The 43143-nt window shown below is 41.2% G+C and carries 46 protein-coding genes; 18 read left to right on the top strand and 28 right to left on the bottom strand.

The window, feature by feature from the left end:
- The coding region (locus L1264_RS16025) for an isocitrate lyase (RefSeq protein WP_235404223.1) at positions 1–840 on the bottom strand (840 nt) is incomplete at its 3' end.
- A gap of 229 nt (positions 841–1069) precedes the next feature.
- Here L1264_RS16025 and L1264_RS16020 point away from each other — a divergent pair.
- Complete coding sequence (locus tag L1264_RS16020; protein WP_206769079.1) at positions 1070–3244, top strand: malate synthase G; 2175 nt, start codon at positions 1070–1072, stop codon at positions 3242–3244.
- Positions 3245–3441: 197 nt separating this feature from the next.
- Here the strand turns inward: L1264_RS16020 and L1264_RS16015 are convergent, their stop codons facing one another.
- The 4 genes from L1264_RS16015 to L1264_RS16000 all read right to left on the bottom strand — a co-directional run bounded on the left by L1264_RS16015 (position 3442) and on the right by L1264_RS16000 (position 7982).
- On the bottom strand, positions 3442–4167 hold the full coding sequence (locus L1264_RS16015; RefSeq protein ID WP_105180590.1) for a YebC/PmpR family DNA-binding transcriptional regulator: 726 nt from the start codon (positions 4165–4167) through the stop codon (positions 3442–3444).
- Between the two features lie 132 nt (positions 4168–4299).
- Positions 4300–4917, bottom strand: coding sequence for an HAD family hydrolase (locus L1264_RS16010; protein WP_135926674.1), 618 nt, complete (start codon positions 4915–4917; stop codon positions 4300–4302).
- Positions 4918–5043: 126 nt separating this feature from the next.
- Complete coding sequence (locus tag L1264_RS16005; protein WP_199526124.1) at positions 5044–5544, bottom strand: DUF6702 family protein; 501 nt, start codon at positions 5542–5544, stop codon at positions 5044–5046.
- Positions 5544–7982, bottom strand: coding sequence for a M1 family metallopeptidase (locus tag L1264_RS16000; protein WP_138558807.1), 2439 nt, complete (start codon positions 7980–7982; stop codon positions 5544–5546). Before L1264_RS16000 ends, L1264_RS16005 begins: the two co-directional genes overlap by 1 nt.
- Before the next feature lie 363 nt (positions 7983–8345).
- Between L1264_RS16000 and L1264_RS15995 the strand changes: the two genes are divergently transcribed.
- From L1264_RS15995 to L1264_RS15975, 5 genes are all read left to right on the top strand, one after another.
- Complete coding sequence (locus tag L1264_RS15995) at positions 8346–8582, top strand: hypothetical protein (protein WP_135926671.1); 237 nt, start codon at positions 8346–8348, stop codon at positions 8580–8582.
- Positions 8583–8716: 134 nt separating this feature from the next.
- Complete coding sequence (locus tag L1264_RS15990) at positions 8717–8953, top strand: hypothetical protein (protein WP_135926670.1); 237 nt, start codon at positions 8717–8719, stop codon at positions 8951–8953.
- 69 nt (positions 8954–9022) lie between these two features.
- The gene (locus L1264_RS15985) at positions 9023–10255 is read left to right on the top strand and encodes an exonuclease SbcCD subunit D C-terminal domain-containing protein (protein WP_199526125.1); all 1233 of its coding nucleotides are present in this window, start codon (positions 9023–9025) and stop codon (positions 10253–10255) included.
- Complete coding sequence (locus L1264_RS15980) at positions 10252–13905, top strand: SbcC/MukB-like Walker B domain-containing protein (RefSeq protein WP_199526126.1); 3654 nt, start codon at positions 10252–10254, stop codon at positions 13903–13905. Before L1264_RS15985 ends, L1264_RS15980 begins: the two co-directional genes overlap by 4 nt.
- Positions 13906–13914: 9 nt before the next feature.
- Entirely contained in the window at positions 13915–14577 is a 663-nt protein-coding gene (locus L1264_RS15975) for a class I SAM-dependent methyltransferase (RefSeq protein WP_199526127.1), read from the top strand.
- Positions 14578–14765: 188 nt separating this feature from the next.
- On the opposite strand, the gene L1264_RS15970 is transcribed toward L1264_RS15975, so the two are convergent.
- The 7 genes from L1264_RS15970 to L1264_RS15940 form a co-directional block, all read right to left on the bottom strand.
- A complete protein-coding gene (locus L1264_RS15970; RefSeq protein ID WP_138556508.1) occupies positions 14766–14978 on the bottom strand; it encodes a hypothetical protein in 213 nt (70 codons plus the stop codon).
- Between the two features lie 744 nt (positions 14979–15722).
- On the bottom strand, positions 15723–16328 hold the full coding sequence (locus L1264_RS15965; RefSeq protein ID WP_199526171.1) for a DUF998 domain-containing protein: 606 nt from the start codon (positions 16326–16328) through the stop codon (positions 15723–15725).
- Positions 16329–16679: 351 nt separating this feature from the next.
- On the bottom strand, positions 16680–18377 hold the full coding sequence (gene ggt / locus L1264_RS15960) for a gamma-glutamyltransferase (RefSeq protein WP_135926665.1): 1698 nt from the start codon (positions 18375–18377) through the stop codon (positions 16680–16682).
- Between the two features lie 135 nt (positions 18378–18512).
- Complete coding sequence (locus L1264_RS15955) at positions 18513–19325, bottom strand: substrate-binding periplasmic protein (RefSeq protein ID WP_199526128.1); 813 nt, start codon at positions 19323–19325, stop codon at positions 18513–18515.
- Between the two features lie 13 nt (positions 19326–19338).
- Positions 19339–19707 carry a response regulator gene (locus tag L1264_RS15950; protein ID WP_235404221.1) on the bottom strand — a complete coding sequence of 123 codons (369 nt, stop codon included), beginning with the start codon at positions 19705–19707 and terminating at the stop codon, positions 19339–19341.
- A gap of 69 nt (positions 19708–19776) precedes the next feature.
- On the bottom strand, positions 19777–20319 hold the full coding sequence (locus L1264_RS15945; RefSeq protein WP_199526129.1) for a DUF6942 family protein: 543 nt from the start codon (positions 20317–20319) through the stop codon (positions 19777–19779).
- The gene (locus L1264_RS15940) at positions 20316–20765 is read right to left on the bottom strand and encodes a YaiI/YqxD family protein (RefSeq protein WP_135926661.1); all 450 of its coding nucleotides are present in this window, start codon (positions 20763–20765) and stop codon (positions 20316–20318) included. Before L1264_RS15940 ends, L1264_RS15945 begins: the two co-directional genes overlap by 4 nt.
- 102 nt (positions 20766–20867) lie before the next feature.
- Here L1264_RS15940 and L1264_RS15935 point away from each other — a divergent pair, with 102 nt between their 5' ends.
- Complete coding sequence (locus L1264_RS15935) at positions 20868–21401, top strand: lipocalin family protein (protein ID WP_135926660.1); 534 nt, start codon at positions 20868–20870, stop codon at positions 21399–21401.
- A gap of 213 nt (positions 21402–21614) precedes the next feature.
- Here L1264_RS15935 and L1264_RS15930 read toward each other — a convergent pair whose 3' ends face one another.
- From L1264_RS15930 to L1264_RS15920, 3 genes are read right to left on the bottom strand one after another with little or no spacing between them, the layout of a single operon-like run.
- Positions 21615–21950, bottom strand: a complete 336-nt coding sequence (locus L1264_RS15930; RefSeq protein ID WP_135926659.1) for a DUF3325 domain-containing protein — start codon at positions 21948–21950, stop codon at positions 21615–21617.
- Positions 21947–23548, bottom strand: coding sequence for a PepSY-associated TM helix domain-containing protein (locus L1264_RS15925; protein ID WP_199526130.1), 1602 nt, complete (start codon positions 23546–23548; stop codon positions 21947–21949). Before L1264_RS15925 ends, L1264_RS15930 begins: the two co-directional genes overlap by 4 nt.
- A complete protein-coding gene (locus tag L1264_RS15920) occupies positions 23545–23889 on the bottom strand; it encodes a hypothetical protein (protein WP_235382006.1) in 345 nt (114 codons plus the stop codon). Before L1264_RS15920 ends, L1264_RS15925 begins: the two co-directional genes overlap by 4 nt.
- A 201-nt stretch (positions 23890–24090) precedes the next feature.
- On the opposite strand from L1264_RS15920, the gene L1264_RS15915 reads away from it, so the two are divergent.
- The 4 genes from L1264_RS15915 to L1264_RS15900 are packed head-to-tail and all read left to right on the top strand — an operon-like array spanning position 24091 to position 26494.
- A complete protein-coding gene (locus L1264_RS15915; RefSeq protein WP_199526131.1) occupies positions 24091–24783 on the top strand; it encodes an aspartate/glutamate racemase family protein in 693 nt (230 codons plus the stop codon).
- Between the two features lie 9 nt (positions 24784–24792).
- A complete protein-coding gene (locus tag L1264_RS15910) occupies positions 24793–25155 on the top strand; it encodes a VOC family protein (protein ID WP_135926656.1) in 363 nt (120 codons plus the stop codon).
- Between the two features lie 19 nt (positions 25156–25174).
- The gene (locus L1264_RS15905; protein ID WP_235404219.1) at positions 25175–25756 is read left to right on the top strand and encodes a uracil-DNA glycosylase family protein; all 582 of its coding nucleotides are present in this window, start codon (positions 25175–25177) and stop codon (positions 25754–25756) included.
- Between the two features lie 3 nt (positions 25757–25759).
- Positions 25760–26494, top strand: a complete 735-nt coding sequence (locus L1264_RS15900; protein ID WP_199526133.1) for a phytanoyl-CoA dioxygenase family protein — start codon at positions 25760–25762, stop codon at positions 26492–26494.
- 47 nt (positions 26495–26541) lie between these two features.
- Here L1264_RS15900 and L1264_RS15895 read toward each other — a convergent pair whose 3' ends face one another.
- Complete coding sequence (locus L1264_RS15895; protein WP_199526134.1) at positions 26542–27090, bottom strand: short-chain dehydrogenase; 549 nt, start codon at positions 27088–27090, stop codon at positions 26542–26544.
- A 111-nt stretch (positions 27091–27201) separates the two neighbouring features.
- On the opposite strand from L1264_RS15895, the gene arfB reads away from it, so the two are divergent.
- Both arfB and L1264_RS15885 read left to right on the top strand, forming a co-directional pair.
- A complete protein-coding gene (gene arfB / locus L1264_RS15890; RefSeq protein ID WP_135926652.1) occupies positions 27202–27615 on the top strand; it encodes an alternative ribosome rescue aminoacyl-tRNA hydrolase ArfB in 414 nt (137 codons plus the stop codon).
- Positions 27616–27750: 135 nt separating this feature from the next.
- Positions 27751–28068 (top strand): hypothetical protein, encoded by a 318-nt coding sequence (locus L1264_RS15885; protein WP_135926651.1) that lies wholly within the window; start codon positions 27751–27753, stop codon positions 28066–28068.
- Positions 28069–28088: 20 nt separating this feature from the next.
- Here the strand turns inward: L1264_RS15885 and L1264_RS15880 are convergent, their stop codons facing one another.
- From L1264_RS15880 to L1264_RS15855, 6 genes are all read right to left on the bottom strand, one after another.
- Positions 28089–29123: a DUF2955 domain-containing protein gene (locus tag L1264_RS15880; RefSeq protein WP_199526135.1), complete on the bottom strand. Its 1035-nt coding sequence runs from the start codon at positions 29121–29123 to the stop codon at positions 28089–28091.
- 13 nt (positions 29124–29136) lie between these two features.
- Positions 29137–30198: an HlyD family secretion protein gene (locus L1264_RS15875; protein WP_199526136.1), complete on the bottom strand. Its 1062-nt coding sequence runs from the start codon at positions 30196–30198 to the stop codon at positions 29137–29139.
- 4 nt (positions 30199–30202) lie between these two features.
- Positions 30203–30679, bottom strand: a complete 477-nt coding sequence (locus L1264_RS15870) for a MarR family winged helix-turn-helix transcriptional regulator (protein ID WP_135926648.1) — start codon at positions 30677–30679, stop codon at positions 30203–30205.
- A 135-nt stretch (positions 30680–30814) separates the two neighbouring features.
- Positions 30815–31291: a TlpA disulfide reductase family protein gene (locus L1264_RS15865; protein WP_199526137.1), complete on the bottom strand. Its 477-nt coding sequence runs from the start codon at positions 31289–31291 to the stop codon at positions 30815–30817.
- Positions 31288–32178, bottom strand: coding sequence for a spermidine synthase (locus L1264_RS15860; protein ID WP_199526138.1), 891 nt, complete (start codon positions 32176–32178; stop codon positions 31288–31290). Before L1264_RS15860 ends, L1264_RS15865 begins: the two co-directional genes overlap by 4 nt.
- On the bottom strand, positions 32163–32789 hold the full coding sequence (locus tag L1264_RS15855; protein WP_135926645.1) for a fused MFS/spermidine synthase: 627 nt from the start codon (positions 32787–32789) through the stop codon (positions 32163–32165). The genes L1264_RS15860 and L1264_RS15855 overlap by 16 nt, the downstream gene beginning before the upstream one ends.
- A gap of 190 nt (positions 32790–32979) precedes the next feature.
- On the opposite strand from L1264_RS15855, the gene L1264_RS15850 reads away from it, so the two are divergent.
- Complete coding sequence (locus L1264_RS15850) at positions 32980–33438, top strand: GyrI-like domain-containing protein (RefSeq protein ID WP_135926644.1); 459 nt, start codon at positions 32980–32982, stop codon at positions 33436–33438.
- Between the two features lie 70 nt (positions 33439–33508).
- Here the strand turns inward: L1264_RS15850 and L1264_RS15845 are convergent, their stop codons facing one another.
- Entirely contained in the window at positions 33509–34171 is a 663-nt protein-coding gene (locus tag L1264_RS15845; protein ID WP_235404218.1) for an FMN-dependent NADH-azoreductase, read from the bottom strand.
- Positions 34172–34290: 119 nt separating this feature from the next.
- Here L1264_RS15845 and L1264_RS15840 point away from each other — a divergent pair, with 119 nt between their 5' ends.
- Both L1264_RS15840 and L1264_RS15835 read left to right on the top strand, forming a co-directional pair.
- The gene (locus L1264_RS15840; RefSeq protein ID WP_199526140.1) at positions 34291–35139 is read left to right on the top strand and encodes a LysR family transcriptional regulator; all 849 of its coding nucleotides are present in this window, start codon (positions 34291–34293) and stop codon (positions 35137–35139) included.
- Positions 35140–35209: 70 nt separating this feature from the next.
- The gene (locus L1264_RS15835) at positions 35210–36220 is read left to right on the top strand and encodes an alpha/beta hydrolase family protein (RefSeq protein WP_199526141.1); all 1011 of its coding nucleotides are present in this window, start codon (positions 35210–35212) and stop codon (positions 36218–36220) included.
- A 218-nt stretch (positions 36221–36438) separates the two neighbouring features.
- On the opposite strand, the gene L1264_RS15830 is transcribed toward L1264_RS15835, so the two are convergent.
- The 4 genes from L1264_RS15830 to tmpT all read right to left on the bottom strand — a co-directional run bounded on the left by L1264_RS15830 (position 36439) and on the right by tmpT (position 40572).
- Positions 36439–38769: a S9 family peptidase gene (locus L1264_RS15830; RefSeq protein WP_199526142.1), complete on the bottom strand. Its 2331-nt coding sequence runs from the start codon at positions 38767–38769 to the stop codon at positions 36439–36441.
- 94 nt (positions 38770–38863) lie between these two features.
- Complete coding sequence (locus tag L1264_RS15825; protein WP_199526143.1) at positions 38864–39664, bottom strand: DODA-type extradiol aromatic ring-opening family dioxygenase; 801 nt, start codon at positions 39662–39664, stop codon at positions 38864–38866.
- Positions 39588–39809 carry a hypothetical protein gene (locus tag L1264_RS21510; RefSeq protein WP_442960450.1) on the bottom strand — a complete coding sequence of 74 codons (222 nt, stop codon included), beginning with the start codon at positions 39807–39809 and terminating at the stop codon, positions 39588–39590. The genes L1264_RS15825 and L1264_RS21510 overlap by 77 nt, the downstream gene beginning before the upstream one ends.
- Before the next feature lie 130 nt (positions 39810–39939).
- Positions 39940–40572 (bottom strand): thiopurine S-methyltransferase, encoded by a 633-nt coding sequence (gene tmpT, locus L1264_RS15820; protein WP_199526144.1) that lies wholly within the window; start codon positions 40570–40572, stop codon positions 39940–39942.
- 97 nt (positions 40573–40669) lie between these two features.
- On the opposite strand from tmpT, the gene L1264_RS15815 reads away from it, so the two are divergent.
- Positions 40670–41551: a LysR family transcriptional regulator gene (locus tag L1264_RS15815; protein ID WP_199526145.1), complete on the top strand. Its 882-nt coding sequence runs from the start codon at positions 40670–40672 to the stop codon at positions 41549–41551.
- Here the strand turns inward: L1264_RS15815 and L1264_RS15810 are convergent.
- The gene (locus tag L1264_RS15810; RefSeq protein WP_235404216.1) at positions 41546–42121 is read right to left on the bottom strand and encodes a DJ-1/PfpI family protein; all 576 of its coding nucleotides are present in this window, start codon (positions 42119–42121) and stop codon (positions 41546–41548) included. The two genes, L1264_RS15815 and L1264_RS15810, sit on opposite strands and share 6 nt — an antisense overlap.
- A gap of 126 nt (positions 42122–42247) precedes the next feature.
- On the opposite strand from L1264_RS15810, the gene L1264_RS15805 reads away from it, so the two are divergent.
- The gene (locus tag L1264_RS15805; protein WP_235404214.1) at positions 42248–42952 is read left to right on the top strand and encodes a hypothetical protein; all 705 of its coding nucleotides are present in this window, start codon (positions 42248–42250) and stop codon (positions 42950–42952) included.
- The last annotated feature ends 191 nt before the right edge of the window (positions 42953–43143 follow it).

Below are 43143 nucleotides of genomic sequence, written 5' to 3'. Positions count from 1 at the left end.
AGACAGGTCGCCAGGTGTTTTAGATACAGGCACTTTTTGAGTAAGGCTTGCACCTAATGAGTCAGTACGAGCAACGATAATACCGTTATCAATACCCAGTTCTAAGAATGCGTAACGAACAGCGTTAATTTTTGCTAAGAAATCTTCATGCGGTACAGTTACTTTACCTGCTTGGTGACCACATTGTTTTGCGTCAGATACTTGGTTCTCGATTTGGATAGCACATGCACCCGCTTCAATCATCTTTTTAGCCAGTAGGTAAGTTGCTTCTTCGTTACCGAAACCCGCATCGATATCAGCAATAATTGGCACAACATGGCTTTCGAAGTTATCAATTTTATCTAGCACAGCTTGAACGTCACCGCCGTTTGCTTTCGCTTGGTCTAGGTCTTTATAAAGGTGGTCAAGCTCACGTGCATCTGCTTGCTTTAAGAATGTATAGATTTCTTCGATTAGCGCTGGAACAGACGTTTTTTCATGCATACTTTGGTCAGGTAATGGACCAAACTCAGAGCGAAGTGCCGCAACCATCCAGCCACTTAGGTATACATAGCTACGTTTAGTTGTTTTGTTATGACGTTTAATTGCCATCATCATTTGCTGTGCAGTGAAACCATGCCAACAACCTAATGATTGTGTGTATTGGCTGTGGTCAGCATCGTAGGCTGCCATGTCTGCACGCATAATATCTGCAGTGTATTGAGCAATGTCTAGACCCGTACGAAAACGGTTTTGTAAGCGCATACGGCTTGCGTATTCAGGGTTGATTGACTGCCACGTTTTGCCTTGTGTTTGACATAAAGTAGCTAGGTTATCGGTTTCGCGTTGATATGTTGTCATAATAAAAGTCCTTCGAACGGGTTATCTATTTTTTGTTAGTGAGAGTGGCTACTGGCGTTTGCTTCGTAGCGCTTAATTCAACATTAGGCGGATTTTTTGGATTTAGTAAATTTATAGTTGTTATTACCACTATATTTTTAGTGAATGGCAAATAGCCTGCTTATTAGCCTTTTTTACGATATGGTTGAACCATGAATGATCAAATTACGCTCGTTTAAAGGACATTATTATGACCACTCTCTCACTTAACGGTTTAAGCGTTGATCAACAACTTGCACAGTTTGTTGAACAGCAACTTCTACCAGGAACAGGCATTAGCACAGATACTTTTTGGCAAGGTTTTGCTGATATCGTCAACGAACTAACACCTATCAATCGTGCGCTTTTAGAAAAACGCGAACAACTGCAAGCTAAGATTGATGACTATCACAAGCAGCACCCTGTATGGGATGCAGCGAATTATCAAGCATTCCTTGAAGAGATTGGCTACCTCGTTCCTGAGCCAGCTAGTTTCAGCATCGAAACCGAGCAGGTTGAGCCTGAAATCGCCAGCACCGCGGGGCCGCAGCTTGTTGTGCCAGTGAGCAATGCACGCTTTGCCTTAAATGCAGCGAATGCTCGCTGGGGCTCGTTGTATGATGCGCTGTACGGCACTGATGTTTTAAGTGAAGATGACGGCGCCGAAAAAGGCTCTACATACAACCCAGTACGCGGTTTTAAAGTAATGGCTTATGCCCGCCAGTTCCTCGATAAAGCATTACCTTTAGCAAATGGTTCACACATCGAAAGCACCAGCTATGCAGTGGTAAATAATGAGCTTTTAATCACATTACGTGACAGCAGTCAGGTTCGCCTAGCTAACCCTGAACAACTTATTGGCTACCAAGGTGAAGCGCAAAATCCTAGCTCTATCTTATTGAAAAATAATGGCTTACATATAGAACTGCAAATCGACCATCATCATCCAATAGGCCAAGCAGATAAAGCAGGCCTAAAAGATGTACTACTTGAAGCAGCCCTCACAACGATTATGGACTGTGAAGATTCCGTTGCTGCCGTTGATGCCGAAGACAAAGTAAACGTCTATCAAAACTGGCTTGGTTTAATGCAAGGAAACCTAGTAGAAGCATTTAACAAAGATGGCAAAACCATTGAGCGCCGTTTAGCACAAGACCGCCAATATCAAGGTGTAAATGGCGAAACAATCACGCTTAAAGGCCGTAGCATGATGTTTGTGCGTAACGTTGGCCATTTAATGACAAATCCAGCTATCCAAGATAGTGAAGGCAATGACGTGTTTGAAGGCATTATGGATGCCATTATCACCAGCACCGCAGCGCTTCATGATTTAAAAGGCACAAGCACCCTTAAAAATTCAACGGCTAATAGCATTAACATTGTTAAACCAAAAATGCATGGCCCGGAAGAAGTGGCATTCACTAATACCCTATTTACCCGCGTTGAGCAGCTGCTAGGCTTGCCTGCAAACACCATTAAAATGGGTATTATGGATGAAGAACGCCGCACTTCAGCTAACTTAAAAGCCTGTATTTTCGAGGCTAAAAACCGTGTTGTATTCATCAATACCGGTTTCTTAGACCGTACTGGTGACGAAATTCATACTTCAATGCAAGCTGGTGTAGTATTGCCAAAAGGCGCTATTAAACTTGAGCCTTGGATCAGCGCATACGAAGACCGCAACGTTGATATTGGCTTAGCTACAGGCCTCAGTGGTAAAGCACAAATTGGTAAAGGTATGTGGCCAATGCCAGATAAAATGGCGTTAATGATGGAACAAAAAAGTGGTCACCCGAAAAGTGGTGCAAATACCGCGTGGGTACCCTCTCCTACTGCTGCAACGCTGCATGCAATGCATTATCACGATATTGATGTATTTGCTTGTCAAAAAGCGCTTATGGACCGTAAAGAAGCAAGCCTTACCAGCTTACTCACTCCACCGCTTATGAAAGATGCCAGCAGCTTAAGCAAAGAAGATATTCAAGCCGAACTTGATAACAATGCACAGGGTATTTTAGGTTATGTTGTGCGTTGGATTGACCAAGGTATTGGCTGCTCAAAAGTACCTGACATCAACCATGTTGGCTTAATGGAAGACCGTGCCACACTGCGTATTTCAAGCCAACACATGGCCAACTGGCTGTATCATGGTGTTTGTTCTGAAGAGCAAATTAGAAAAACCATGGCACGCATGGCGAAAGTCGTTGATGGCCAAAATGAAGGTGATCCTGCTTACAAAAATATGGCTGATTCAGCCGAAACCTTAGCGCAAAGCGTTGCTTATCAAGCAGCGTTAGCCCTTGTTTTAGAGGGAGTTAAACAACCTAGTGGATATACTGAACCATTATTGCATGCGTTCCGTATAAAATATAAGTCGTTAAATTAGCCACTACACAACTCTCCTTCGAGTTTCATGTGTCGTTCATAGCAGCCTAAGGGCTGCTTTTTTTTGACTAATATCAATTGAACTCATAACGACAGTGAATACTCATCATTCATGGCATAATAAAAATCTATTAAAAAAGGGGCATTTGTTACCAAATGCCCCTTTTTACATACTAATACGTACTAATTTTTTAAAAATTAGTTTTTGACAATCGCATTGTGATAAACGTTTTGCACGTCATCACAGTCATCAAGCATAGAAATAAACTTTTCAAAGTTTGCGATATCATCTGGATCTGTGATGTCTGTATGAACTTGTGGAACAAACGTGATCTCGTCTACTTCAAAGTTAATACCTTCAAATGCTTCTTCAAGGGCTGTTTTTGCTTTGTAGTACTCAGTATGTGGAGCGAATACAGACACTTTGCCATCTTCTACTTCTACATCTGTTACGTCTACATCAGCCATCATTAGCGCTTCTAGTACCACTTCGTCGTCATCACCGGCAAAGCCTAAAACAGCTAAGTGGTCGAACATATGCGCTACACAACCCGGTGTACCAATTTTTGAATCTGTTTTAGTGAACGGTAAACGTACATCTTTGATAGTACGGTTAGGGTTATCAGTTAAACAGTCAACAATAACCATACAGTTACCAGGGCCGTAGCCTTCATAACGTGCTGGAGAATAGTCTTCCCCTGCCCCACCGGCCGCTTTTTTAATTGCGTTATCGATTACGTGTGCTGGTACTTGGTCTCGTTTCGCACGCTCAATAATACGCTTTAGCGCTTGGTTAACTTCTGGATCAGGTTCGCCATTTTTAGCAACAACGTAGATTTCTTTACCGTACTTAGAATTTACTTTAGTTTTTGCATTGGCTGTTTTAGCCATGGCGTTTTTGCGGACTTCAAATGCTCTGCCCATCTTATGCCTCTATGAATACATTTGATAATTGCCGATATTTTAGCAACTCATGAACGCTTGGGCTAGTACTAGGGCATTTTGAAAAATAAAAAACTAACAATAAATCTCAGGAAAAATAAAAAACAAGTCTATTTAACATAACATCTTATTTTCTTGAAATGACCCAACCAATTTAGGTAAGTCTGAAAAATGATGCAGTACGTAATCAGCCTGATTTGCGTATTCAGGAATTTCATCCGGAGCGTACAAACAAGCGCGCATATTTGCATTATGGGCAGCTTGAATATCAAATAAGTAATCACCAACATAAAGTAGCTCAGACTGATCAAGCTCCCATAATGTCGCAATAGCATTCAAGGCGCTTGGATCAGGCTTAGCAGGCGCATCAGAGCGAGTTAACACTGTTTCTATAGGTAAAGGGTTATTCTTTAATTTAATGGCAGCAGCACGGTCATAGTTTCGAGTAACAATTGCCATTGGGATATTGTTTTCTTTTAACCGTGTGATGGCATCTGCAACACCAGGAAGTAAATGTGAGTGCTGGGCATCTAACAATTCATGCTGATGTACTATGTTCATCGCTTCTTCACGCATATAAGGTGAAGGTAAAGAAGCGATATAAGCGAGTAAGTCTTTTTCTACAGGACAACCAACCTGTGCTTTGATTAATGAAAAATCAAGTTCAGAAGAAACCAAGGTACCATCTAAGTCGAAGATTACACCGCGTATATTGTTGTCATGGATAGTCATATAAATCCCTGTATATGAGAATTGGGAAAGTTTTGGTGCCCATTAATAAGATAGTTTACGAAATCAGTTAATTAAAGGATCAAAGGATTAAAAAAGTAAGTTTTTTAATCCTTTAGTATAAGAAAATTATGGTTCAACAGGCTCAAACCTTGCCTCAAGCCAAGTGTCATCTTGACTAAACGTAAGAGTTTTAACTTTACCTTTGCCTTCAATGTTTACCATATTAACTTGTGCTGGCCACAGGTCACGTAATGCTCCGTTGCTCATTCGAATACCATGAATTCCCTCAGGGATCGTTACTTCTTGATAAACCCAAAAGAATTTACCATCAACTTGCGCACCCACATCTTTAAGCTCAAGCGGCTTACCATCTAAAGTTTGTAGGGCAATATGTGACTCAACATAATCAGCAAAACGCTTTTGGTCGTCTTTATTACTTAAAATATCAGCATGACCGTCAAATAAGTGCTCTACCGCATGCTCAGTATCGTGTAAATAAAAGCGATGCATTAGCTCAATATTATTAGTGCGTTTATTAAAAAGTACCGTTGTTACAGACGCTTTTAACTGGTGCGCCATAGTTGGCGCACTCAGTAATAAAGCAAAAATAATGGCTGCAAAGCGCATTATTGTTGCTCCTCAGCATCTTTTTCGTCGTCTTTTTTCAGCTCAGTTTTAATATCTTGCATGATATCGCGGCTAACTTTCGCTTTACTCTTCTCACGTTTGTACACTTCAATACGTGATGGAATAATACGACGCGGATAGTTATTGTTTTCTACATCAACATCCGCAGTTTCCCAACGCGGGTCAACTGTAACAGACACTAGATTTTTACCCTTGTCAGTGACAATGAGCTTTTGAACATGCTTGTGATTACGACGCCAGATTTCAGCAGGAATGTACTGCTCTTCTTTCGTACCATCTTCATAAGTAAGCTCTAATAAGATAGGCATTACTAAACCACCTAAGTTTGAGAACTCAAGTACGTAGTAGTTTTTATCTTCTTTGATTGCACGCTCAAACGTTTTACGTTCCCAAGGTTCTAAGCCTTTTAGGAATTTGTTATACGCGTTACGCTCTTTATTAGTTACCGTGAAGCGGTCATTTTCGTCATAGAAGTCAGTTACATCTGGGTTTTCTTCAACCCACAGTTTTTTACCTTCTTCTTTATTACGTTTTACGAATAACGGCATTGGCTTATCAGCTTCGATATCACGTAAACGATTAAAGTCGATATCAGGGTTTTTAGTATCTAAACGCAGTTGGTAAACCTTGTCTAGCGAGATATCAACGTGATCTGTGGTGTAGAACCAGCCACGCCAGAACCAATCTAAATCAACACCAGACGCTTCTTCCATAGTACGGAAAAAATCAGCCGGAGTAGGGCGTTTGTACTTCCAACGCTGTGCATATTCTTTAAATGCAAAGTCGAATAACTCACGGCCAAGGATCACTTCACGTAAAATGTTAAGTGCCGCCGCAGGCTTAGTGTAAGCATTTGGGCCTAAACGCAATACGCTGTCTGACTGAGTCATCACTGGTACTTGGTTTTCTGACTTCATATACTCAACGATATCGCGAGGCTCAACTCCCCACGGAATTGTGTGGTCCCATTCACGACCTGCAACTCCATCTAAGAAACTATTTAAACCTTCATCCATCCACGTCCACTGACGTTCATCAGAGTTAACGACCATAGGGAAGTAAATATGACCAACTTCGTGGATTACAACGCCAATTAAGAAGCGCTTTTCAGCTTGTGAGTATGTACGAGTACCATCGTCTTGTAGGTCAGTTCGCGGTCCATTAAAGGTGATCATTGGGTACTCCATACCACCTACAGGGCCATTTACAGACTGAGCAACAGGGTAAGGGTAATCAAATGAGAAGCGCGAATACACTTCCATTGTATGAACGACAGCTTCAGTTGAATACTTCTTCCAAAGGTCGCCACCTTCTTTCGGGTAGAAAGACATCGCCATCACTAACGGCTGATCGTTACCACCTTGATGATAGCCTTTAGCATCCCACATAAATTTACGTGAAGAAGCCCATGCAAAGTCACGAACATTTTCAGCTTTGAAATGCCATGTTTTCGTTTTATCAGTGCCTTCTTTTTCGTTTTCTAGCGCTTCTTCTTCAGTCACGATGAAAACAGGTCGTTTAGCGTTTTCAGCTTCTTCTAAACGTTTACGCTGCGTGCTAGTCAGTACATTACGAGCATTATCAAGTTTACCGGTTGCCGATACAATGTGATCAGCTGGCACGGTGATCTCTACATCGTAGTTACCAAATTCAAGCGTAAACTCACCACTTCCTAAGAATGCTTTGTTTGTCCATGCTTCGTAGTCTGTGTATGCAGCAAGACGCGGGAACCACTGTGCTAGCAAAAAGATATCGTTACCATCTTCTTCAAAGTGCTCATAACCCGAACGAGCACCCACGGCATCTTCTTCAACAATGTTAAAGGCGAAGTCCATGCTGAACTCAACGTCTTTACCCGGTTTAAGTGGCTCATTTAGATCAATACGCATTAAGGTATCAACCACAGTTACTTTAAGCTCTTTTCCGTCTTCGTCTTTAACATTGGCGATTTGATAGCCCAGCTCATTGTCAGCCATAAACTGCTGACGACGTAACTGACCTAAGCTCAGTTTTGTCGCTTTTGGCTGAGGGTCACCTTGCAGTGTTTTACCATTGAAGGTTGATGTCATTTCTGCAATTGAGTCAGATTTAAAGATATTTTGGTCTAACTGTAACCAAAGATACTTTAATGTATGAGGTGAATTATTTTTGTACTCAATTTTCTGACTTGCCGTTAAACGACGTTTTTTCTCATCAAGCTTTACGTCGATGTCGTAGTTAACTTGTTGCTGCCAGTAATTTTCTGCAGGTGCTCCAGCGGCACTACGATAAACATTGGGAGTTGGGAGTGCTTCATCCAGTTGACGAAACTTGTCAACAAATGAACCTTTTGTTTGCTCAACTGATGATGCCATAACCGTAGACGATACAGCTAAAGGCAATACCAAAGCACTCAGCGTTAAAACTGCTTTTTTCATTGTTAATCCTGTAAATTTTGCGTGAGCGTACCTTCTCAAACTGCTAACAAAGTTGCAATAAAATAACGATAAAGTGCGGTATTTTTCAGGTAGTATTCATACTTTTAAAACTATTTATTTTTGTCCTGCCAAATAGCCTTTTAAGTACAAGTGTAAAGGGGGTTTACATTACACTTGCTCAATTTTAGTTCAGCACAAATTCATGCCAAAGTATTAATGTTAAATATAAAGGTTTTTGTTTAACTAGTTTAACTATCTAAAGAAAGATTAAATGGTCTGTTAAATGCATAAAATAGTGTGACTGAAGTGTAATAAAGATACCGTCAAATTTTGCACATAAGCTTAAAAATGAAGGGTGATTAGATGAAGTTTTATATAGTAAAGAAAGACTCTCGTTTAGCAGCCATTCCAGCTCAAGAAGCAATTCTTAACGAGTACGAAAATCGTGGTTTTGAATTTGTAGAAGTGATTGCCGCCTGTGATGAGTCAGATGCATTATCGCGCACAAACCCGGTGATAAAAAGGCCAAAAAAATGGCTGATTTACCCAACTGCCTTCATAATTTTATCCTTTGTTATATTTATTTTCGCAATAAATTAAATTTTATGGCATTTTCTATTGAAATTTACTGCCATTTATATTTAAAATCGCCCACTTTTTTGATTTTGGGGTCTGCGTAGTTCGTAATTGCGCCTCAAAATGTTTTGGTAATCAGCATAGAATTCGGTGAGCGTATGGATTTTTATATCCTAAAAAAACAACAAGAACTAATTGCAATTCCAGCGGACGAACAAAATTGTAAACAGTACCTAGATTCAGGGTATTTTTATATTGATAAAGTAGCAGCTTGTAATGAAAGTAATGCACTTAAAATATTACAAGCAAAGCAAACTAAAGCGCTTAAAGTACCATTAATTATGGCTCTACTGGCGTTACCTATGGTTGTATTTGCCTGGTATAGCTTAAGTTAGCAAGCCAGGCTGGGCATCTTGGCTCAGCTTAGGTATATTGACGCTCTTAATAAATAATAAGAGCGTTAAATGAAAGTCCTTCATACATCTGATTGGCATTTAGGCCAACAATTCTACGAGCACTCCCGATTCGATGAACATCAAGCGTTTTTAGCTTGGTTAACCGATACGCTTGTTTCAGAACAGATCGACTTACTGCTAGTTGCGGGTGACATTTATCATACGGCAACACCACCTGCCAGCGCAGAAAACCAACTCTACCAATTTATTAAAACCACCAAGCAGCATTGCCCTGACTTACACATAGTCATTATTGCTGGTAACCACGACTCAGCAAATCGAATAATGGCTGCAAAACCTTTATTAGCTCAATTTGATACGCATGTTGTTGGCCGCTTTGATAGTAACGCCCCTCATGAAGTAGTACTGCCAATCAGCACAAAAAACGGCGATGCGAATGTTGTTGCCATGCCATTTTTACGTAGCAGTGATTTAAGCAGCTATAACCGCCAACAAGAGCAGCCGTTAAGTTATAACCAAGCCGTTGCCCTTGCTTATAAAGATGCATTACAAGCCGCAAGTGAATTACCAAATGCGCCATTAATTGCGATGGGCCACTTACATGCAAAAGGCGGAGACATCTCATCAGATTCTGAACGTAACTTGGTTATTGGTGGCGAAGATGCAATATCGGCTAGCATATTTACAGATCAACCTGATTATGTCGCGCTAGGGCATCTACATAAAGCTCAAACCGTCGCCAAGAAAGACACCATTCGCTACAGTGGCACGCCAATGCCGATGTCATTTTCTGAAAGACGCTATCAGCATCAAGTTGTGATAGTTGAGCTTAGTGACTCAGGTACTACTGTAAACCCCCTTTACATTCCTAGCTTTTGTAAAGTCATGTTGCTGCCAGAAAAAGACTGTGTGCCACTAAACGAACTATGTGAGCTTATAAAACAACTCGATTTAACAGATGAAGATTTAGCGCCATACCTGCGGGTTAAATTGAGCGCCCATGACACTGACACCACTTTCAGAGAACAAATAGAACAAGCCCTTGAAGGTAAGCAAGTTAAGTTCTGTGGCATTGAAAGGGTTCGTCAACAGAGCAGCCAGCAAGACGATGAACAAACCCTATTTGAAGATGTCTCACAAATTGAAGCGCTGAACCCACACTCACTTTTAGAGCAGGCATTCGCAAATAATAAAGATATGGCAGGGCAGGCTGTACCAAAAGAGCTAGAAAGCTTATTAAGCCAAGTAATCGATGAATTGAATGCGGAGGATCTACTATGAAAATTTTAGCGATTCGTGTTCATCAACTAGCCTCTATCTTAGACGCCGAAGTCGACTTTAGCGCTTCGCCTTTAAAAGAAGCGGGGTTGTTTGCCATCACGGGTGATACCGGGGCGGGTAAAAGCACATTACTCGATGCCATTTGCTTAGCGCTTTATAACAAAACAGCAAGATTACGCGGCGATACTGGCAATAAAATTGACTTTAACGGCGACAATATCAAACTCAATGACTCGCGAAACTTATTACGCCGCGGGGCAGGGCAGGGCTTTGCCGAAGTCGACTTTATTGGCCAAGACAAACAATCATATCGCGCAAGATTAAGCTTTAGCCGAGCGCGTAATAAAGCCGATGGCAAATTACAACCCGCACAACATAGCCTCTACTCATTACCTGATGAAACCCTAATTGCTGATAGGAGTGCTGCTGGTAAAGAAATCGAGCGTATTATCGGCTTGAGCTTTGAGCAGTTCTCACGAGCAGTACTGCTTGCACAGCATGAATTTGCCGCTTTTTTAAAAGCAACTGGGGATGAGCGTGCGCAACTACTTGAATGCTTAACAGGCACCGACAAATTCAGCCGTATAGGTCAGCGAATTTTTGAGCGCCATCGTGAACAGCTGCAAGCTTTAGAGCAGTTAAAGCTAAGTTTAAGCAACTATCAGGTTTTAAGCCCTGAACAGGTCAAAACGAAACAAGCAGAGCAAACGGCTCTTGAAGCTAAGCTCACTGAGCTGCAAAAACAAATAAAACAATTTGAACAGTACCAAACTTGGTATAAGCAAGCATCTCAGCAGCAGCAACAACTAAACCAAGCTGAGCAAGCAAAGCAAGAGTTACAGCAACAAATGCACGCGCTTGCTGAAAAAGCCACTGAAGCGAAACAAGCTCAGCAATGCCTAGAAATAAAAGATAACCGCGAACGTGTGTCGACTCTTAGCGTTCAACATGAGCAACTAATTAAAAACCGTAAGCAGCTTTTAAACGTTGATCATAAAACGCTGATCAAAGACGCTGAGCAAACCCTTGAAAAGCAAACCGCACAACTAAACCAATCTAAGCAAGCACAAAAAGACGCGCAACCTATTATCAGTCAGGCCCGTGAGCTAGATAAGCAACTTGCGGTTTTAAACCAGCAAGCAGCGGCGCAAAAAGTACACGCAGAGAAAGCGAAACACCATCATCAAGAGCTGAGTAATACACTAAATAGCCATAAAGCAGAGCAGCAAAAACAGCTAGAGCAACAAGCACAAATAAATAGCTATTTAGAAACACATGCACAATGGCAACCATTAGCAAAAGACTGGTCATTCTATAAAAGTGAGTTAAGCCGCTTTAGCCAGCAACTGCACACAATTAGCCAATCACAGCAAAACGTAAAAGCTCTTCAACCTAAGATTGATGAGCAGCAAGCAGCCGCGCAGCAGTGTAAAACTAAATACCAAGCCCTTGAGCAAGAAATTAAGCGCCTAAATGAGCAAGATGCCGCCTTTAAATCGAGTTTAAATACTCAATCAATGGCCGATATCGACGCTAGGCTTGAGGCGATTAAGCACCTGATTGAAAAGCGCCAAGTATGGCAAACTAATCAGCAGCAGTTAAAAAATTGGCAAACACAATTAAACACATTAAGCCAGACTGAGCAGCAACTGCAAACGGCATCAAAAGATGCGCAGCAAGGTGCAGAGCAAGCACAGCAGCAGGTTTCGCTTTGTGAGCAAAACTTACAGCAAGTGCAGTTAAGAGCCAGTGAAGGGGTCAGCCAGTTACGTGCCACTTTAAAAGCAGGGGAGCCGTGCGCGGTATGTGGCTCAAAAGAGCACCCCTTTATGCATGAAGAAATGGTAAACGAGCAATTTAGTCAACTTATTAACGACTTTACCAACCAGTTAACTAACGCCAAACAGCACTTAAAAGCTCAGCAAGCATTACAGCAAGCTAAAAGTAATGAGCTGGCGGCATGCAGCCAACAGATAAGCTCGTTAACTGGGCAGATCTCAGAGCTGAGCGCTCAACAACAGAGCCTCAAAGAAACCATGGCGGCTAATCGAACTGAGCTAAATGATTTAACCGAAGCTCAGTTAAACGAACGTCAGCAACAGCTACGCCTGCAAAAACAGCAATACTACAAAACCCTTGAGCAGCAACAGCAGTTGCAAAACACGCTTGCGGCTAAGCAAACTGAGTATAATCAACAAGGACAAGCGCTTTATAGCAAAGAGCAGCAGTTAAACGAGTTGCAGCAACAGCTAAATAATCTGCAAACACGTTTAAATGAGCTCAATGATGAGCATCAGCAGCTTTATACGACACTGAATCAACAGTTCACCAGTGCACCTTGGTGGCAGGCACTCAATACACAAAACACTTCTTTAGAGAACATTGCTGAGCACGTTGAGGCTTATCAAGCTTCGCTGCAAACTGCGGATGAGCTTAAAACTAGCTTAAAAGCCATTGAGCAGCATCTTGCGCATTTAACGCCGCAGCTCAACGAAGCAGATACCTCTTTAACTCAGTGCAACGAGCAACTAAGCCAAACTCAAAACGAATTAACGCAGATACAATCAAAGCGCGAGGGCTTATTGAGTAACGCAGCGATTTCGGTAGATGAGTTTATTGCTGAGCTTGAAAAAGCGATAGATTCAGCGCAGCAAGCACTACAACTTGCCCAGACAACCCATAATAATGCGGTGAAGGCGCGTGACGAACAAGCCATTCAAATCGCCAATTTTGACGAGCGTGAAAAAGAACTCACCGCTGAGCAAGCAGCGCTTAATGAGCGCTTTAGTCTGTGGTTTAACGATTTTAAAGCGCTGCACCCAAGCTTAGATGAGCAAGCCGTTAGTCAGCTATTAACGATAAGCCCTACTGAAATCAAACAAACTTTGGCTGACTATCACACCGCCGAGAGTAGTTTAAAAGATGCTGAGGCTCTTTTAAAACAACGACAGCAGGCTTTGGCTCAGCACCAAAAAGAAAAGCCAGCTCTCGGTGAAGATAAGCTGCAAATACAGCTTAATCAAGCCACAGAGCAACAAGTGCAAACAAATAACGCATTATTGCAAGTTGCGACGGAGCTTAAAACCCATCAACAAAATAGCCAAGCGCTTGAAGATAAACAAAAGCAATTGGTTGATCAGCAAAAAAGCTATGAGCACTGGCATCTACTCAATAAGGTGCTAGGGGATGCCAGCGGTAAAACCATGCGTAACTTAGCGCAAACACAAACCTTAAAAATACTGCTACATTACGCGAATAGTCACTTACAAACCCTAAATAAACGCTACAAATTAACAGCCATAGGGCAAACACTCGATATCGCAATTATCGATAAAGACATGGCCGATGAGCAGCGCTCTGTTAATACATTATCGGGCGGTGAGTCATTTTTGGTGTCGTTAGCACTGGCGCTAGGGCTTGCCTCGTTGTCGTCGAATAAAGTACAAATAAACTCTTTGTTTATCGACGAAGGGTTTGGTACGTTGGACAGTGAAACGTTAAGCATCGCGATGGATGCTCTTGATTCTCTGCAAGCACAAGGCCGCAAAGTAGGGGTTATTTCTCACGTATCAGAAATGACCGAACGCGTTGCCACCCAAGTGCATGTGGCGAAAAAACCAGGTGGTTATTCGACCATCTCTGTTATTTAAAGGATTAGCATGCCAACTTTTAATCACGAAGAAGCAAGTCACTACGACGAACGTATTTTGCGCCTAGTTCCAGGTTATGAGTTATTACATCAAGCAACCGCCGCCCAACTGGCAACCACGCTGAGCGATGATGCGCGCATTTTAGTGGTTGGTGCCGGAACAGGTAAAGAAATCATCGAATTAGCGGCGCTAAAACCAAGCTGGCAATTTATTGCTCAAGATATTTCACAAGACATGCTCGATATTGCCGAGCAACAGTTTGGCCAGCATAACATCAGCGACCGCGTGACAGTGCACTGCGGTGATATCAATGACATCGACACTCAATGTGACGCAGCACTGTGTTTACTGGTCATGCATTTTGTTGAAGATAACGGCGATAAAAAAGCGCTATTAAAAGCGATTCACAGCAAGCTTAAGAAATCGAGCAACTTATACATTGCCGATTTAATGCGCCCAGAAACCACTTTTGAGCGCGAATCTCAACTACAGCTATGTACACAGTTAGGTTTAACAGAAGTCGGCGTAGAACGCATGCGCCACAACCTAGAGCACGAGTTTTACCCATTAGACCGCATTCGTTTTTCAGAGTTAATGAATGAAACCCGCTTCAGCACTCCAAAACAATACTTTAAAGTGCTTGGTTTTGCTGGGTATGTGGTTGGGAGTTAGCTACGTTCTAGAGCTGTCAGCTATCAGCCGTCAGCTCTCAGATTGAAACCAACAAGTTAACGAGCTACAAGGGGAAAGAGTAAAACGACATCACGTAGGCGCGAAATTTATTTCGCGCGATGTTTTGTAGGTTGGGTAGAGCACAGCGAAACCTAATCAATTGTTAGTAGCCCCGCTTAACTTTCTTGTTATTTTACTTTATACCAAACAGTTACGATTACTGTTGCAGGCATCCATGAACCACCACTTTGTGATTGAGTAATATTTTTAATTTCTATATCCGGTTGAGAGGCTAACCAAAGATTGATTTCAGTTTCTAAACCACAATCAGATGATGTAGGTGAACTAGGCCAAAAACTTTGTTTAGGCTTTATGATTTTTGTGAATATTTTAACTTCCATTTTTAGAATTACATTCCATGATGATATTAGTAATATAACGCCGCAATAAACGGCAAGGAACGAGCCTGAGCCAAGCTTTTCGGATTCTATTTTGATTGCCTGTTATAAGTCTTTATCTTTAAAATGTTTGCAACTGAGCAAACTGTTGGCAGTCTCTAGCTTAATGCGCTTGTTAGCTTTTACATACACTGTAATCAAAATCATCCTTTATATTTGGCATTTCATCAACTTGAAAATAGCCCCAAATAGAAAAAAATAAAAAAAATAGAGGAATAAGTATATGTGCAGTTAACTTAAGATTTGCGCGCCATCCAGTAAGAATCTTTGTAGGTTGAAGCACTTTTACTCCCTTCGGTGGGAACTGTCCATGCATAAACCCCTTAATACCTACAGGTAGTGTAAATAGACCGATAAAAATAGCACTTAACAAAGGAAATCCGACAAAGGTTGAATACCATAAGACTGAAATCCCAGAATAACCGAAAGGAGTGTGACAGTGAACGGTATCTACATACCATTCTAAAAATGGAATAAACCATTTTATGCTAATTATCACGGCTAAAGCGCAAGCTAAAATAATTAATGCTTTTATTCTAATTTGTTCAGGTTTTGAATATTCTTCTGCGTATTTGATAAACTCTCTCCTTGAGTAAAAGCTAACGCCTCAAATAACAGGTTAAAATAAGCGAGGCACGAGCAAAAACCAACTGTTTTGTTCTGGTTTAATGACTTGTTAGTTCACAATTACACCAATACTAATGAAAAAACACTTAGCCAAATTAGCTGAAAGCCATATGAAATACGCTGATAGATGCCAGGATTACTTTGGGATTTTACAGCTTTGGCCATTGCAAAAAGAAAATAAACCGCTGCGACAACAGAAAGCAATGAAAAAATACGGAAATATAATGGGATAATTTCAGTTGTTGGACTTATAGCAACTAATATCGGTGCAATAACTAATGAAAGCAACATGGTAAAACCAGCCCAAGAATGTACCTTACAATTAAAAGTTGGATTCTTAGTAAATGGATCGGCGTCCATTGGAAAGTAACCTGCGACCCATGTACCTACACCATGAGCTATAACTAACCAACCCGCAACATTCACTAAAGTTGAAACATTTGAGAGTTGAGCCAGATACCAACCGAAAAAGCAAAATAGAAAACCAAGAGGATAATTATTAATTAAAGGAGACAATTTTTCAGTTGGGCTACCAGTCGCACCTAACTCACTACAAAATTGCTTAGAATGGCTATAACCAGTATAAAACCTACCTGCTACATATACACCAATGAAAATCCAGATTGTTGCAATTAATCCTGAATAGATCGCAATACTCTCAAACACCACCAAAGTCCCTTTGTTAGCTAACATTTTATCGTGCACACTTCGCGCATATTTATGCCGATGCCACGCTCATTATGTTTAATAAATCTACTATTAACAAATAACGGAATGCATTGCTAACTGTAAATTTTTTTTGATGTTATAGATATTCATAAAGAAAAATGGCTCAGCGCTGATTTTTATCATATTTGCAGGGTATATGGTTGGGAGTTAGCGAGTAATGAACCATCGCGCGAAATAAATTTCACGCCTACGCGATGTAAAACGCTGCTGCATCAAAGCTCGCTAACTTTAGTTTGTAACTCGCTAAGTTTGTTGGGTTTCGCTCCGCTCTACCCAACCTACAATAGCCTAATACCCCGCAGCCTGGCCGTCTTTGCGGGTTTCAGATGCGCCGTAATAAACGCCGGTTTTTGGGTCTTTCAATATAGCTTGATAACCACCGTATGGGCCAACTGCGTCTTGTAAGGTGTGGCCTTTCTTTATTAACTCACGGCGGGTTTCCATCGAAAAACCTGACTCTAAGCTAACAAAACCGCCGTCTTCCATGATCTCACCGGTTGGTTGCGATGAACCTGTGTGCAGAATACGCGGTGCATCACCGGCTTCTTGCAGGTTCATGCCAAAATCAATCATGTTGATAAGTATTTGAGCATGCATTTGTGGCTGTGTCGCACCTCCCATAACGCCATAACTCATATATGGCTTACCATCTTTGGTGACAAACGCAGGAATGATTGTATGAAATGGTCGTTTGCCTGGCTCATATTGGTTCATGTGGCCTTTTTTAAGCGCGAACATTTCGCCACGGTTTTGCAATACAAAGCCTAATTTTGCCGGTGTCATACCTGAGCCCATACCACGGTAATTACTTTGAATAAGCGAAACCATGTTGCCGTCTTTATCGGCGGTCGTCATATAAATGGTATCGCCTTCTACTGGGCCTGCATGGTCGCGTTTTGCGGCTTTATTAGGGTCTATCAGTTTGCGTCTTTGGTCAGCATATTGCTGCGAAATAAGTGTTTGTACGGGAATGGTGTTAAACGCTGGATCGGCGTAGTACTTTGCACGATCTGCAAACGCGAGCTTTTTCGCCTCAACAAAGGTGTGAACGTATTCAGGACTATCAAAGCCCATGCCTTTGATATCGTAACCTTCAAGAATATTGAGAATTTGCTGTGCGGCAATACCTTGGCCATTTGGTGGCAATTCCCAAAGCGTATACCCTCTATAATCGGCGCTCACAGGCTTAACCCATTCACTATAGTGCGCAGCTAAATCTTCATACGATAAGTAGCCGCCGTTTTCTTTCATGTAGCGACCAATTTCTTTAGCAATCTCGCCTTTGTAAAAAGCATCGCGGCCGCCTTTGGCAATTTTACGATAGGTGTTTGCAAGGGCCGGGTTTTTAAAAATGTCACCCTTTTCTGGCATTGCCCCATCAGGCATATAAACATCTTTAAAACCTGGGTATTTACCTCGTGCAGCCACACTTTTTTGCATGTAATAGGCAATCAACTCAGATACAGGGAAGCCGTTTTCAGCATAATCGATAGCAGGTTGGAGTAGCTTTTTCATTGGCGTTTTGCCAAACTTTTTATGTAACTCAAACCAGCCATCTACAGCACCGGGTACCGACACTGGTAAAGGTCCATAAGCAGGAATGTAGTCACCCTGTGCTTTTAAAGTGTCAAAAGACAAGCTTTGTGGTGAACGGCCAGAAGCATTTAAACCATATAGTTGCTTAGTTTTGTTATCCCAAACAATGGCAAATAAATCGCCACCAATTCCACAGCCAGTCGGTTCAACAAGGCCAAGCACTGCATTTGCCGCAATGGCTGCATCAATAGCGTTACCACCATCTTTTAATACCTGTAAGCCCACTTGCGTAGCTAATGGCTGTGAGGTTGCAACCATACCAGATTGCGCGATGACCTCAGAACGACTAGCAAAGTTATGGCCGGTGATGCGATCGTAAGCTTGAGAAGCGCCTGTTGTACCTAAGCATACTGCTAGTACTAAACTTTTAATAAGTGGAGTTGGTTTCATAGTTTTTGCCTTTTTTTTTACCACTATAAAAAGCAATTAAAGATCAGGCAATGGCTTTGCGATCGAGCGCGAGAAAACACGATTGACTTCAAAAAATACCAAAACCGCAGCCAATTTACCTTAAACAAAGCCAAATTAGTAAATAGCAGAACCATTCAGACATTGCTCTGCAACTGGTGAAATTTCACCAGTTGAGTTTATGTTCCCAGCGACAAACTGATCAATAATCGCCGCAATTTGGTTTTCTTGCTTCATGCTATCAAGCGCCTTTTGCAGCGCGGTAACTACCTCGGGCGATGTGTTTTTGTTAAGCGCTAAATAATTCCCCACTAAAGCAGGGTGCTTTAGCTCAAATACCGGAGTCACTTGCTGAGGACTCATACCTACATTCATCAGTTGCGATGTTAGGGTGAGTGACGAGCCAATCAGCAAGTCATGCTTACCTTGCTTAAACATCTTTAGCTCTTCAAACTTTTTTGAATAGGTTAAAAACTGCTGGCCCTCAGTAAGATTAAAATCAGCAAGAACTGTTTGATAAACATCACCACGCGATACGCCAATAGTATAGTTTTGCAACGACTTTGTACTACTTACTTTAATGTCGTTACGCTCATTTAAACGATATAAACATGAGTGCCCTGAGACCAATGGCCCAACCCAATAAAATTGTTTTTCTCGTTTTGCGGTACGCGATGTTGAATATATTCCTGTATGCGGTTGGCTCATTGTCAATGACATGCCTCGCTTCCAAGGCAATACATTGAACGTACAATTTAGCTTGGCTTTTTCGCACAAAGATTCCATGATTTTGGTGTTAATACCGGTCAGTTGGTTGTGCTGCATAAAGTTGTAAGGAGGAAACACTTCGGTATATAAAGTCAGTTGTTCCGTGCTAGCCACTGCAGTGCTGACTGTGAATAAACTAAATAGTGTTAAATGCTTATACATCGCTCTTAACTCATTAATCAGGTTTAACAATTCGGCTCAGCTGCTTTTGCAATGTATTTAAACAAAAAGGTTTAATAATAAAGCCGTTAACTCTTGCGGTAATCATCTCATTGACGGTTTGCTTACTGTCTTCGCATGTCACCATTAGTACTGGCAAGTTAGCAAGCGTGGGCGTTTCTCTGATATGGTTCAGCAAACATCTGCCATCCATTTTAGGCATATGCAAATCAGTGATTACTAGATCAAAGGTTTGCTTCTCTAGTAAGTCAAATGCTTGTGCACCATCCGTTGCCTCAGTTATGTCATTATAATCAAGCCTACGTAACATGTTTATCAACACGTAACGCATAAGGGGCATATCATCTACAACCAATATTTTCATTAAGTGAACTATTAAAGTTTTGGTTTTTTAAGCTTAGTTTGCTAACCCAATAACGCAATAAAGTAGCAGCTAAGAGACAACATCAGCGACCAATTGACTTAAGCGCGCAATTTTAATGTTGCTCAATTGGCGATAGTCAAAATAAGGGCAAACAATCACTTTACTAGACTTGCTAATTGCAAACTCATCATCAAGCCAAGTTAATTGGCAATGCAAAAGTCCGTTATTAATAAGCTGCTTAGCATAAGTTCGACCAGCAATGATGTGTAATTGCTTTGATTTGTTTAATATCGGCGGGCTGAACAGTAACGTGGTTTGGCTATGTGCTTGCAGCAGTTGTTCATCACGAAAAGTTTGCCAATCAGGCGCCTTTTTAGCGAAATCATAAAACTCGCTTGGTAGGGCAAACAGCACTTTGCTGTATACATTAAAAACTTTACGCCAACCATTACCACAAGCTTGGTTTATTTCGTTAATCTGACCTGTTTGCATCGCATGCAAATGATCAAGCTGTTGCCATGCAGGCATCGGCGGGCGCTTTTCAATATAAACAGCGACTTTAAACGCCTCATCACCAAACCCCTGTAGTGATGCACTATTAACTTCACTCATGGCTTTTTAGCTAGGATCCGATCTAGGTTATTTGCAAAGTTTTGACGGTCAGCTTGGCTTAATGGCGGCGGGCCACCGGCCATTTCAACACCACTCGAACGCATTGTTTCCATAAAGTCGCGGACATTCAAACGGGAGCGAATATTTTCGGTTGTATATAATTCACCGCGAGGGTTAAGCGCTTGTGCGCCTTTTTCAATAACTTCAGCAGCTAGAGGAATATCACCAGTAATTACCAAATCATTCGGCTCGATACGTTTAACGATTTCGTTGTCAGCAATATCAAAACCCGAAGAAACTTGTAAACGGCTAATAAACTTAGAAGGAGGTACTCGCATCGCGTGATTCGCAACCAATGTGGTAAACGTTTGCGTACGCTCAGCAGCGCGAAAAAGTATCTCTTTGATAACAACGGGACAGGCATCTGCATCAACCCAAATCTTCATGGTATTCTCAATATAACTATTCTAGACTGGCATAGTTTACCTCACTTGAACTTAATTACCGCTATTAACGTATTAATTTGTTTATTTAAAAGGAGTATAAGCGTGCAAAAATCATTAAAACTTTTAGGGGTTATATTTATTACTGCGATTATTTCGGCCTGTACTGGCGTGCCGGATGACATCAAACCCGTCGATAATTTTGAACTAGAAAAATACACAGGAACTTGGTACGAAATTGCACGTCTGGATCACTCATTTGAAAGAGGCTTAGAAGGTATTACTGCTCAATACTCGATTAATCCTGATGGCACTGTAAAAGTCATCAATAAAGGCTACAGCGTTGAAGATAAAGCATGGCAGCAAGCAGAAGGAAAGGCGAAGTTTGCAGAGCAGCAAGACATAGGCCACCTCGAAGTATCATTCTTTGGGCCATTTTACAGCTCTTACGTGGTGTTTGAATTAGACAAACAGGACTATCAATACGCTTATATCACAGGCTACAACAAAGACTATTTATGGTTTTTGTCGCGTACACCTACTGTAACAGAACAGCAAATGCAGGATTTTATAAATACAGCTAAACAGTATGGCTTCAAAACAGATGAGCTTATCTATGTTGACCATAAAAACCTGTAAAGGGGCTTTACAACTGTCTTGGAAATATCACGAATGTGCAACACAACTGTAATGGACATTATGCAAACTATGCATCGTTAAATTGAAGCAACATGTGATCCCCCAATTTAATCCCCTGCTTGGGTAGGCAATGCCTACCCATTTTTTTTATATCATTTCGATTAATTAAATATTATTGCCGGTTGATATCAGATCAGCATTTTACTAACTAGACTATAAAATCATCACTGAAAAGCCACTTAACAGCAAAACAGACATAGTTAATACACTGACATACTTCACCCAAGAAACGGTAAAACTGTATAAAATCATGAGCATAACTACACTTAATGCCATATAACCACAAAACAGCAGAGCACCATAACCACCATCATTAAGCACACTAAGCAGCAAACTTAGTAAAATAGTGATCCAGCCACTCATCAAAAAGCTATGCCGCTGTTTTTCGGTTAATTTCTTTTTAAACACATCACGAAAATGATTGAACTTTGCAAGTGCAAAACAATTAAACCCCAAAAAGCAGAGACTAAATTGCAGTAACTCCATCATCCTTGTTGCTCCTTTAACAGCCTGTTTTTATTTGATTTAGCCTTATTTATCACGGTTTTATGGCTAGGTATTTTTTTGCTTTGTAGTAAAAACAGCAGCCCAGCACAAATAAACGCACTATCGATACCGAATAAAGCCCACTGTTTAGTTAGTAAATACGTGATCCAATTACCATCAGTCGTCAGTGCATTTACCACCGGCACTAAAAAGCAGGCTATGGCATTAAGCCATGCACTATAGCGCCAATGATGTTTTTCTCGGCCGCTCACAGCGATAATTAGCATCGCCAGCCAAGCTAAGAAAAACACGAGTATTTCTTTATCGGCACGCTCAGCTAACTCTAAAGGCAATAAACGGTTAGCAATAAAGAAAGCTGCTGTAGCAAAAGGTAAGCCCATCAGTGTGGCCAAATTTAGTGTCTCAACCAGCTTCAAGCCAAAGCTTGGTTTTTGGTCTGCTTTGAGTCTCTCGCGAAGGCGTTTTGCCCACATAATGCAGCCTGTAGCAATCATGGCACAACCAGCTACGCCACAGAAAAAATACAACCAACGCAGTAAAGGCTCCGCTAAGCGACCACTATGCAATGCGGTCATTGAGTCATAAAACTGTGCTGAAGCGCTCCAATCCTCACCAGAACTTGCTTCTAGTTCGCCGGTAACGCCATTAAATAAATAACGTGGTCCGTTATCTACAACATCTTTACCGGTTGCTAAATAAACCACTATTTGCGAGGTCGCTGTATTGGCATTTCTTACAAACACATAGCTAATGTCGGCATTTGGTGACTTAGTATAAATCTGATCCAACACGTCGTTAATTGCAATCAAGGGGCGCTGCTCTTCACTAGGCTTTGCACGTTTGTTGATGGGTAACGCTTCTTCAAACATTTGCTTCAAGCCATCTTCATATACAGTTTCAGCAGGGTAGGGGAACAACATAAATATGAGAGTGATAATCCCTGTATAAGTGATCATAATATGAAATGGCAGTGCCAGTACTGACGAAACATTATGCGCATCAAGCCAACTACGACTACCTTTGTTTGCTCTAAAGCTAAACATATCTTTAAAGATACGCTTATGGATCACGATGCCAGTAACCAGTGCTACCAGCATAAATAATGAGGCTAAACAAACAATTATACGTGCAGTAAATACGTCGATGTAATGTAAATCAAAGTGCAAGCGATAAAAAAAGTTGCCTCCTTTTGTATCGCGAGGCGCTGGCAATTGCTCTAAGGTATTTGGGTCTAAATGCGTATAGTTAAAAGGCGCTCGGCGCTGGCCTGGCTGTTTAGGCTCAGCATACCCATAGCTTAAAATAGGATTACGCGGCTCAGGTAAGTTTATTCGCCAAGATAATGAATTAGGTGCCTGATGTTGTAATTGCGCAAACACATAATTAATTTGCTCGGCTTGAGACTGAACACGTTGCACTTGGTGCTTTACATGATGCGTTTCGGGCTCAGCCCAAATAGTGATTTCATCTTTGAAAAAGCTGATAGTGCCTGCAAAAAATATCAAGAATAATAACCAGCATACCAATAAGCCCACCCAAGTATGAAGCCATGTCATGGAACGGAAAAAACTCTCTTTCATAGCCATCCCTTAATAAATGAAAGGGCCAGCAATTGCCCACTAGTAGTTAGTAAAATAGTGATCCAAACAGTCTTCAAAGACTTAACGGCAAACACCCAAATAAACACGCAACAGTAAAAAAATACCGAAAGAGTCGTGGTCAACAGCACGCTGTCGAGTTTATTAAGAGGTAGTAACACAGCTAATAATGAAATAAGTACACTGGTAAAAGCGTAACCCCCCATGATGGCTGCAACAAAACGCAAAAACACAGCGACACGATAAGAGAGGCTCACAGAGCGCTTTTTAGCTGTATTTTTAGGGCGATTGCCTGCCATTGCATCTAATGATTGAGAATGCATGATAATCCCTTAGAAAATAACACAAGAAGAAAAACCCGTATTATATCGCCAGCAAACAGAAAAGATAGTAGTTATCATTTGCATGCACGTATTAAATACTGAAACAGAACCAACTAAGTCGTTCTGTTAGTAAAATAATGATCTGCTAGCTTTGTTCTGTGCAATATCATATGGTGTTAAGTAAATAAAAAGGGAGTTGCAATGAAAACGATAGGCTTAATCGGAGGCATGAGTTGGGAGTCTACACAAAGTTACTACCAGCTTTTAAATCAAGGCATTAAAATGAAACTGGGGGGGCTGCACAGTGCCAAGATAGTGCTTGTCAGTCTCGATTTTGCCAGCATAGCAGCGCTACAACAGCAACAAGATTGGCCACAAATGGCCGAGATACTCATTAAAGCAGCCAAACAAGTTGAAGCTGCTGGCGCAGATTATTTATTAATTTGTACCAATACAATGCATAAACTAGCAGAGCAAGTACAAGCAGCCGTTGCAATTCCTTTGTTACACATCGCCGATGCAGTTGGTGAAAACCTGATCCAACACAACTTTAAAAAAGTGGCTTTGTTGGGTACCCAGTTCACTATGGAACAAGACTTTTACAAACAACGCCTAGCAGATAAATTCGCAATAGACGTGTTAATCCCTGATGTTCAGGGGCGTGAAACAGTGCACCGCATCATTTATGATGAACTATGTAAAGGCATAATCAAGCCAGAATCCAAAGCTGAGTATTTAACCATTATTGATAATCTTACTCAGCAAGGTGCAGAAGCGGTTATTCTTGGCTGCACAGAAATAGGATTACTAGTACAACAATCCGATACCTCAATACCATTACTTGATAGTACAGCAGTTCATTGCGCTATGGCGCTTGAGAATAGTTTAAAATAGGAGCAGATTATGTCGAACCACCATAGCTTAAATTATGTTGAATTTGCCGCCAAAGATTTAGCTGCAACAAAAGCATTTTTTCATCAGGTTTTTAAATGGCAATTTACCGATTATGGCCCTGAGTACACGGCTTTTAGCGCTGGTTCAGCGGGTCTTGATGGCGGTTTTTATCAAGCGCCATTAACTAGCTTAACCAGTAATGGTGGCGCGCTACTAGTGCTTTATTCAAATAATATTAAAGACACTCAAGCGCAGGTAGAAAAACACGGCGGCACAATTATTAAGCCCTTGTTTGATTTTCCTGGAGGCTGTCGTTTTCACTTCATAGAGCCAAGTGGTAATGAGTTAGCTGTTTGGTCAAAACAAGCATAGATCATATTTTTACTAACTGATGAGTACTCAATCGTTATTACAACAAGTTAGTAAATGCGTGATCTGTGAACCGCATTTACCACTTGGGGCACGCCCTGTTATTCAATTTAACCCACAAGCTCGCATTTTAATTGCCGGTCAAGCCCCGGGGATTAAAGTACATGAAAGTGGCAAACCATTCGATGATGCAAGTGGCCAAAGGCTTCGCTCTTGGCTTGGTGTAACGAGCGATGAGTTTTACGATGACTGCAATTTTGCTATTTTACCGATGGGCTTTTGCTACCCAGGCAAAGGCAAGTCTGGCGATTTACCGCCAAGAAAAGAGTGCGCTGTAGCATGGCGCGATAAACTTTTAGCGCAGCTCAATAATATTGAGCTCACCATTATCTTAGGTAAATACGCGCAGGCATATCATTTGTCTCACACTAAGCAGCTACCCTTAACTGAGTTAGTAAAATCGTGGCGTGAATATTGGCCAAGTTACTTGCCACTGCCCCACCCAAGCCCTCGCAATAATATCTGGCTGAAGAAAAATCCGTGGTTTGAGCAACAAGTATTGCCTGAGCTTGGTAATAAAATACGTACAATTTTAGCAAGGTAAAAAATGAAAAATACCTTTTTTGCTGAACACGGCTATTACCAAGTAAAGGGCCTTTACACAGAGAGTGAGCTTAGCAAGGTAAGGCCTATTCTCGATAAATTTCATCATCATTGGTTGCAAGAAAACCAAGGCTTTTATCAATCGAAAGGGATTAATAGCTCAGGATTGACTGGCGCCGCATGTTTAAGTACTGAGGAAAAGTGTACTCTTTTTGAATTTATCTGTGCCGATACATTATTAGAACAGGTTAAAGGCATTGTTGCTGTTCCTCAGTTTATGAATACTCAATTATTCTTTAATCCTTACAACCCCAAACAAGCAAACTATTGGCATCGCGATATGCAATATCACTTAGAGCTTGAAGCGCAAAAGGCAGCACTTTGCGGCCCTGAAGTATTGCATTGCCGCGTTGCTTTTGAAGATGAACTGGGCATAGAGCTAATACCGGGTAGTCATAAAAATTGGGATTCAGATGAAGAGTTAGCAGTTAGATTAGAGCAGCAGGGTGCTCGCAATAGTGACTCATTGACTCGCGGTAAACGTGTAGCACTCAAAAAAGGTGACTTACTTATATTTTCGGCAAATATGATCCATCGTGGCTTATATGGCATGAATCGTTTTGCCCTTGATATTATTTACTTTGAGCGGCACCCAAGTCTTAATGAGTTTGTACAAACTGGATTTTTACCAACTGCAGAACAAAAGCAGCAATTAAAAAACGCGATGGTATTTGAGTAAGCAAAAAAAAGCGGCTACTTAGCCGCTTTCTTTATTTTATTGTGCTGTTACTGCAACATTGCAAACAATTCTTTTAACTGCGGCATGTATTGCTTAACTAAGTTAACGTTACTTTCGCTTACATCCACTGTTGCAGTACTTGCTTTAACACCTTCTAAAGCACCCACCATTGAGCGAGTCCCCGCATCTGATGATGATGCCGTTAAGCTCTGTAAACCACTCATTGCTTGATTTACACGTTGCTTGTTCTCTTCTGACATTCCCGCTTTAAGGTTTTCTAAATACGCCATTGATACCTCTGAGCCAACAGTAACTAACTGTTCTGGCGTAAACCCGTATTGCTTGGTTAACGCTTCAAACTCCGTATAAAGCTCATGCTCTTTAATGTGACCTAACGCATTCATAACTGACGAACTATCTGCATTTCCTAGCATACCACTTAGGTCAACAGTATTCAGTTCTGGCTGGTTTTGTGACCAGTTAACTACAGCAGGTAATGCTTTAATGTAACGCTGTAATTGGTTCTCAGTTATATCTTCAGCGAGACTTGAAAAACTCATTGCAAGTAAACTGATTGAAAAAAGTAGGGCTTTCATGTGGATCTCCTTTCGTTCATATTTGTCGCAACTAGCATGAATCAAAGGGCAATTATACTCAGCTAATTACAAATGTTACACTTGCATTTTTATCACAGCTAACTGAACCTGATGTTAATTATTTCTAATACTGTCACTATCGATGAATGGGAGCTCGACTTTAGCGCAATTCGCTCACAGGGTGCGGGCGGACAAAATGTCAATAAAGTTGCCAGTGCTATTCATTTACGGTTTGATATAAAACGCTCTAAGCTACCTGACTTTTATAAACAACGTTTACTTAATTTAAATGACTCTCGAATCACCAAAGAAGGCGTTATAGTCATTAAGTCGCAAACACATCGAACTCAAGAATTAAATAAAGAAGACGCACTTAATCGATTAAAAGAATTGATCATCAGTGCTACTCAAGTACAAAAAAAGCGAAGGGCTACAAAACCCACCAAAAGTTCTCAGCGGAAACGCATGGATAGCAAAACAAAAAGGGGACAAACAAAGGCATTAAGGAAAAACATCGATATATAACTTTATTGTTAACAGACCGCTCAAAAAGCAAACAAAACTGTAAAGAAGTGTAACGTGTTAACAAAGTTAATTGATGGTTAACTCCACTAATACTATAATATTCATACTATCTCACTTATTTGCAAGGAGCCGCTGATGGGTCTCAAAACACACATTGTTGCGTCGTTAATGATAACGCTGTCAGCGCTGCCAATCACCAGCCACGCTGTTGATTCTTGGCAAGCCGGAAGCGCTTACCCGCAAGGAAGTGAAACTTGCTACAATGAAATTCTTTACAAAGCTAGATGGTGGGCAACGCCAGGTGAAGAACCAGGTAGTTCACAATGGGGGGCATGGGTCGCTGATGTCGCTTCAAAAACATGTGTAGAGAGCGTCGTTAACAAACAAGAAAACCTACTAAAATCGTTACCGACTATTATTGAAAATAATCAGAAAAAAGAGAGCTCAAATTAGCTCTCTTTTTTAATGATTTACTAGTCAAATGTATGGTGACGAGTTACTTCAAAACGATTAAGTAAGTGATGCATTACATAGACCGCACAAAGACTTACTAAAATTGCCACTGACACCGACGAAAATCGATATAACGCGCTGTATACCAGATCTTGGCCCGGCCCTAATGATTGACCAAACAAAATGCCAAATGTGGTGATAATACCAAAACCAACACCCGGAATACCGCCAGCAATAATTTGATAACGACTAAAAATAAAAGTCAAAATCCATAAAATTAACGCCGGAAATATCAAAATATCGGTATGGTTATACAAAAATAACTGTGCCACTAACGCTAAGTTACATCCAATCAATGTACCTATCGCACGTTGCCATGCAGCCATACCTGCCGCTTTCCAGCATAACGAAAACAAAATCAGTACCGACGCTGCTTGAGCTGAGATTGAATCTTGTAAGTCAAATACCTGAAATACAACAAATGACAAGGTTGCTACGGTTGAACAAAGTAATACTTCATGACGCACACTTTCTTTTGCTTTTTCTGGCATAACCCGACCTTGGCGTGGTGCAACATCAGGAAATAAACCATGCATTAGCATCGAGAACACCACAGTAACCACAACAGCAACGGCATTGCTAATGATCAACGGATAAATACTTACCCCACCACCGGTGTAAGTCGAAAAATGCAATTGAATAGACAAACTCACCACCGTTGTGGCACCAAATAAAAAGTTAGCGCCACGGCTCATTTGATAAAACAAAAAAGCAAATGCGATAAAGCTCATCATCGTCATAACCACAGGCAGGTGTGCAAATAGACCTTGCACAACTAGTACAAACAGTGCACTAAACACCGCGCCTGCGTAAAACTGACGAATAATATGCATGTTAAGCACGGGTACTAAACCGAGCAATAACATAGGGTAAACTGTAAAAAAGATGCCATTAGGCCAGTTCATCAATTTTGCCAGTGCAAACCCTAATGCTGAGCCCGTGGCAATGCGAAGCGCTTGGCGCAAACCATTACCATCGAGTTGCAATACTGACATAACTTACCCTGCCTTAGTAAATAAAGTGCAGAACACTGATGAAGCGAATTTGCATGCTCGCAAACCAGCTGCCTATGCTTGAGTCAGGCAAAAGCTGAACAGTTGCACGCGCACCACTTGGAAATTTAGCCAGCATCTGGTGTTCATCTAGTTGAATATGAATACGTTGGCGCTGTGCATCACGTACCCAACGATTACTACTTTCAGTAGCACTGAGCAAACCGTTTGCATTAAGCTGACCATCACTCACACCTGCTTCAAAGCTAATAATTTTGCCCGTAAACACTTTGCCCGGTAGCGCATCAAAGCTTACTTTTGCAGTGCTACCAATTTCTACATGAACCAAAGACTTTTCACGAAAATCTGCCACTAAATCAGCTTTATTAGCAACAATCGCCATTAGCGGCTGGCCCTTATTTGCATAGGTACCCGGTGTTACTTGTAGGTTGGCTGTTTTACCGTCGGTATCGGCTGTCACTGTAGTATACGACAGGTTTAGTTTCGCTTGCTCAAGCTGGTTTTGGGCATGGCGAAGCGCTAAATTGTCATCACCTATTTTACCGCGTGCTAATTTGGCCTCGCTAAGCTTCGCTTCAATCGCAGCCACATTTGCCTTGCTTGATTGGTAGTTCGCATTGATTGTTTCGTACTCTTGCTCCGAAATAGAGCGCTTTTTCAATAACGACTCACCGCGCTCAAATAAAAGCGTTTGTTCATGCAGTTTTGCCTGTGCTGCCGCAAGCTGAGCTTCTATTGCCTTAACACTGCTATCTAAACGTTGGTTTTGTAGTTTCGCATCATCATAAGCGAGTTCTGCCTGCTGAACGGCAAGCTTAAAAGGCTCGTCGTTAATCTTAAACAAGGCTTGCTGCTTTTCGACTGCTTGATTGTTGGTGACTAATACGTCAGTCACGCGCCCACTTACTTGCGGGGTCACTTGCACAACAGGGTGATAAACACGGGCCTGCGGTGTGACAGGCATGTACAGATCAGCAATCACAAAATATAAAAATAAAACAATAAAACCCGCTAAAGAGATTTTTACGTAACGGGCAAATTTTTGGTCCGGTGTCATAAGGTTACTTATCTCCTGAATAATGACGGATACACTGACGGGCATTTTGCTCCATCTGAATTAAACCATGCGCCATCGTATCGAGTTGCTCTGTGGTTAAGTCAGCATAAAGGTGCTCTTTCACATCAGCGATAATCACCTGTAATGTGTCTAACAATTGTAGACCTTGCTGTGTGAAGTACAGACGTTTACTGCGTTTATCGTCTGCATCAGCTTTGCGAGCAATAATCTCTTGTTGCTCAAGCTGCTTAATAGTGCGAGTTAACGATGGCATTTCAATGCCCAAGCTATTTGCCAACTCTTGTTGGGTGCAACCTTGGTTTAGATGAAACAGGTGCATCATCGCGGTCCAACGAGATTGAGTAAGCCCCAAAGGCTCGACCGCCAAGGTTACAGCATCGCGACATAAACGATGCACACGGCCCATACTGCCGCACAGTGTTAAATCAAGAGTTTCGTGAAAAGGGGGAGTAGAAGACATAATGCGCTCCATTTACTTAGCATGCTAACTATTTTAATGTAGTTAGCATGCTAAGTAAATGTTGATGCAATTAATAAAACAGATAGCTATGTTCTATAAAAGCGAACAACCGCAAAAGTTATGCGACGAATAATACTATTTTGCAATTAACTCTTTGATATGGCTTTCATAGAGGTCTAATTTATCAGCAACAAATCCTGTATGTTGGAACCGTACTAAGCCCTCTTTATCGATTAAAAAACTACTAGGCATTCCTTTAAGTTGGTATTGCCTGCCAATAACAGCATCAGGGTCGTAAATAATAGTAAAGTTCACTGCAAACTCAGCTAAAAACGCATCGGCATCACTGCGCTCAACATCAATATTTACAGCTATCACTTCAAGCCCTTGCTGTTGATACTTGTTCTGCATCGCTATAAACCAAGGAAACGACCGTCGACATGGACTACACCAAGATGCCCAAAAATCGAGTAACACAACTTTCCCTTTATATTGGCTCAGTAGTTTAGACAATTGCTGCTGACTTGCAGTTAAAGGAGCAGTAGAAGATTGCTCTGCCATAGCAGCAGAGCCCGTTAATAAAAGAAGTGCAATTAAGATGTGTTTGATCATTGATAATTTAACAAGTTCGCAGGTGAATATTGGTCAGTGAGTACCTTGGTATCCGCGGGCCAATCTTGATTACCCTTAGTATAAAACAAATGTTCACGCAGTAACTGCAAATCAACGTCGTAAGGGGTTAACTTACTTGCTAACTTGTTGGCGCGCTCAGTTAACTGTTGCTGGCTAGGCATAGTCTCGAAGCCAGCTAAAATAATGCGATTAGAGTTTTCATCGGTCACAATATTAACAAAGTCACCAAACACATCAAAGTAAGTTGCCGACTCATGCTGGTACAATTTACTCGATGAAAAAGTATTTGCTGCAACAATGCCGCCATCAGCCAGTATACTTTTTACTTCTGCAAAAAATTCCTTAGTGAGAAGGTGCTCAGGGATATAATCGCCATTAAAGGCATCAAGAATTATCCAATCGTACTTTTGCTTTTTAAGTGCAGCGCGTTTGATAAAAATACGCCCATCTTGCACTTTAGATGTCACATTATCGGTTTCTACAAAACTAAAATAATCACGGGCGACTTTTATTACTGCAGGGTCAATTTCGACATTTTCGATACGCGCTTCAGGATAAAGCTCATGTATAGTATTAGAGAGTGAGCCACCTCCCAAACCAATGATCAATACATTCTGCGGGTTATCAATAAATAGTAGGCTTGCAAAGGTCATTTTGGTGTAATTAAACACCAGCTTTTTAGGCTTACTTTCATACATACAACTTTGCGTACTTTTACGAGTTTTTTCGTTGAATTTTAAACACAGTAAGTCGCCAGACTTCTCAACTAAGATATTGCGATAAAGCGAGCGCTCTTTATGGATTACTTCAGCCAACCCGCTAAAGGGCAGCACTATGAGCAAACAAATCATTAAGACTCTAAACATACAGTACGCTCCTTTGTTTTTATTTGACTAACAGCAATTGCAAGCAAACCAAGCGCGCCTAGTACCGCTGCAAAGGTTTTAATAATGTCGTTAACATCAAAAGCTAGCACCATATAAAAAGAGGTAATAATCGTGCCAAGAGCGCTTCCTAGGGTGCTTACAAAATACAAACCACCGGCAACCTGACCACTTTTTTCATGATCGGTAACCAATAATCGCACTGAATAAGGAGAGATCATGCCCAGTATTGTTGTAGGGATAAAAAACAACGCCGTTGATGCCAGTAACGAGCCATAACGGCTGTCTTCAACATGAGTGAAAATAAAGGTCATAATTGGCTCGGCAAATAGTACAATCGGCACCACCATAATGCTCGCAACAAAGAAAATAAGACCGTATTTAGTTAACGAAGGGTTGCGAGTAGAGAGCTTGCCGCCAAGCAAATAACCGATTGATAAGCTCAGCATAAAAACAGTGATAATACTGCCCCATATATGCACACTACTACCAAAGTAAGGCGCTAATATTCGCCCGCCTAAAAGCTCAATTCCCATAATACAAAAGCCGCTACTAAAGGCTAGAAAGTAGATAAGCGCATTGATTTTATTCATTAAACACCCGCTGATTTTGTTGTTATTTTACCCATCTTAACCTGATGCTGATAAGGATGCCATGACTGTTTTTTAAGCTGTAAAGGCCGTTTACAAAATGATAGCTAACGAAATAAATAGTAAAAAAGGCTAGGTTAAAGCACATATGCTCTGGTATTTTAACGGGAACAAATAAGCAAGGATAAATGCAATGGATCAGCAAGTAACACACATCAATATCGACAACCCTACGACCTTATTTGGCCTCAAAGTTCGCACTAGCAATATAAACGAATTGAGTGGCGAAGGTGCCAAAATTGCAGGCTTATGGCAGCAGTTTTACACTGACATAGCGCCCAAATTAGCGCCATCTAGCCAAGTTTATGGCGTGTACACTCATTATGAATCAGATGTCACAGGGGAGTTTGATGTATTTGCGTGTACTGACCTGCAAGTCACTTTGCCAGAGATAGAACAAACGACACTCGCCACAGGTAACTATCTTCGCTTTAGTGGCAAAGGAGCAATGCCACAAACCGTTATCGATGTTTGGGGTCAAGTTTGGCAGTACTTTAGTAATGAACAGTGCCCGCATATTCGAGCATATAAAACTGACTTTGAGTTTTATAAAAGCAGTGAAGAAGTTGAAGTATTCATTTCGGTTGAATAACACTAAACACTATTTTTAGTGTAAAGCCCCATTACAAAATAAAGCCGCTTATTGCGGCTTTGTTGTTTGCTTAATTGGCGTATCTCAGCGCTAATTGTTCTACTTTAGCATAAGCATTAGTCAAAGACCGTTGGTGTCTTTGGTCGTTAAATTCTTGATACTCACAGGCTATTTCATCAATATACTGAACCCCTAAATACTTACTCAAGGTTTTAATGTGCGGCACTAAGTGGCTCATACTCTCGCGTATACCACCGGCCTCAAAACCAAACTCACCCGTTGAGGTAATAACCAGCAAACGTTTACCAGTTAACAGGGGTTGCAAAGGGAAATCCCCCCGCTGCAAGTCAAAATCAAACGTTTTATTGATCCTAACGATTTGATCAAACCATGCTTTTAATTGCGCAGGCATGCCATAGTTATACATAGGCGTTGATATCACTATAGTGTCAGCCTTAACCAACTCATTTATCAATTCATCAGATTCGGCCAGTACTTCTTTTTGCTCTAGCGTTAACTTGTTGGCTGGCGTAAACACAGCAGCAATCCAGGATTGGTTAATAAATGAAGGTGGATTAATCCCAACATCACGGTAAATATACTCAGCTATAGCATTGTTTTGCTGTAAATGATTTACAAATTGCTTAGCAATATTTTTAGAGATTGAGTCGTGGTTAGGATTTGCATTTTTAGCTGAACGCACACTAGCATCAATGTGTAGCAGAGTAGTCATAGTAAATACCTCATTAGTTAATGTGTTGGTATCATCATTAAATGAGGGCCATTTAACAAACGAGTTATAATTCACTATAAGTAAGTTATACTCATCTATAAATTTAGACGGGTTCAACTATGCATATATCATTACAAGCTTTAAAAGCCTTTGAGTCAGCTGCACGATTAGGTAGCTTTAAAGCAGCCGCCGCTGAACTTGCGATTACGCCTACAGCGGTATCGCACCACATTGCTAATCTAGAAAGTCGCTTGAATACTGATTTATTTCATCGCGAAGTGAGAAAGATTACCTTAACTGCATCAGGCGAGTACCTAAGTCAAAACACAACTAGCGGCTTTAAGCTTATTTTTGCGGCAATTGAACAATTGAGCCAAGCACATAACCAAGTACGCATCACCACAACATCATCTCTAGCAGCCCTAAGATTAATACCCGCTTTAGAAGAGCTAAATAACGAAAAACCGCATTTACAGCTTGATATATCAACCAGTGAAACTTTAGATAAGCAACTGCATACCTTGCCTGTTAGGCTAGGAAATAGTGAGGAAGTAAACAAAGCAGATATCATCAAATATGAGCGCTTTGATATGTTTGCGGCAAACGCGCAACAAAGCGCCCCTTGGCTTGATAAGCAGGTTACTTTATACACCAGCCAATGGAAAAATAATGCCCTACCAGCCCCACCATTAATGCAGTGGCTCAAAGTAAATAACCTAAGTGATTCATGTTTCAAGGTAAAAACATTCGATCAAGAACTGTTTGGTATAAATCAGGTGCTCGCCAATAAAGGCGTGGTTTTTTGCTCAAAAACCTTAGTGCAACCTTACCTAGATGCAGGGTTACTAACATCGTTTAATAGCCAAGATGTTGAATCAAAACTGTGTTACTACATTCCCGAAAAATCTCGCTTCGAAACAGCAACGCATAACGTTGTGATTGAATGGCTTGAGCGCTTACTGAATTAATGCTGTACAAATAACCATCATTTAAGTTACTGTGGTTTTGTAACTTTTAGTCACCAATAAGGATGTTGTTGTGTATAAATTACTCTTATCTACCTGCTTATCTCTCGCTGTTTTTTCTACTAGCGCAGCGAAAATTATCGATGATGAACGCGTCACAAAAGAAACAGACTGCTTCACAGGCATCTTTGCTGACTATGATTCGTGGCACCAATTTATAGCGCAAAAGAATAAACGCAAAGCTAAAAACGAAGAAGCATACTTCAAGCGCATAAAAGCCTTTGAAGAAATCTTTCCACAAAGTATGTTCGATAACTTTAAAACGAATTTAACCTGCCATATTTTTAAATATCAGGTCGATAATGTTGAGGTGCTTGGATATATCATCAAACCTAAAGTCACCAAGAATAAGCTCCCAGTATTAATTTATAACCGCGGCGGTAACGGTAATTTTGGCAATGTTTATTTTGCTGCAATGATGCGCAATTTATTTCCTTTAGCGGAGCAAGGCTTTGTGGTTATCGGCAGCCAATACCGCGGTACATTAACTAAAAATGATGATTTAGATGAGTTTGGTGGCAAAGATGTTAATGACGTACTTGCGCTTATTGATTTTATTCCGCACATAGCAAGTGCAGATGAAAACCGCATTGGCATGTTAGGAGTAAGTAGAGGCGGCATGCAAACCCACCTTGCGATGCAACACACAAACAAGGTTAAAGCTATTGCAACCATTGCGGGAGCGACCGATTTAGTCAAAGAGCTTACGTTTAGACCTAACATGGAAAAAAACGTCTATGTGCGTCGTATCCCCAATTATAAAGAGAACAAACAAGCAGAGCTTGAAGCACGCTCTGTTATGAACTGGGTTGATAAGCTATCGCCTAAAGTGCCCATATTACTTATTCATGGCAGTGACGATAAACGAGTATCGGTCGATAACTCAATTCAATTTGCCAAAGCGCTAGAAGCGCATCATATCCCCCATAAACTCGTGGTGTATGACGGTGACAACCACTTTTTAATGGACCATAAAGAACAACTAGAAACAGAGCTAGTTGATTGGTTTAACAGCTATTTGTAACTTTGTTTTGAAACTAAAAAGGGCCAAACAAGGCCCTTTTCATTACACACTTCGCTCGATAATCCAATAGCTCGCAGCCGCCATTGCCAGCACTGATAATTTGCTTCAAACATTTGATAGCTTTCATCTAATCGCTTTCTTTGTGTAACGGGGGTTTACAATTTGCATAAAAAAACCGCAGCTTAAAGTTGAAGCTGCGGTTTTTAACTAAAGCATATTTACTTATTGAGTAGATGCTTTTCGAAGAAGTTAGCCATCATAGTGTGATAGTGCAGGGTAGTGCCATCACCTTCACGTAGGCTGTGAGAACGGTTCGGGTAAGAGAAAAACTCGAACTGTTTATTGTGCTTAACTAATTCGTTAATTAAACGTTCTGAACCTTGGTAGTGTACGTTATCATCTCCGGTACCGTGGATCAGTAGCAACTTACCTTGCAGGTTTTTTGCAAAGGTGATCGGAGAGGTGTTGTCGTAACTTTCAGGATCGGTATTTGGGTTACCCGCATAGCGCTCTTGGTAGATAGTATCGTACAAGCGAATATCTGGCACTGGGGCTGAGGCAATACCCACTTTATATTTATCACCATGGCGGAATAACAAATTAAGTGTTGAACTACCGCCACCTGAGTGACCCCATACACCAACACGGTCGGTATCAATGACATCCCAACGTTTTGCCATTGCATCAAGGGCGTCAACTTGGTCTCGTACGGTAATAGAGCCTATTTTTTTGTAGATAGACTTACGCCAATCTCTGCCTTTTGGTGCGCGCGTGCCGCGGTTATCAACTGAGGCAACAATAAAGCCTTGCTGAGTTAAATACGACTTGTATAAGTAACTGTCGCCTTCCCAGCGGTCTTGTACTGTTGAGCCCCATGGCTCACCGTAAACATAAAAGACGATTGGGTATTTTTTGCTTTTATCCATATTGGCAGGGAACATGATGTAGCCATCAAGCTCAACACCATCGCGCGCATTAACCTTAAAGAACTCGTGAGTCGGTAATTGCTCAGTCGCTAATTTCTCTTTTAATGCTTTGTTCTCAACTAAGGTTTTCACATTGCTATGATCGCTTACTTTGATGATCTCTTTCATTGGTGGCGTGCCAAACTTAGAGAAGGTATGCATTGCCCAAGAGGTATCTTTAGACATGTAATAGCTGTTTGAACCTTCAAATGACTCAGGCGTTACGCGCACCGGTTTATAGCTGCCATCAAGCGAGGTACGGAATAAATAACGCTGGCCTGGATCATCCGGTGATGCAGTAAAGTACATAACGTTTTTATCTTCGTTGAGCGCGAGCATATCAATGATGTCGTACTCGCCCGGTGTTAAATCAACAACCGTTTTACCATCGCGAGATACACGGTATAAATGGCGCCAACCATCACGCTCACTGTGCCAAATAAAGAACTTACCGTCTTTTGACCAGTTTGCTTTATAAAACCACTCAATAAAGGCATCGTCTTTATCTTCAAGAATTTTAGTCAGCTGTTGTTTTTGCCAGTCGAATAACCAAACCTTGTTGTGGCTTTGCGGACGGTTAAGATCTTGGATCATCAAAGATTCACCAGTACCTGCCCAGCTAATACGTGGGATATAACGATCACGATTATCGCCACCTAGTTCAGCCCAACGGGTTTTCTTGTCGCTAAGACTAACCACCCCCACTTTAACCGCAGAGTTCATCTCGCCGGCTTTTGGATACGGGAATTCTTTAAGGGTAGGGTAGAGATCATCAGTGTTATTGATCATGGTGAAGTATTTCACACCACTGGTATCAAGCTGCCAATAGGCAATTGATTTGTTGTCTGGACTCCAGCGGAAACCATCACGAATGGTAAATTCTTCTTCGTATACCCAGTCAAAATTACCATTAACAATGGTGTCGTTACCGTCAGTGGTTAAAGCAGTCACAGCCTTGCTGCCGACTTTTTCCATGTAGATGTTGTTATCACGCACGTAAGCTACTTTTGAGCTATCTGGTGAGAACTTAGCAAACATCAGCTTTTTCGCTTCGATGTTTTCGCCACCTAACTGATACAGCGAATCAGTTTCGAGGTTTAATAGCCAAAAATCACCACGGCTACGTGAGCGCCACACTTGCTCGCCATTGGTAAAAACCATCAGCCATTTACCATCTTTAGACCATTGGTAGCTTTCAACGGTGAGTGGCTCTTTCTCACCTTTGGGAATTAATTTTTCGTAGCTAACAAGTACCTTACGACCCGTGCCATCGGCGTTATAAAACACAATATCATTGCCTTTAACGCCGTGCTCATCGTCTTTAGCTTTATCGTCTTGGTTGTTTTTATCGCTTTCGCGCTCTTCAAGTACCGTATAACCAGTACCATCATCGAGCCATGTAAAATAGGTGCTACGCTCAGCTTTAAAGTCTTTTTCTTTATAAATTTGTTCAAGCGAGAGCGGATTAGCCGTTGCGTTCACTGTTGCTGATGGCGTGCTAGCTTGCTCTGTAGTTGAGCATGCCTGCAAACCTAAACCCGCAACCACAGCAAACGCAAGGGTTGATGTTTTTATTAAGTTCATTTTGTTGTTCCTAGGTTTTAACTTACCTAGCGTACCAAAATAAACTTATAAAATCTGAGCTTTTATCGTGTTATCAGGGGGGTTGAACTTAAACTCAATCGTCCCACAAGAACATACTGGCTTGCTTGTTGGCAATACGTAGTTCGTAGATATCACTACAAGGGCGCATCGCCGCACCATAGCAAACATGTAACGGCAATAAGTGCTCTTCACGAGGGTGACTAAAACGCGCCGCTGGGGCCATTTGCCACTCTAATAACTTAGCTTGTCGCTGCTGCTCACTCAGCTCAGTATTGCCACATACATCGACTAACCATTGCTCAAAAGCCATATTTTGCGCTTTAATTTCAGCTGTTTCAGGCGTAAAAAATGCGCGCATATTATGAAAAGTAAAGCCAGAACCAATGATCAATAAATTATCGTAATCAAGCTGTTGTAAAGCCTCACCTATCGCTAGGTGTAAGCTTGGCTCAAGGCTTGGATGTAACGACAATTGCACACAAGGTATATCTGCTTCTGGATACATAATTTTCAAAGGCACATACATACCGTGATCAAAGCCACGAGATGGGTTTAATGTGCTATCGATATTAGCCTTTGCCAATGCTTGATGTACTTTTTCGGCAAGGGCTGGTTCGCCAGGGCTTGGGTACTCAAGACTGTAAGCAGGCTCAGGAAAACCATAGTAATCATAAATTAGCTCTGGAGCAGCGCTCGAAGTGATGCTAATTGGGTTCGCTTCCCAGTGCGCACTCACCATCAAAATAGCAGACGGCTTTTTAATTTTTGCGGCAATAGCCTGCAAACAAGTGACCATATCAGCATGACTTGGATCGCCAAGTAAAGGCATAGGACCGCCGCCATGAGAAACAAATAAAACGCGTGGCTTTTGCATAAATGTGCTCCTTAAATATGCTTTTCATACCAATTCGCTTAATTAAGTAGTCTATTTTGAGGCAAAGAAACCTCGTTGATAGCAAGGCAAAAATTTCGTTATTTAGTTGTTCTAACTCAGAAATTTTTAACGCAGGTAGCGACAGGTTTAATCCCTCAAAATGATTAAGTATTATTGCGGATTGGTATATCTATAGTGCACGCACAGAGATACAATAACTAGCCACAAAAACGCACAGCTAGGGTGTGAATTTACACACCACTAGTTTGTAAGTACTAACTTATAAGCCAAGCAACGTTCATGGCGGGGACTTGCCCTCTTAAGCCACCTTCTAGAGGCTCTTTGCACAGTAATGTTAGTTGATAAAAAGCATCGTAGTGCTGATGTAGCTCATCGGCGACCACACTAAACGGCGGGCCCGAAAACTCACTTTGCTGATACTCAAATACCACCACTAACTGCTTTGCCTTATTGGTCAACTCTAGTAAATGTTGGGTATATCGAATGCGCATCGGCTTTGGCAGCGCAACTAAAGCGGCACGGTCATAAACCGCGTTGATAGTGCCAAGTTCATTCGCGGTAAGCGCAAAAATATCACCTACCCAAACGGTTAGATTTGCACCTTGGTAACGTAATAGTTCGCCATGTTGGCTAATTTCGGGTTCAAGCTTTAACTCATCAAATAACTGCTTAATGGCAATTTCACTAAGCTCAGCCCCTACAACACGCATACCTTGCGCTAGCAAATAATGAATGTCGTGAGTTTTTCCGCACAGTGGCACAAAAACAGTATCGCCTTGCTGTAAATTTAAGTTAGTAAAATACTGATCTAGATAACGATTAACGTCTCCCTCGTGAAAACCAATTTCGTTATTTTCCCAGCGTTGATGCCAATGCTTTGCGTCCATTACATAATCCTAAAATGTTTCAATAAAAACATGATAACTAATTACAAAAGTGATAAAAATAGCAAGATAAACAAACTATGATTGCATAAATGAGAACATGATTGACGATATTGCTCTATTCATACAGATTGTTAAACAAGGCGGCCTAAGTAATGCGGCTGAGAGCTTGTCGCTGCCTACCGCAACTGTATCGAGACGCTTGCAACGACTTGAGCAACGCCTTGGGGAGCAGCTATTAAACCGCTCAGCAAGGCAATGCACGTTAACGCAAGCAGGGGAGGTGTATTTTCAAAGTTATGTTGAATTAATTGAGCAATTTGAACAAACCCATCGCCAGCTTAATGAGCAAAAAGCACAATTGTCAGGAAAGCTTAAAGTTTTAGCACCTCTGAATATTAGTCATGGTTTCTTAAAGCCGATGTGGCTCGCATTCACTAAACAGTACCCTGATATTCAACTTGAGCTACTGCTTAATAATCAACTAGAAGATCTGAGTAAAAGCCAAGCTGATATAGCGATAAGAGTAGGGCCACAGGCCGATTCTATGCTTCATCAAAAAAAGTTAGGCAGTGTTGATACTTTATTTGTAAGCACTAAAGCATACCTTGATTCGGCACCTGCCTTAGAAGAGCCAGCTGATTTAAAACAGCATAGGTTAATTGGCACCACACTAAGAAATAAATGGCAGTTGAGCAATACACAAACGGATGCAACTTATAACCATATGTGCCGATTTGCGAGCACTTTTAACGACACTGGATTTGTAAAATACTTAGTTTGTGATGAGCAAGGTATCGCTTTGTTACCTCGGTTTGAGGTAATAGATGAATTAAAATCTCAGCAACTAGTTCAAGTATTGCCACACTGGCGAGGCGAAAACCGCGATATTTATGCTATTTGGCCAAGCGCACGTTTACTGAGTAAAAAGGCTGCCTGTTTAAAACAGTTTATAACCGACTACATTGCTGAAAAATTATAAAGTCTGCCATTGATACTCCATCTGTTTAGCAGTCAACAAGGCGTGTTCGTAGCTAATAAACTCAGCGACTAAAGCCAAGCTCATATCAATGCCAGCAGAAATACCACCTGAGCTGGTAAACTTACCATCAGTGACCCAACGAGTATCTGCAATCACATTGAGATCAGAAAACATAGCAGCCAGCTCAGGTTGATCTAGCCAATGTGTCGTGACATTTTTACCACTTAAAAGCCCCGTTTTAGCTAGCAAAAACGCCCCTGTACAAACACTCGCAACACGCTTGGTGTTAGTGGCTGTGTTTTTTAACCAAGCAATAACCTCTGCTTTTTCTAGCTCTCGTGTATGATCACCTCCAACCACAACAAGTAGATCTAGCAAAGGGCAGTCAGCAAAGCTGTAATGGGGGTTTACACTATAACCACCGCGGGCAAGTACAGGCCTATCATTTTCAGCAATTAAACTCACTTGCCAGTCATTATCCGCTAGACGCTTGGCAGTACTAAATACCTCAAATGGGCCTGAGAAATCGAGTACTTCAGCATCATCATAAATGTAAATTCCAATATTCATACAATTGTTCCTAATAACTGGATTTATTTCTCAAGCAAAAAATCGTACTATGCGATTTTCGCAGTCCGTTAATAACATATTATTAAACTGAGCACGGTATAGAAACAAAACTTTAAGGCATTGTTAATGCGTTTATTATTATTACTGACAGTATTGCTTGTTGGCTGTAAAACAACAGAGCATGCAGTGAATGAAATCAGTGAGATATCGCCGGGCACAATTTACTACAAAGGCGAAACTTCCAAAAAAAGTGTCGAAGAGTTTGAAAAACTATTAGTTAGTAGCCGTAACCAAATAGATACCTTAGTGATCAATAGTGAAGGCGGCGACGTTATGGCCGGCCTACATTTAGGTGGCTTAGTGCATGAGTATCAACTCAATGTTGTGGTACGCGAGCTTTGTGCATCGTCTTGCGCTAATTATGTACTTACCGCAAGTCCACATGTGCTTGTTGAAGAGCAAGGCGTTATAGGCTGGCATGGCGGCTCATTACAGCCACTATACGTGCCTATGGAACAGCCTCCTGAAGTTGCTAGCTATATTGCAAAATGGCAAACCGCAGAGCGACAATTTTTCGATATCATCAATGTTGAACAAGCCGTTACTATCATAGGGATGATGCCAGGCATTACCGAGAAACGTGATTCAGCTATGTATAGTTACGATGCCCAAACTCTAAAACGTTTAGGGTTACATATAGAGTTTGCAGGTGCGCAAACGGGGATGTCAGCAAGTGGCGAAAAAGTAGCGCAAGTATTCGAACTTGAGGAGTCTGTTCTAAACCACTTTTTAATGCTCAACGATATTGTTTCAGCAGAACTAATTAACTAATACCAATCTGCTTAATTAAGCGAATTGGTATAACAAAAAGGCCAACATGATGTTGGCTTTTTTGTTTTCGGCCCTAAACCACCTACTTCAGTAGGTGGTTATCATCATTTAGGCTTTGCCTGAAAAAATACTCATGTTAATTCCTTACTTGATTTTTAGCGAAGTCATATAAGGAAAAAACATGAGTAGAT

Source organism: Pseudoalteromonas sp. APAL1 (genome assembly GCF_021532475.1).
Lineage (GTDB): Bacteria > Pseudomonadota > Gammaproteobacteria > Enterobacterales > Alteromonadaceae > Pseudoalteromonas > Pseudoalteromonas lipolytica_C.
This window is presented reverse-complemented; position numbering and strand designations above follow the sequence as displayed.

Bases quoted from the DNA above. Each gene is read 5' to 3' on its own strand.
- L1264_RS16020 (WP_206769079.1), top strand. From the start codon at position 1,070: ATGACCACTCTCTCACTTAACGGTTTAAGCGTTGATCAACAACTTGCA.
- L1264_RS16015 (WP_105180590.1), bottom strand. From the start codon at position 4,167: ATGGGCAGAGCATTTGAAGTCCGCAAAAACGCCATGGCTAAAACAGCC.
- L1264_RS16010 (WP_135926674.1), bottom strand. From the start codon at position 4,917: ATGACTATCCATGACAACAATATACGCGGTGTAATCTTCGACTTAGAT.
- L1264_RS16005 (WP_199526124.1), bottom strand. From the start codon at position 5,544: ATGCGCTTTGCAGCCATTATTTTTGCTTTATTACTGAGTGCGCCAACT.
- L1264_RS16000 (WP_138558807.1), bottom strand. From the start codon at position 7,982: ATGAAAAAAGCAGTTTTAACGCTGAGTGCTTTGGTATTGCCTTTAGCT.
- L1264_RS15995 (WP_135926671.1), top strand. From the start codon at position 8,346: ATGAAGTTTTATATAGTAAAGAAAGACTCTCGTTTAGCAGCCATTCCA.
- L1264_RS15990 (WP_135926670.1), top strand. From the start codon at position 8,717: ATGGATTTTTATATCCTAAAAAAACAACAAGAACTAATTGCAATTCCA.
- L1264_RS15985 (WP_199526125.1), top strand. From the start codon at position 9,023: ATGAAAGTCCTTCATACATCTGATTGGCATTTAGGCCAACAATTCTAC.
- L1264_RS15980 (WP_199526126.1), top strand. From the start codon at position 10,252: ATGAAAATTTTAGCGATTCGTGTTCATCAACTAGCCTCTATCTTAGAC.
- L1264_RS15975 (WP_199526127.1), top strand. From the start codon at position 13,915: ATGCCAACTTTTAATCACGAAGAAGCAAGTCACTACGACGAACGTATT.
- L1264_RS15970 (WP_138556508.1), bottom strand. From the start codon at position 14,978: ATGGAAGTTAAAATATTCACAAAAATCATAAAGCCTAAACAAAGTTTT.
- ggt (WP_135926665.1), bottom strand. From the start codon at position 18,377: ATGAAACCAACTCCACTTATTAAAAGTTTAGTACTAGCAGTATGCTTA.
- L1264_RS15955 (WP_199526128.1), bottom strand. From the start codon at position 19,325: ATGTATAAGCATTTAACACTATTTAGTTTATTCACAGTCAGCACTGCA.
- L1264_RS15950 (WP_235404221.1), bottom strand. From the start codon at position 19,707: ATGAAAATATTGGTTGTAGATGATATGCCCCTTATGCGTTACGTGTTG.
- L1264_RS15945 (WP_199526129.1), bottom strand. From the start codon at position 20,319: ATGAGTGAAGTTAATAGTGCATCACTACAGGGGTTTGGTGATGAGGCG.
- L1264_RS15940 (WP_135926661.1), bottom strand. From the start codon at position 20,765: ATGAAGATTTGGGTTGATGCAGATGCCTGTCCCGTTGTTATCAAAGAG.
- L1264_RS15930 (WP_135926659.1), bottom strand. From the start codon at position 21,950: ATGATGGAGTTACTGCAATTTAGTCTCTGCTTTTTGGGGTTTAATTGT.
- L1264_RS15925 (WP_199526130.1), bottom strand. From the start codon at position 23,548: ATGAAAGAGAGTTTTTTCCGTTCCATGACATGGCTTCATACTTGGGTG.
- L1264_RS15920 (WP_235382006.1), bottom strand. From the start codon at position 23,889: ATGCATTCTCAATCATTAGATGCAATGGCAGGCAATCGCCCTAAAAAT.
- L1264_RS15915 (WP_199526131.1), top strand. From the start codon at position 24,091: ATGAAAACGATAGGCTTAATCGGAGGCATGAGTTGGGAGTCTACACAA.
- L1264_RS15910 (WP_135926656.1), top strand. From the start codon at position 24,793: ATGTCGAACCACCATAGCTTAAATTATGTTGAATTTGCCGCCAAAGAT.
- L1264_RS15905 (WP_235404219.1), top strand. From the start codon at position 25,175: ATGAGTACTCAATCGTTATTACAACAAGTTAGTAAATGCGTGATCTGT.
- L1264_RS15900 (WP_199526133.1), top strand. From the start codon at position 25,760: ATGAAAAATACCTTTTTTGCTGAACACGGCTATTACCAAGTAAAGGGC.
- L1264_RS15895 (WP_199526134.1), bottom strand. From the start codon at position 27,090: ATGAAAGCCCTACTTTTTTCAATCAGTTTACTTGCAATGAGTTTTTCA.
- arfB (WP_135926652.1), top strand. From the start codon at position 27,202: ATGTTAATTATTTCTAATACTGTCACTATCGATGAATGGGAGCTCGAC.
- L1264_RS15885 (WP_135926651.1), top strand. From the start codon at position 27,751: ATGGGTCTCAAAACACACATTGTTGCGTCGTTAATGATAACGCTGTCA.
- L1264_RS15880 (WP_199526135.1), bottom strand. From the start codon at position 29,123: ATGTCAGTATTGCAACTCGATGGTAATGGTTTGCGCCAAGCGCTTCGC.
- L1264_RS15875 (WP_199526136.1), bottom strand. From the start codon at position 30,198: ATGACACCGGACCAAAAATTTGCCCGTTACGTAAAAATCTCTTTAGCG.
- L1264_RS15870 (WP_135926648.1), bottom strand. From the start codon at position 30,679: ATGTCTTCTACTCCCCCTTTTCACGAAACTCTTGATTTAACACTGTGC.
- L1264_RS15865 (WP_199526137.1), bottom strand. From the start codon at position 31,291: ATGATCAAACACATCTTAATTGCACTTCTTTTATTAACGGGCTCTGCT.
- L1264_RS15860 (WP_199526138.1), bottom strand. From the start codon at position 32,178: ATGTTTAGAGTCTTAATGATTTGTTTGCTCATAGTGCTGCCCTTTAGC.
- L1264_RS15855 (WP_135926645.1), bottom strand. From the start codon at position 32,789: ATGAATAAAATCAATGCGCTTATCTACTTTCTAGCCTTTAGTAGCGGC.
- L1264_RS15850 (WP_135926644.1), top strand. From the start codon at position 32,980: ATGGATCAGCAAGTAACACACATCAATATCGACAACCCTACGACCTTA.
- L1264_RS15845 (WP_235404218.1), bottom strand. From the start codon at position 34,171: ATGACTACTCTGCTACACATTGATGCTAGTGTGCGTTCAGCTAAAAAT.
- L1264_RS15840 (WP_199526140.1), top strand. From the start codon at position 34,291: ATGCATATATCATTACAAGCTTTAAAAGCCTTTGAGTCAGCTGCACGA.
- L1264_RS15830 (WP_199526142.1), bottom strand. From the start codon at position 38,769: ATGAACTTAATAAAAACATCAACCCTTGCGTTTGCTGTGGTTGCGGGT.
- L1264_RS15825 (WP_199526143.1), bottom strand. From the start codon at position 39,664: ATGCAAAAGCCACGCGTTTTATTTGTTTCTCATGGCGGCGGTCCTATG.
- tmpT (WP_199526144.1), bottom strand. From the start codon at position 40,572: ATGGACGCAAAGCATTGGCATCAACGCTGGGAAAATAACGAAATTGGT.
- L1264_RS15815 (WP_199526145.1), top strand. From the start codon at position 40,670: ATGATTGACGATATTGCTCTATTCATACAGATTGTTAAACAAGGCGGC.
- L1264_RS15810 (WP_235404216.1), bottom strand. From the start codon at position 42,121: ATGAATATTGGAATTTACATTTATGATGATGCTGAAGTACTCGATTTC.
- L1264_RS15805 (WP_235404214.1), top strand. From the start codon at position 42,248: ATGCGTTTATTATTATTACTGACAGTATTGCTTGTTGGCTGTAAAACA.